Origin of the sequence: Tenacibaculum crassostreae (assembly GCF_964512405.1) — a bacterium.
GTDB lineage: Bacteria > Bacteroidota > Bacteroidia > Flavobacteriales > Flavobacteriaceae > Polaribacter > Polaribacter crassostreae.
In genome coordinates this window covers 230,687-288,357 of record NZ_CAZELE010000006.1, presented here as the reverse complement: position 1 = coordinate 288,357, position 57,671 = coordinate 230,687, and the positions used below count along the sequence as shown (strand labels likewise).

Genomic DNA, 57,671 nt, shown 5'->3' with positions numbered 1-57,671 from the left:
TTAGGAGTTCCTTATACTGAAGATGATATTGCAAATGCACAAGTAAGCATGAATGAACAAGGAGCTAAGATTCAAGAAAACTTATATGCTGATCCTGACTTCAAAACAAATTACGAAGCAGATAAGAAATATGCTCAAGAAAACGGACAAACTTTTATTGAAATGAAAGATAGAGAAATCGTAGCCTTAATAGCGTATTTACAACGATTAGGTACCGATATCAAGGTAAAAGATGTTCAAGATCAATTAAGTGCTAAAAACTAGAAATTATGTTAAAGTTCGTAAAAAATCATATGGAAACAATTGCAGGTATTGAGATATACCCAATTATTTCGCTAACCATTTTCTTTACATTCTTTGTAGTGTTGTTTTGGTGGGTGTTTACAGCCAAAAAAGAGTATATAAGTAGGGTAAGTAATTTACCATTAGATAACTAGTAAATTCAAAATAAGATGAAAAAATATTTTCAATCTATAGCATATATTATTTTCATAGCAGTAACCTTCTTTGCAATTATTACTGCAATTAAATCGTATGAGAATCCATTTAGTTTGTACGAGCATCCATTAGTATGGATAGCATTAATAGGATTAATTTCTGTCGTTGTTTTAAAAGAAGCTTTAAATGTTGTGGCGCAACAAAAAGCAGAGCAACTTCAAATGGAAAAAGAAGGTATTAAACCTGAAGATGTAGATAATTGGGCTTGGGCTAAAAAAATCATCAATAAATGGACGGAAGCGAAAGCTGTTGAAGAAGAAGATGAAATTATTCTAGATCATAATTATGACGGAATTAAAGAGTTAGACAATAACTTGCCGCCATGGTGGTTGTACATGTTTTATGCAACAATAATTTTCGGAGCAATTTATTTAGTAAGATATCACGTTTTAGGAGCTGATAACCAAGAAATGGAATATGCCAATGCAGTTGCTGAAGCAAAAAGAGAATTAGCAGCATTTAAATCTAATTCGCCAGAAGCAGTTATCGATGCTGAAACAGCAATTGTATTAACATCTGATTCAGACTTAAGTAGAGGTAAAGCCGTTTATAACCTTAATTGTGCAGCTTGTCATATTGCTGATGGAGGTGGAGGTATTGGACCAAACTTAACAGATCAATACTGGATTTTAGGTGGTGGTATGAAAAATATTTTCAATACTGTTTCTAACGGTGGTAGAGATGGAAAAGGAATGGTTGCTTGGAATAAAACGTTAAAACCAGCAGACATTCAAAAAGTAGCGAGCTATATCATTTCATTACAAGGTACTACTCCGGCTAAACCAAAGCCACCACAAGGAGATTTGTATGTTGAAGAAGGACAAAATAATGTAACCGAAAACTCGGTAGAAGAACAACCAAAAGACAGTATTCAATAAGGTATTTGTAAAAGTTAGTTTTTAATAGTTGATATGGAAACACCCAGTAACGAACAGTTTAGAGATAGCATAGGTACGATAAATGATGAGGGTAAACGTGCTTGGGTGTTTCCTAAAAAACCTAGCGGAAAGTTTTATAAATATCGTAGCTATGTAAGCTATTTTTTACTAGCCTTTTTATTATCGGCACCTTTTATTAAAATTAACGGAAATCAGTTCTTGTTATTCAATGTTTTAGAGCGTAAGTTCAATATTTTCGGATTTCCTTTTTGGCCTCAAGATTTTCACTTAATGGTGATTTCAATGATAATAGGAGTGGTGTTTATCATTCTGTTTACTGTTGTTTTTGGTCGAATTTTTTGTGGGTGGATTTGTCCGCAAACCATTTTCTTAGAAATGGTTTTTAGAAAAATTGAATATTTAATTGAAGGCGATAGAGGAAAGCAAATTCGTTTAGCAAAACAACCTTGGAATGCTGAAAAAATTAAAAAGAGAGTTTTAAAATGGATTGTTTTTTTCATCATCTCTTTTATAATTGCGAATGTGTTTTTAGCCTATTTAATAGGAGGTGATAAACTGATAAGTTATGTAACTGGTAACCCATTTGATAATATCAGTACTTTAGTTTCACTATTAATTTTTACAGGGGTATTCTATTTTGTGTTTGCTTGGTTTAGAGAGCAAGTATGTATTATCGCTTGTCCTTATGGTAGATTACAAGGGGTATTGCTAGATAACAAAACAATTAATGTTGCTTATGATCATGTTCGAGGAGAAGGAAAAACGGGTAGAGCAAAGTTCAATAAAAAAGAAGACAGAGTAGCATCAGGAAAAGGAGATTGCATCGATTGTTTTCAATGTGTAAATGTATGTCCTACAGGAATTGATATTAGAAACGGAACGCAATTAGAATGTGTGAATTGTACCGCTTGTATTGATGAGTGTGACCACATGATGGAAAAAGTTGGATTGCCAAAAGGATTAATCCGTTACGCAAGTGAAGAAAACATCGTAAACAAAACACCATTTAAATTTTCTGCAAGAATGAAAGGATACTCAGCAGTATTGTTCATTTTAATTGGAATTTTAATCGGAATGTTGTTCTTAAGAAACGATGTTGAAGCAACCATTTTACGTTTACCGGGTCAACTGTATCAACATAAAGAAAACGGAATTATTAGTAATATTTACACCTATAAAGTAGTAAATAAAACAACCAAACAGATTGATGATGTCAGTTACAAGTTATTATCTCACAAAGGGAAAATAGAAACCGTAATACATCAAAATTTTGAAGTACCAAAACAAGGATTAGCAGAAGGAACATTGTTTATAGAGTTGCATCAATCTGAAATGAAAAAAGAAAAAGTTAGGTTAGAAATAGGAGTGTATAGTGGCGATAAATTAATAGAAACTACCACAACCAATTTCTTAGGACCAAGAAGTTATAGATAAAAAATAATTAGTCATTACGAGGAAGAATAACTAATAAACTTTATTTCTTCACAATGACACAAAAACCAAATAAAATGAAACTAAACTGGGGCACGGGTATAGTAATCGCAATTATTGGGTTTATAGGTTTTATCATGTATTTTGTAATAACAATGAGTACAGGTAAAAACTATAACCACGATTTAGTAACTGAAAAATATTATCAACAAGAATTAGAATTTCAGAACAAAATTGAGGCAACCAAAAATGCGAAACAATTAAAAGAAAATATTAAAATAGAAAGAGTATCAGAAGGATTAAAAGTCCATTTTCCAACAGACTTTAATCCTAAAGATATAAAAGGAAAAGTGTTCCTATATAGACCATCTAATAAACAACTGGATTTCGAAATGCCAATTTCGCTTTCCGAAACATATTTGCTCGTGCCTGAGAATCGTTTGTTGGGTGGTCGCTGGAACATAACTGTTTCCTGGACTTACAAAAGTAAAGATTATTTATTTCAGAAAGAATTAGTTTACTAATGTTTCTTTCTGCCATCATATTAGGTTTACTAGGAAGCTTTCACTGCATTGGCATGTGCGGTCCGATTGCCTTTATGCTACCTGTTAATAGAACTCATAAAGTAAAACAGTTTTTTCAAATTACAAGTTACCATTTAGGTCGTTTATTTACGTACAGCTTAATAGGTTTGCTATTCGGGTTGCTAGGAAAAGGATTCTATTTTTTCGGATTTCAACAGCAACTATCAATTGCAGTTGGTGTATTAATGATTTTGGTAATTTTGTTACCTAAAACTTTTCAGAAATATAATTTTTCAAAGCACATAAATACATGGGTGATGAAAGTAAAATCATCACTAGGTAAAGAATTGAAAAAGAAAGGAAATGACACCTTTTTTACCATTGGTTTTTTAAATGGTTTTCTTCCTTGTGGATTGGTATATATGGCAGTTTTCGGAGCTATAACTACTTCTAACATGCTATTGGGTAGTTTGTATATGTTTCTGTTCGGTTTAGGAACCATCCCGTTAATGACAATCATTGTTTATGTAGGGAATTTTGCAAACGGATTGGTTCGTAAAAGAATTCAACAAGCCATACCTTATGTTGTAGTTTTTATTGGAGTACTGTTTATTTTAAGAGGACTCGGTTTAGGAATACCTTATGTTTCTCCAATTCCAGTTACAGATTTACACAATTCTGTAGAAGGTTGCCATTAAAAATATTTACTGATAAATATCATACTTTAACTTATAAAGTATGGGTAAATTTATACTAGAATTAAACTTTAAACCATAACTCATTATGAAAAAAATTATAGTCCCTGTCGATTTTTCTGATTATTCTGAAAACGCATTAAAATCTGCAACTTTTTTAGCAAAACAAACAAATGCAGAAATAATTGTTGTGCATATGTTAGAACTTTCTAATGCTGTAATTAGTCAGTCAGAAAGTTATATGCAACAAGAAATGGTGTTTTATTTACAACTTACCGAAAAGAAGTTTGCTGAGTTTTTAAAGAAAGATTATTTGGCTGATATTAAAGTAACTCCAATTATAAAGCATTTTAAAATTTTTAGTGAAATAGATCAATTAGCAAGAGAAGAAGATGCAGATTTAATTGTAATGGGCTCTAAAGGAGCTAGCGGATTGAAAGAAATGTTTATTGGTTCTAATACCGAAAAAGTAATTCGTTATGCGCACATTCCTGTATTAGTAGTTAAAGAAAACCCAATTGATTTAAAACTTGAAAAAGCAGTTTTTGCATGCGATTTTACACAAGATGATGTTGCTCCTTACATGGAAGCCAAAACCTTCTTTGAAAAATTAAACTGTGATTTAGAGTTAGTGTATATAAGTACACCTACTTCAAAATTTAAGAGCACTCAAGAGTTAGAAGATAGAATGAAAAAGTTCTTTAGTTTAACAAATGAAAATGAAGAAGAGAGTGTAAAAAGAGTAAAAATAATCTCTGATTATTCAGTAGAAAAAGGAGTCTTCTATCATGCTACTAAAACGAATGCAGATGTTTTAGTAGTTGCTACTCATGGTAGAAAAGGTATAGCTCACTTTTTTGAAGGCAGTATTTCTGAAGATATTGCCAATCATAGCAAGCTTCCGGTATTATCTTTTAAAATATAAAAAACAAAAAGCTCATTCGATTCGAATGAGCTTTTTAATTTATTAAAGAAGAAAACTAATTTTCTTCTTTTGTTTTAATGTCGGTAACAAATTTTTGTAAACGCTTACCGTATTCAGAGTTTTTAACTTTATCAGTTAAACTATTATTAATCGTATCTAAAAGTTGAAGATTTGCATCATATAACTCTGTTAAAGCAATATAAGGAGCAGCTTCACTATCAGCATTGGTAATTGCAAAGTTGGTAGAAAATAAGAAACGACGACGTACCATTTTCTTGTAATCAGCTTCTAATTGCTTCACCAATTCTTCATCTTGTGCTTTACGAGCTTCAAAATCTTTAGCGACAAATTCTAAACGTTGATCTCTAAATCTATTATCCATTTCACGGAATTTATCCATTACCTCTTGGTTTTTAGATCCAGAAATTTCTGGTTTAAATCCGAATTCTTCAATCTTATCATTAATTGTGATTTCACCTTGCTCACCAAAAAACATAATATGTTTGTCAGTTGTGTTACCATCAAAAGTTAAGTAGTACATAACAGGAGAATCTACATTGTCGGTTAACATAAATTTATCATCTCCTAAAAGCGCCATAGAATCTACAGATATTAACACAGTATCTTTCATTTTTTGAAGATATAGAGTACCTTTTTTTAATCCTGTAATTTGACCTTTAACTACCATGTTTCCCTCTTTTTTAGAGGAACAAGCAAAAGCGATAAGTGCTATTGCAAAAAGTGCAATAATTTTCTTCATTGAATTCAAAATTTTGAGTTGCAAATATGCAGATTTCATTTTAAATTTTTGAGGCTATTTCCATTAAAATTGTACATAAAATAGCTCCGTATGTTCCAACAACATATCCAAAAACAGCTAATAAAACACCTACCGAAGCTAAAGATGGATGAAAAGCAGCAGCTACAACTGGTGCACTTGCAGCACCACCAACATTTGCCTGACTACCTACCGCTAAAAAGAAGTAAGGTGCTCTTATAAGTTTAGCAACTAATATTAATAATCCTGCATGAATAGCCATCCAAACTAAACCAATCACAATTAAACCAGGATTTTCTACAATCTTAGATAAGTCCATTTTCATACCTATGGTAGCTACTAGTACATAAATAAAAATACTACCAATTTTACTAGCTCCAGCTCCTTCGTAATTTTTTGCTTTTGTAAAAGATAAGGCAATACCAATTATTGTAGCAATAGTTATCATCCAGAAAAATTTAGAAGAAAAAGAAGATAGAGCAGAAGATTTATCAGCTACAGCTTCAAAATTATTTTTAAGGAAAGAAGAGATTCCTTCTGCACCGAAATGAGCAAAACCTACAGCGCCAAAAACCAAGGCTAGCATAATCATATAGTCAGTTAAAGTCGGATTTCTCTTAATACTATCAGCAAACGAGCTTACTTTTTGTTTTAATTCTTCAATAGCTGAATTATCAGCTTTTAACCAGTTGTCGATTTTATTAGATTTACCAATTCCTATTAAAATTAACGCCATCCAAATATTAGCAACTACAATGTCTACCAATACCATTCCTCCATATTTTTGAGGGTTGTATTCATAAATCTCTAGCATCGCAGCTTGGTTTGCTCCCCCACCAATCCAGCTACCTGCTAAAGTGGATAATCCTCTCCAAACAGCATCAAAACCAACGCCTCCAACAGTTTCAGGAGAAACTAAAGAGATTAATAAAATAGCAATAGGACCACCGATAATAATACCAATTGTACCTGTAAAAAACATAATTAATGCTTTTGGCCCTAAGTTGAAAATTGCTTTTAAATCAATACTTAAAGTCATTAATACCAATGATGCAGGTAATAAATATCTACTAGCGATGTAATACGTTTTAGATTCTTCAGCAGAAATAATTCCTAACGAATTAAAAATAGCAGGAATTAAATAACACATTAAAAGTCCTGGGACTATTTTGTAGAATTTTTTCCAGAAGCCAGATTCTTTACTTTCTGTATAAAAGACAAAACCTAGTGATAGCATTAAAATACCAAATACAATGGCATCGTTAGTAAATAGTGGTTGATTTTCCATGAATTAGTTGTTTAGCAAGCTAAAATAGTTATTTATTTTTTAGGTGATTAGTGGTTTAAAGCTACGCCTAGTTGTATTCTGTCAAAACTTCTGTCGTTGGCATCTGTGATTTTCATATACCCTAATTGTAGCTTTAGAGTTTTTGAAAGTTTATATTTAAATCCAGCTCCTAACCAATTTTGATTGAAGTTTTCTCCGTCAAAATCCATAAAAACTTCATCGTATAAATAGGTTGACCATTTTTCGTTTATTGGATAACTCAAACCTAATTGATAACGTAAAAAGTGTCCTGTATTTGCTTCAAAAAAGCGCTGTTCTGCTCTTAATCGGTGTGCTAAATTTAATTTTGATATGTTATGTTTTGCATTAACATCCTCGTAAGTTCTGTTTTCATAAGCATCTCCGCCTAATTGTTCGTAAGTACCATCTGTATTTAAAAAAGCGTGCCCAACAGTAACACTCAAGTTTTTATTGATTTTATAATTCACCCCTAAACGTGTTATGAATTGTTGTAAATCATCGCCCACTTCAAAAAAACGAAAATGCGCCATTGTTTTTAAACTAAAGTTGTCTGATAATTTATGTGTTCCGTTATACATATACCAAACACCCAATTCTTTTTCAGGGTTTGATTGACTATAACTTTGAATTGAAAAAATAAAAATAAAAAGTAGAATGAAATTCTTCATGATGTGGTTTTAAAACTTAAAGTTGAGGTCAAAAATAAGGAAAAGATAATTTTTAGAAATCTTATCTGAAAAATAGTACATTTATCCGAAGTAAAAATTAATCAGTAATGGAAGAAGAAATTGAAAGGTTATCACCTTTAGAACTAAAAACAGAATTGTTTGCTTTTTTAAACTTAGAAAAAGGAATTCCGTTAGCTTACATTTCGATATTTAAAAAGCCTTACAAAACCGTTCAAACGTATTTAACAAAAGACAGGAAGCACATTGTAAATCCACTTAAATATTTGCTGTTTAGTGTTGCGGTTTATACTTTGGTTATTAATTATCATCAAGGGTTTCAAAACTTTTTAGAAGAAACAAATAAAAAAAATGCTGACAGTTTTAATAGTATAAAAAATCTCGTTAGTGAAAATTTATTTGAAAAATACTTATTAGCTCAAGAGTTTTATTTGTCTTCAATGAATTTGGTATATCTGTTTGCAGTACCTATTGTTGCATTGATAACGTATTGGTTTTTCAGAAGAAAATATAATTATACTGAAAATTTAGCAATTCACTGTTATTTATACGGTACAGCGAATTGGACGAGTTTTTTAATATTACTATTAACCTTACCATTTAATTTTTCTGGAGGTTTGATGCTTTCTTTAGTCATTTTTACATATTTAATTATATCATATTTAATCAAACAGATATATCAGTTAAAATGGCTTACTGCTTTTGCAATTCAATTGTTGTTGTTGATACTGTTTATGATTGTAGGTCAGTTATGTATGATAGGTATTTTTATATATTTTATATTTTTCACATAAAAAAGAAGCTACTTGTTGTAAATCAAGTAGCTTCTTTTATTGTTTAAAAGTTGATAGGTCTTAGTTTATTGAAAATAGTTCTGTTTTCTTAAAAGGGGAAATTTCAATAGCTTCCATTTTACTTTGATATTCTTTCCAGCTAGTGTTAAAAAACTGATTCGTTTTTTCTAACACAGGTTTCAATGCTTCTTCAAATTGTTTGATTAAGTTTTTTTCTGTTGCTGTTTGCTCTCCAAACCTACTGTTTACATACCAACTAGCTGTACCAAGTCTTTGAGTTACGGTAACTTCAGGGTTTCTTGTAATCCCTTGGCGTTTGTCAACTTTTCCTAAATACAAATTAAGAATACTATCAATTTGTTTCACCACTTTTTTAGATAGATCAATTTGATCTTTGAACTGCTTTTTATCCTTTTTGGTGAATTTCGTTTTATAATCGTTCGCGGTTTCTTTGCTCTCAACCAATTGTTTTACTGCTTTAGCTATTGTTTCTTGGTGTTTTTCAAGTTGCTTACTTGTGTTATATTTTTGATTGATAGCTGTTTCAGAAATACGAAGTCTTGGGTCGTATTTAACTTCAATATTTTGTTCAGAAGTTTGTTTCCCAAAAGTTACTTTTACTCGATAAGTTCCTGGTTTTACACGAACACCACTTGGTTCTGATTTTGATTTACGAATTCTTCGTGAAGGTCTGTCAACACCTTTTTCATCCATAAACCATCTAAACTTATGAATTCCGTTTTCTTTTGGAGTTTTTCTTTTTATAGTCCTTATTAAACGTGATCCATCGAAAAATTCAAACTTAATAGAATCGTGTTTTATCTTTTTAATATCTTCTTTTTTACTTTTAGAAGTGTCTTTTTTCGTTTTTTCTGATTTTTCTTCTTTTGGTTTGTTAATTAGGTATGCTAAATGTGCGCCTCTGGTTCTGTTTTCCCCATTGTATAAAGCATCACCACCAAACCTACTACCTGTTGGTTGTTGGTATGCGGTTTGATATGCTGTTGGTGGCTCAAAAAGTAGAATTTCTTTAGAAATACTTTCAGGATTTTTAGCCATGGCTCTTAGTGGACGAATATCGTCTAACACCCAAGCTGCACGACCAAAAGTACCGATAATTAAATCGTGTTCTCTTGGATGGATTACCAAGTCTTTAACCGATACGGTAGGGAAACCTGCTGTCCATTTTTTCCATTTTTTCCCTGCGTTTAAAGAAATGTATAACCCGTCATCTGTTCCTAAGAATAATAAATTCGGATTGATTGGGTCTTCAACAATGCTTAAGGTATAACTTTCTACATCTTTTGCATCAACAATTCGTTCCCAAGTTTTTCCGTAGTCTTTTGTTCTGTAAGCATACGGTTCGTAGTTAAAACGTCTGTAATCATTAGCAATTAAAAGCGCTTCTCCTTTGTTTTTGTTAGATGCTTTTATTTGTGGAATCCAACTGTTTTCAGGCAATCCTTTAATGTTTTTAGAAACATTACCCCATGTTTTTCCTCCGTCTTGTGTAATTTGAACTTGCCCATCATCGGTACTTATCCAAAGCATATCTTTTTCAAGCGGAGAAGGTTCAATTACTAAAACGGTACAGTGGTTTTCAGCACCCGTAGCATCCATAGTTAATCCGCCACTTTCGTCTTGTTTTAACTTTTCTTTGTTGTTGGTAGTTACATCTGGAGAAATTACTTCCCAAGTTAATCCTTTGTCGGTTGACTTGTGTACAAACTGACTTCCGAAGTATAACGTTGAATTATCAAAAGGATCAATGTTTATGGCAGAATTCCAGTTAAAACGCAGTTTTACATTTGCATCTGGATGTGTTGGACGAACCGTGTAGTTATTTCCTGTTATATAATCGTAACGAGAAACAAAACCTTGCTGACTCATAGACCATCCGTAACGAGAATCGTCTTTGTCAGGAACCACATCAAAACCATCACCAAAACTTATTTCTTGCCAATAAGAATTACGAATTCCTTGTGCTTTCCATACATATGCAGGACCTCTCCAAGAGCCGTTGTCTTGCATTCCTCCATACACGTTGTAAGGGAATTCATTATCTACATTAATATGATAAAATTGTGCTACTGGAAGATTTCCTATAAATCGCCATGTTTTACCACCATCTTTGGTAATATTTAACCCGCCATCATTTCCATCAATCATAAAATTACCATTTTTTGGATGAATCCACCACGCATGATGATCAGGGTGCACGCCATTATCAACTCCGTAAGCTGGCATTAACTGTTTAAAGTTTTTCCCTCCATCAATCGATACATTTACGTAGGTAAAAATGCTGTACAGTTTATGCTCGTTTTGAGGATCTACATAAATTTCTGAGTAATAAAAAGGGCGATTACCAATATCGTTTTTATCGTTGACTTTTGTCCACTTAAATCCGCCATCTTCACTCTTGTATAAAGCATTCTTTTTAGCTTCAACTAAAGCGTAAATTGTGTTCGGATTGCTTTGAGAAATAGCAACACCAATACGACCCAATTCTCCTTTAGGGAAACCTTCTTTTTCGGTAATCTGTTTCCAGGTTTCTCCACCGTCATGGGTAATGTACAATCCGCTTCCTTTTCCTCCAGATTTAAAAAACCAAGGGTCTCGTTTATGTTCCCACATAGAGGCTATTAATTTATTTGGATTTGATGGGTCCATTACCAAATCGGCAGCACCGGTTTTTATATTATTAAATAATACTTGTTTCCACGTTTTTCCACCATCGGTAGTTTTATAAACACCACGTTCTTTATGTTCACCCCATGGAGAGCCTATAGCTCCTACATATACTATGTTTGGATTTGTTGGGTCGATAATTACACGATGAATATGACGTGTTTTTTCTAATCCCATAGACTCCCATGATTTACCACCGTCTAAAGATTTAAAAATTCCGTATCCGCCATTTAAACTGTTTCTCGGGTTACCTTCTCCAGTTCCTACCCAAATTACACTCGGATTTGATTGTTGAATAGCAACTGCTCCGATTGAAGCGGTTACTTCTTTTTCAAAAATAGGTTCCCATTTAATGCCTCCAGAAGTTGATTTCCAAACCCCACCAGAGGCTGTTCCCACATACATCATATCAGGATTGTTGTGAACCACATCAATAGCAGTTACACGACCGCTCATACCTCCAGGGCCAATGTTTCTAGGTTTCATGTTTTTAACCAAATCCATTGTAAATTCTTGAGAAAACAATAGCGTGGTTATAAAAGAAAAACAGATAAAAAGAAGTTTTTTCATAGTAGTTAGTTGATTATAGTTTTTGATTGTACAATGTACAAAATAGAAAGCGCCCAATGCAAATTGAGCGCTTTTTTAACAAGTTATTAAGAGTTGTACTTATTCTTCTTTCTTTTTAGGCTCTCTGTTGGCTTCTTTAAGAGCTTGCATAAGCATCCATTCAATCTGCCCGTTGGTAGATCGAAATTCATCTGAAGCCCATTTCTCAATAGCTTTGAGCATGTCTTCATTTATTCGGAGTGCAAATGCTTTCTTTTTTGACATAGATTACTGTTTTACAAAAGTAACAATTGAATTTACTAATTGTTCGGATAAAGGAAAATCAGGGGTTGTGTATGATTTTAAATTGTCATCATCTTTATTTATATGTTTTAACACATGATTCATGTTTTCAATAAGTACAAGTTTTGATATTGGATTGGCTTTGTGTAATGATTCTGCATCGCTCACTAAAACTTGTATATCTTTAGTTCCGTTAATTATTAGCGTTGGAATTGTAACTTTTTTTATTTCTTCTACAGGATTAAATTGCATATATGATATTAAAAAATCATGGTTTTGTTTTGCAAAAAGTGATAGTAAAAACGGATTTACTTCTTTTATAGTTCCTGTATTTTTTAATTCTTCGATGTGCTTTTTTGCTATATCACCAAGAACAGCGTTTTGAGCTGATATCTGTCTGATAATGGTTTTATCTACACTTTCACCTAAACCTGATAAAGAAATATATTTGGTTACATGACTGTTGATTGCTAACATAGCTACTAACGAACCTTGGCTATGACCCACTAAAATAATTTCAGAAAAGCGTTTATCATCTTTAAAATAATTGATGATTGAAGTAACGTCAATAGCTAAATCTTTAAAATTAAATTCTTTTAAAAGGTGTTTTATGTTTTCTTTGGTCGCACTTCTTTTATCATATCTAAAAAAAGCAATCTCGTTTTTAGTTATTTCGTTGGAAAGTTGCTTGATATAATCTGGATTTACATTTAAGCCAGTTTGATTTCCGTTTCTATCTGGATTTCCTGAGCCAGGAATAAAAATCAGCAATGGTTGTTTTGTGTTTTCTGTAAAAGTAAGCGTTCCAGGAAGTATAATACTATCGTTCTTAATTACAATATCCTCTGATTTTGTTTGAGCATAAGAGGCAATTACACCTACTATGTATATACTAATTACTATTATAATTCGTACCATGGTTATTGTATTTTTGATTGATATGTTTCTAACACACGTTTTGCTTCGTTTTCTTTTTGCGTGCCAATAAGCAACTTTTTACCATTACTTAATTCTAGTTGAATGCCAATATCTCCTGAAATGTTAACAGCTGATCCATTCTTTTTCCAAAAAAGATTTTTCAAGCCCCATCCACCATATTCAGATATTGGTTCGTAAGTTCTTACATAAGCCTTTTTTATTTCTAACCAAGCAACTGTTTTTTTTGATAAATGAAACGGGAAAAACTGATAATGAATTCCTTTTTCATCAATTCTTGTAGTTAGCTTAAAAAAGAAGATAAAAGAAACAGATAGGATGATTCCTCCCAAAGTCAAAAGAAATTCATTAGTAGACATTTTTGAGTTTTCTTCTAAATATTCTTTTACAATTAACACGATAGGAATTATAATACTTACTGATAGTAATATAATTAACCAAGTTTGTGTAAAACGTTGCTCTTCTTTAAAAACTTTCATATTATCTGTTTTTATATCTTTCAAAAACTACACGTGTAGTTTGTTCTGCAATATGAATAACTTTCCATCCATTACGAGCATGTTCATTCAAAAAATCTTCTAGTTTTTCATTGTTTTTTGAAAGACCTACTTTCCAACTTTCAACTTTATACTCCTTCATTGTTTTTGTTTTTATTCATAGTTAATCCTAAAGCAGCACCGATTGCTACTCCTACACCAATCCCTAAAGCTATATTGTTTAAAGAAACTCCTAAAGCAGTACCTATTGCTAAACCGATAGTGGTTCCTAAAATGATTTTATTTTCTTGTTCCTTTTTTTTCATTTTTTTATTTTACTTAGTTAGGATTAACTATTCTATTAATTAAGAGTTAGGATAGTTTTACTTTAGAGTATGATTTTTATTTTTAAGTTCTTTTGTCTTTTATAGTAAATCTACTATTTCGCTTTTTTAATTCATTAAGAAAATTGTCTAGATCATTCTCACTTTTTCTAAATGTTAAGTCTATAGAATTGATTTTTCCTTTAATTCTTACAAGTATATTCAAAGGAGTGTCTTCATCAACAGAAATTAATATTTTTGATAAATTTTCAATTTTCATATTTTTAATAAAACCTATTTTAATCCAATAATAGTAAATAGACCAAAAGACAAAAAAAGAAAGTAAACTGTAGAATAATACTTTTAATGAAAAATTAAAAAAGGAAAGTTCTTTTACAGATATAATTTCAATTCTATCATAGATATATAAAGCTCCTATTAAAGATAAAAACTTCCATTTTATTGAGTTTAATAAAGAAATTTTATCTGTTTTTATAGTATTATCTTCTATTGTAACTGCTCCTTGTATTAAATTGTATTTTAGCATTTCTAATGATTTAAAGTACCTGCATTTACTACCGGAGACGCTTCTTTGTCACCACATAAAATCACTAGCAAGTTGCTAACCATTGCAGCTTTACGCTCTTCGTCTAATTCAACAATTTCTTTTTTACTCAATTCTTCTAAAGCCATATCCACCATGTCAACAGCACCTTGTACTATTTTATGACGCGCAGCTACAATAGCAGTTGCTTGTTGACGCTTTAACATCGCACTTGCAATTTCTTGCGCATAGGCTAAGTATCCAATTCGTGCTTCTAACACTTCAATACCAGCAATAGCTAAGCGTTCTTCTAATTCTTTTTCTAAAGCTTCGCTCACTTCATTTACACTAGAACGTAAGGTAATATCTTCTTCGTGACCTTCATCAGCAAAATTATCATACGGATACATACTTGCAAGTTTACGAACAGCAGCATCGGTTTGTACTCTTACAAAGTTTTCGTAATTGTCTACATCAAAAGCAGCTTTATAAGTTTCAGTAACACGCCAAACCAAAATAGTAGAAATCATTACTGGGTTTCCTAGTTTGTCATTTACTTTTAAACGCTCACTATCAAAATTACTAGCTCTTAAAGAAATTGTTTTCTTTTTGTATAGTGGATTTGCCCAATACAATCCGTTTTGTTTCACAGTTCCTACATATTTTCCAAAGAATAATAAAACTTTAGAAGAGTTAGGGTTTACCAAAATAAAACCTAAAGCTAAAATAAAGGCTAACACAGATATTAATATATAAGCAGGATTTTCAGTTTTAATTGTTAAGGTAATTCCTGAAATAAAAAGGATAAGTACGATGAAAAACATTAAATATCCGTTAGCTGGTTTGATGATTTTTTCTGATTTCATTTCTATTTAATTTAAAGTGATATTAAAATGATATCACAAAGATATAAGTAATTTTTTGTTAAATCCAAATTTTTGAGGAAATATTTTATAATTTAGCATCCAACTTTAATTATAAATCTTAGATGAAAACAAAGTTTTTACTACTAACTATTAGCTTATTTTTAAGTATTTCATTAACTGCAAATAATGATGATGTTTGGGGACCAACAGGTCATAGAGCTACGGGTAAAATTGCAGAAAAACATTTAACTAAAAAGGCTCAAAAGAAAATAACCGAGTTATTGCAAGGAGAAAGTTTAGCGTTTGTATCTACCTATGCTGATGAAATTAAATCTGATAGAAAGAAATACGGAAAATTTTATACATGGCATTATGTAAACATGCCGTTAGATGCTCGTTATGAAGATTCAAAGAAAAATCCTGATGGAGATTTAATTACGGGTATCGAAGAGTGTGTAAAAGTATTAAAAGATAAAAATAGCACTACAGAAGACAAGCGTTTTTACTTAAAAATGTTGGTACATTTAATAGGAGATTTGCATCAACCAATGCATATCGGTCAATCAGAAGATAAAGGAGGAAACACAATTCAAGTTCAGTGGCATGGGAAAGGATCTAACCTACATAGGGTTTGGGATGAAGACCTAATAAATAAATGGGATATGAGTTATATTGAATTGGCTAATAATGCAAAGCGTTTATCAAAAGATCAAATCAAAGCGATTCAAAAAGGAAGTGTGGTTGATTGGATGTACGACACCCATAAGCTTACAAAAAAAGTGTATAACTCTGTTGAGGTAGGAGAGAATTTACGTTACCGTTACTCGTATGATTATTTTCCAGTAGTTAGGGAACAATTACAAAAAGGTGGATTACGTTTAGCAAAATTATTAAACGAAATTTTCTGTTAAGAAATTCAAATTACTATTAGTAGGCTCGGGAATTTTCCCGAGTTTTTTTGTTGTTAATATTTAGTTAATTAGTGAAGTTTTACGTTGTAAACAACTAAATTTGAGTGAAATGATACAATTCATGAAGAATATTTTTTACTTAATGTTGTTTGGTTTGTTGCTTTTTTCATGTGAAAATTATTCACAAAGCAAAGCAAGAGAAGCATCTATAAAAATTACAACCTTAAATTACGAACAACTTAAACCTTTTTTAAATAAGAATGACAAGAAAGTGTATGTTGTAAATTTTTGGGCTACATGGTGTATGCCTTGTGTAAAAGAATTGCCAGCTTTTGAAAAACTAAATCAAGAATTTAAAGATAAAAATGTTGAGATTCTTTTGGTGAGTTTAGATTTTTCTAAACAAATTGAAAGCAATTTAATTCCCTTTATAAAAAAGAGAAACCTTCAATCTAAAGTTGTACATTTTGATGATTCTAACGAACAATTTTGGATTCCAGATATTGCTAAAAACTGGTCAGGGTCGATACCTGCAACATTAATTTACAGTAAAAGTAAGAGGAAGTTTTACGAACAATCTTTTAGCTATGAAGAGTTACAAAACGAATTACAAACCTTTTTAAACTAAACAATTATGAAAACATTTAAAGTTATAGTAATGCTGATGGTAGTTGCGACTATTTCGGCGTTTACAATCCACAATTCTCAAGGATACAAAGTGGGAGATGTCGCTTCTGATTTTAAACTAAAAAACGTAGATGGTACCATGGTTTCTTTAGCAGATTACAAAGAAGCTAAGGGATTTATTGTGGTGTTTACGTGTAATATGTGTCCGTATTCAGTAGCAAATGAAGATAGAATCATTGCTTTAGACAAAAAGTATAAAGAAAAAGGGTTTCCAGTAATTGCTATCAATCCGAACGACCCGGAAGTGTCTAAAGGAGATAGTTTTGAAGGAATGAAAGTACGTGCCAAAGAGAAAGGATTTACTTTTCCGTATTTGTTTGATGAAGGTCAAAAAGTATATCCAATGTACGGAGCCACTAAAACACCTCATGTATATATTTTAAGTAAGCAAGATGATAAATTAATTGTTGAATATATTGGTGCTATTGATGATAGCTCACGAAATGAAAACAATGTAAAGGAACGTTTTGTTGAAGATGCAGTTAATGCTTTGTTGAAAGGAGAGAAACCTTCAAAAACTGATACTAGAGCAATAGGATGTTCTATTAAAGACAAAAGAAATTGGTAATTAAAATACATTAGGAATAAGAAAATCCCACTTTTAAAGTGGGATTTTCTTTAGTATATAAATACAAGAACATAAGAATCGTTATTTTTATAACCCAACACTAAAATTAAAAATCTAGATGAAAAAAATACTAGCATCGTTATTATTTCTAAGCATAAGTATCCAAGCTCAAAACATTGATTTAAATTATTATCTACCCAAAGAGGTTACCTACAATCAAAATATACCTACACCAAAATCGGTTATTGGTCACGAAGTAGGTGAGTGGCATATAACTCATGATAAATTGGTAGAGTATATGAAAGCTTTAGCGGCTTCATCGGATAGAGTTTCTATCGAAAACAGAGGAGAAACTTATGAAGGAAGACCGTTACCGTTATTAACCATAACATCGCCAGAAAATCATCAAAAACTGGAAGCAATTAGAAAGAATCATATCAAAGCAACTGATGATTCTTCGGTAAACCTAAATGGTCAACCAATAGTTGTATATCAAGGATTTTCAATTCATGGTAACGAAGCAAGTGGTTCAAACGCAGCATTGGCTGTGGCTTACTATTTGGCGGCAGCACAAGGGAATAAAGTTGATGAATTATTAAAAAATACTGTCATTTTATTTGATCCTTCACTAAACCCTGACGGTTTACAGCGTTTTGCGTATTGGGCAAATACAAACAAGGCAAATAATATCAATCCTGATCCGAATGATAGAGAGTATCACGAAGTTTGGCCAGGGGGAAGAACCAATCATTATTGGTTTGATATGAATCGCGATTGGTTACCAGTTCAATTACCTGAAAGTAAAGCAAGAATTAAAACATTTCATCATTGGTTACCTAATATTTTAACCGATCATCACGAAATGGGTACTAATTCTACCTTCTTTTTTCAACCAGGAATTCCGAGTAGAACCAATCCATTAACTCCACAAATGAATCAAGATTTGACGAAGGAAATTGCAACCTATCACGCAAAAGCGTTTGATAGAATTGGGTCAACGTATTATTCAGAAGAAAGTTTTGATGATTTTTACTACGGAAAAGGCTCAACATTTCCAGATATTAATGGAAGTATAGGAATTTTGTTTGAACAAGGTAGTTCTCGTGGGCATGCACAAGAAAGTGATAATGGAGTATTAACCTTTCCGTTTACGATTCGCAATCAATTTATAGCAGCATTGTCAACGTTAGAAGCTGCTAAAAACATGCGAGTTAAAATTAAGAAATATCAGCAAGATTTTTATAAAAATTCTAGAAACTCAGGTGTTAATAAAGCTCTTGTTTTTGGGGATGAAAAAGATGCTGCCAAAACAAATCATTTAGCAGAAGTTTTACAACGTCATCAAATAAAATTTCATGAGTTGAAAGAAGATTTTTCATCAAATGGTAAAAACTTCAAAAAAGGATATAGTTATGTTGTACCGATGAATCAAAAAAATCATCGTTTGGTTAAGGCGATGTTTGATGTGAGAACTAGTTTTAAAGACAGTTTGTTTTACGATGTTTCTGCATGGACTTTTAATCATGCTTTTGGAGTTGATTATGCTGAGAACGTTTCATTATCAAGAGCAGGTGTTGAGGTAACTAAATTGAAATCGAAGCAAGGATCAATTCAGCAAAAAAGTGGTGTAGGATATTTATTTCCTTGGAATGAATACAACACACCAAAAGCGTTAAATTCTATTTTAGAAAAAGGATTACGAGCAAAAGTAGCTATGAAAAATTTTGTAAATGATGGTAATTCGTATGAATATGGAACCATTTTTATTCCAGCTCAAAATCAAAAGTTAAACAGTAATGAATTATTTGATTTTTTAGGAAAAGTAGCGAATGAAAATCATATTGAAATTAAAGGAGTTTTTACAGGGCTAAATGAAGGAATTGATTTAGGAAGTAGAAATTTTGAAGCGGTAAAACCACAAAAAATAGCGATGTTGGTAGGTAACGGAATTACAAGTTACGATGCAGGTGAAATTTGGCATTTGTTAGATCAGCGTTATGATATGAAAATCACCAAGCTTGATACCAATTATGCGTCAAGAATAAACTTATCAAAATACACCACGATTATTGTTCCTAATAGTAACTCCTTAGATAAAAATTTAGAAGAGAAATTAAAAACTTGGGTTCGTAATGGCGGAGTTTTAATTGGATATAGAAACGCAGTGAATTGGTTGTCAAACAAAGGATTTGTAAATGTAAAATTCAATAAAGTAAAAATAGATTCTGTACAAAATGTTTCGTTTGAAAACCGTTCGTTACAATCGGGGGCGCAAGTAATTGGGGGTGCTGTTTTTGAAGCAAAAATAGATCGTTCACATCCAATAAATTTTGGATATAAAAATGATAAAATTGCCTTGTTTAGAAATACGCGTCAGTTTATTCAGGCGGATAAAAAAAGCTATAATAATCCTATTCAGTATACCAATAATCCATTATTAAGTGGGTATATTTCAAAAGAGAATTTAAAAGAGTTAAAGAATACTGTTCCGTTTGTGGCTCAAAGAATGGGTAGTGGAAGGGTAGTCGTTTTTACAGACAACACCAATTTTAGAGCTTTTTGGTACGGAACAAATAAATTATCAATGAACGCTATTTTCTTTGGAAAGATGATGTAACTGTAACAAAATTCTGCTTAACTCGTCTTTTATATAGTAATTAATCAAAAAAATACTATGAGTTTATTAAGAGTTTTATTAGCAATTTTCTTTCCACCTTTAGCTGTAATAGGTAAAGGTTGCGGATCGATTATAATTGTGTTTTTATTAACCTTATGTGGTTGGGTTCCTGGGGTAATTGCAGCACTGATTATTTTAAATAATCCAAATTAAATAGAGCGTTAATTATTTGAATATTTATAAATGAAAAGCTCCAATTTGATGTTGTCAAGTTGGAGCTTTTTTAATGTGTTAAATTTATGAGTTTTATTCAAAAACTTCTTCAATAATTTTTCCAGTACATCCGTTTGGAAATTCTATTTTTAGTAAATTAGAAATGGTCGGAGCAATATCAACAATTTCATATTTCTTTTTTGAAGTTCCTTGTTTAATTCCATTTCCGAAGAAAATCATAGGAATATGAGTGTCATAAGAATATCCTGATCCGTGAGATGTTCCACCATTTTTGTAATAGGTAGTTAGAGTTGAAGGATTCGGAATTAATAAAATATCTCCTGAGAATTTTTGATTGTATCCATTTTGCAATGAATTTAAAATTCCAGAAGTAAACGTGGTTGTTTGTAAAGTTTTTGCAGTTACAGATTTATATATGTTGTCATAGTTTACAACTTCCTCAGAAATTTTTTCAGCAACGGTATTAACATCTAAATTTAAAGCTTCAATTTTTTCTTTATTTAAGAAAATTTGAAAGTTTGAAATGTTTTCTACCAATTCTTCAGAATTGAAATACTTTTTAGTAATTCCATTTACATAATCGGTAAACTTTTTATTGCTGATATAGTTTGCTGGGATTTTTACCGATTTTAAGTAAGCAGGTACTTGTACAGCAGCATGATCAGCAGTTAAGAATAAGGTATAATTGTCTTTTCCAACTTGTGAGTCTAAAAAGCTAAATAAATCGGCTAAATCTTTATCTAAACGTAAATAGGTATCTTCAATTTCTTTAGAAGCAACTCCGAATTGATGCCCAACATAATCGGTAGATGAAAAACTTATAGCGATAAAATCTGTGTAATCTGTTTTTCCTAAATTTTCACCAATAATAGCAGCTTTTGCAAAATCAGATGTAAATGAATTTCCTGCAGGAATCCCTTTAAGAATACTGTAATTGTTGTTGCTTTTTCTTAAAGTTGGAATGTCGTGTGGAAAAACGGGTCTTTCTTGTCCTTTAAAAGGCTCTTCAAAATTATTGTCATCAGCAATACTTTGGGTGTAAGTGTTGATGTCATATAAAGTTCCCCAAGGCTTACTTAAATATTCATCTGCTTTTTTAGAATCATTGAAGTTTTTCACCCAATTAGGAAGCTCATTCATATAAAACGAAGAAGAAATCCATTGCCCTTTTTCACCTCCATCAAACCAATAAGCAGCATTTGCTGTATGACCAGCAGGTAAAATTGCTGAACGATCTTTAATAGCAACACCAATGGTTTTTCCATTCATGTTTTGTGCTAGTTTTAATTGATCGGTCATTGTGGTGGTTAACATTCTATACGGAGATTTTTTACCGCCATCGCCATCATTTCCTATAGTGTTGAAATTTTCATCATCAACACAATAAATCGTTTTCTTTAAAAATTTATCGTACCAGTGATTGCTAATAATTCCGTGGTTGGTTGGTGTAGCTCCTGTGTAAATAGAGGTATGACCAACAGCTGTATATGTCGGAATGTAGTTATAATGAGCATTTTCTAAAGAAAAACCTTCACGTAATAAGCGCTTAAATCCGTCGTTTCCATATCTGTTTTGAAAACGAACAAGGTAATCATAACGCATTTGGTCAATAACAACACCAACTACTAGTTTAGGTTTTTGAGTTTTTTTTGAAGGATTAGCAGAGCAACCTGCTAAAAATATAATGACCAATAAAAAAGCTATTTTTTTCATTTTATTTCTTGAAAATTTTGAATCAAAGGTACACAAAAAGAAAGCTAAAACTTATAATTTGCACGATGAGTTAATGGTTTTTTAATACTTTAGCAGAAAGAAAATAGTTTTCATTTAATGAATTACATTGAGCATATAGGCAAATACGTAACAATGTTAAAACAGGTTTTTACAAAACCTCAAAGAGCAAGGGTGTTTCGTGAAGCTTTATTTAGAGAAATTGAAGAGCTTGGGCATAAATCGATTGGAATTATTGCGTTTATCTCATTTTTTATTGGAGGAGTAATCGCCTTACAAACTGCTTTGAATTTAGAAAGTCCATTTATTCCAAAATCATTAATTGGTTTTGCAGCAAAACGATCGGTAATTCTTGAGTTTGCTCCAACATTTTGTTCTATTATTTTAGCAGGTAAAGTAGGATCGTATATAACATCAAGTATAGGTACTATGCGTGTTACAGAACAAATAGATGCTTTGGAGGTTATGGGGATCAATTCTTTAAATTACTTAGTCTTACCAAAAATAATTGCAACAGTTTTCTTTTATCCGTTTTTAATTGTTTTAGGAATGTTTTTAGGGATTTTTGGTGGGTGGATTGCTGGTGTAATTTCAGGATTATTTTCAGGAATAGATTTTATTACAGGAGTTCAAATGGATTTTAATCCCTTTTTAATAACCTACGCTCTAATAAAAACAGTTGTTTTTGCTTTCTTAATTGCAACGGTGCCATCATATCATGGATATTATGTTAAAGGAGGTTCTCTAGAAGTTGGAAAAGCAAGCACACAATCGGTAGTTTGGACTATTGTGGTTATTGTAATTGCCAATTATTTCTTAACTCAAATGTTGTTAACTTAATGATAGAAGTAAATAATTTACATAAAGGATTTAATGGAGTTGAAATTTTAAAAGGAATTACAACATCGTTTAAACCAGGTGAGACTAGTTTGATAATTGGTCAAAGTGGTTCAGGTAAAACAGTTTTTTTAAAATCACTAATTGGATTACATGTTCCTGAAGAAGGTACCATTGTTTATGACGGAAAAAAGAATACAGATATGTCTATTGAAGACAAGCGTCAGTTTCGTCAAGAAATAGGAATGGTATTTCAAGGTAGTGCACTGTTTGATTCACAAACTGTTGAAGAAAACGTAATGTTTCCTTTAAAAATGTTTACCAAGCAATCTGAAAGCGAAATGCTTGATAGGGTAAATTTTGTATTGAATAGAGTAAATCTTGAAAACTCTAACCAAAAATATCCAGCAGAACTATCAGGAGGAATGCAAAAGCGTGTTGCAATTGCAAGAGCAATTGTAATGAAACCGAAGTATTTATTTTGTGATGAACCAAACTCAGGTTTAGACCCTCAAACTTCCATAGTTATTGATAATCTGATTCAAGAAATTACCGATGAATATAAAATAACAACAGTTATTAATACGCATGATATGAACTCGGTTATGGAAATAGGCGATAAGATTGTTTTTCTAAAAAACGGACTAAAAGCTTGGGAAGGATCGCATAAAGAAATCTTTAAAACAGATAACGAAGCAGTAGTAAATTTTGTGTATTCATCAAACTTATTCAAAAAAGTTAGAAAAGCTTATTTAAATGATTTGTAGGTAACTTTCTGTTAATTAAAGTGTAAGAAATAACATCGAAAAAAAAATAAAATTAATTCAAAAAAATGTTTGTGGGAACAATAAAAGCTTCTATATTTGCACCCGCAAACGCAGAAAAGCAAAAGCGATAAAATGACCGGGTAGCTCAGTTGGTAGAGCATCTCCCTTTTAAGGAGAGGGTCCTGGGTTCGAGCCCCAGCCCGGTCACAAGTAAAGCTTCTCAATGTTAGAGAGGCTTTTTTTAACAGCTTTGGGGAGATTCCAGAGCGGCCAAATGGGACGGACTGTAACTCCGTTGTCTTACGACTTCGCAGGTTCGAATCCTGCTCTCCCCACAAAAAACCTCAATCATATCGATTGAGGTTTTTTTGTGATTATCAATTTAATGTTTAATAAAAAGTTAGAAAACTTAAACAAAATATTGTATTTTTGTTTAACTCTTAAAATATTCGGTATGAAAAAAGCTCTGTTACTGCTATTGCTTCTAAAAAACTTATTGTTAATGTCTCAAAATGAAGGAGGCATTTTAGGTAAGGTGATAGATGCAAAAACTAGAGAAGCTCTTCCTTTTGTGAATATTTTAGTGTATGGAACTGAAACAGGAACGGTTTCAAATGAAAATGGAATTTTCGAAATAAAAAATGTTCCGTTAGGTTATAATAAAATTCAAGCTTCTTTTGTGGGATATAAAACATTTATCTCTGATGAATATTTAGTAACAAAAGATAATTCACCCTATATTGTTATTGAGCTATTAGAGGATTCTACTCAATTAGCAGAGGTGAAAATTCAAGCAGCTTTGTTTAAAGAATCGGTTGAAAGCCCAATTTCATTACAATCGTTAGGAATAGCAGAAATAGAGAAAAACCCAGGAGGTAATAGAGATGTTTTAAAAGTAATTCAATCTTTTCCTGGTGTAGCGTCTAATCCAGGGTTTAGAAATGATATTATAATAAGAGGAGGCGCAACTTCAGAAAATAAGTTTTATTTAGATGGAATTGAAGTTCCAGTAATCAATCACTTTCAAACACAAGGAGCTACTGGTGGTCCTGTAGGTATTATGAATGCCGATTTGATTAGAAAAGTAGATTTTTATTCCAGCGCTTTCCCAGCAAATAGGGGTAATTCGTTAAGTTCGGTTATCGAATTTACTCAAAAAATAGGGAATCCAAATTCTTTAAATACCCGAGCAACACTTGGAACTTCCGATGCAGGAATTACCTTAGATGGACCTTTAGGAAAAAACACAACGTTTATTTTTTCTGCTCGACAATCGTATTTGCAATTTTTATTCAAGTTAATAAAGCTTCCTTTTTTACCAACATACAATGATTTTCAAGCTAATATTAAATCACAAATTTCAGATAATAGCGAACTTTCAATCGTTATGCTTGGTGCAATAGACGATTTTGAGATTAATAAAGAAGTTAATGACGGTGAAACTGACGTAGAAACAATTAAAAGAAACAAAGTTATTCTAAACGCAGTTCCTGTAAATAGTCAGTGGAATTATACTGTTGGGGCTAGTTACAAATATTTTGCTCCAAGATCAACGCATTTAGTTGTGTTGAGTAGAAATGAGTGGAAAAACAAAGCGGTAAAGTATTTTTTAAATGAGGAGACTCCTGAAAACTTGTTGTTGGATTATTCATCAAAAGAAATAGAAAACAAACTGCGATATGAAAATAGTTTTAAAACTAATAATATTGATATCAATGTTGGTTTTAATCTAGAAACTGCTACCTACACGAACAACAATTTTCAAAAAAATGCTAATTCTAACGGAGTAGCTATTTTTGATTTCAATTCAAGGATAGATTTTGTTAAGTATGGTGTGTTTGGTCAAGTTTCTAAAAAATATTTTAACGATAATTTAGGTATGTCTTTTGGGTTTAGAGTAGATGGGATTGATTACAATTCAACAATGAGTAATCCATTAAATCAGTTTTCACCAAGATTATCTTTGAGTTATAATTTTTCTGAAGAATGGATGTTGAGTTCATCTATAGGTCGTTACTATCAATTACCAACGTATACCGTTTTAGGTTATAAAAACGAAATGGATGAATTTGCAAACAAAGAAGGTTTAAAATACATACAATCGAATCATTTGGTAAGTGGCTTAACTTATAAGCCTAATACCAGTTCAAAAATTACATTTGAAGGATTTTATAAAGATTATACAGATTATCCATTTTCAGTAAGAAACCAAATCAGTTTGGCAAATTTAGGAGCTGATTTTGGTGTTATAGGAAATGAAAAAGTAACTTCTACTTCAGAAGGAAGAGCTTATGGATTTGAAGTATTAGCACAAAAAAAATCGTATAGCGGATTGTACGGAATTGCATCGTATACTTTTGTACGAAGTGAATTTAAAGATGCGCAAGGTAAATACATTCCTTCAACTTGGGATAATAAACATTTACTAACAATAACAGCAGGAAAAAAACTAAATAGAAATTGGGAAATAGGAACAAAATTTCGACTAGTGGGAGGTAAACCTTTTACACCTTATGACTTAGATGCTTCTTCATTAAAAGAAAATTATGATGTTCAAAACGGGGGGATTTTAGATTTTACCAAACTTAACACAAAACGTTTAGATACATACACACAATTAGACTTTCGTGTAGACAAAACATGGTTTCTAAAAAAAGCAGCTATTAATTTGTATTTAGATGTTCAAAATGTGTATGCGAGTAGTTCAAAACAACAACCATTTTTATTGCCAATTGAAGATGAAAACGGAAGAGTTTCTGATCCGAACGACAATTCAAGATATCTTTTAGAAGAAATAGAAAGCACAACAGGTAGAGCTTTACCGCGCATAGGTGTTATTGTAGACTTTTAACAATTTTAAAGTTTTTATACTCTATTAAAAAGAGTAAATTGCTAGCTTAATTATTTTAAGACTTAAAAAATGAAAAAAATTCTATTAGGAGTAACGCTATCTGTTATAAGTTTAACTTCTGTTTCTGCACAAAAATATGAGTTCACTACTGTAAAAGATATAGAAGATACTGAAGTTAAAAGTCAGGGAAGAACAGGAACTTGTTGGAGCTTTTCTACCACCTCTTTTTTAGAATCAGAAATTATTAGGTTAACAGGAAGAAACATCGATTTGTCTGAGATGTTTACGGTTCGTAATACTTATTCAGAAAAAGCAAATAATTATTTATACCGCCAAGGAAAAGCGCAATTTAGCGAAGGTGGTTTGGCGCACGATGTAATTAATTCGGTAGCAAAATACGGATTAGTTCCAGAACAGGTTTTTACTGGGTTAGATGTTGGTCAAGATAGACATAATCATGCAGAAATGATTGCTGTTTTAAAAGCGATGTTAGATGCTTATATTAAAAATCCAGCAGGAGAATTGAGTCCGAAATGGAAACAATCAGTCGAAAGTGTTTTAAATGTGTATTTAGGTGAAAATATACAAGAGTTTACGTTTGAAGGAAAGAAATATACACCGAAAACATTTGCTGAATATGTTAAGATAACCCCTTCAAATTATATCACAATTAGTTCTTTTGAGCATGCTAAAAAGTATGATAAATTCATTTTAAATATTCCTGACAATTTTTCAAACGGAATGTTTTACAATGTTTCTTTAGACGAATTGGTTTCGGTAACAGAAGAAGCAATTAAAAATGGATATACAGTTGAGTTAGATTGCGATGTTTCAGAAAAAACATTCTCGTCAAAAAACGGAGTAGCGGTAATTCCTGCAAGTAGTACTGAAAATGATAAATCATTAACAGAAATTGTTAAAGAGAAAAACATTACACCTAGTTTACGACAAGCAGAATTCGAAAACTTTAATACAACCGATGATCATCTTATGCATATTGTTGGTTTGGTAAAAGATCAAAAAGGAAATACATATTTTAAAGTAAAAAACTCTTGGGGAACAAATCAAGGAAATGATGGGTATGTGTATATGTCTGTTCCTTATTTTAGATTGAAAACAATTTCGGTTTTATTACATAAAGATGCGGTTTCGTCGTCTTTAAAAGAAAAATTAACTGTAAAATAATTACAGATATTTATAAATTTCAAAAGCTTGAAAGCACTAGTCTTTCAAGCTTTTTTTATGCCTTTTCAGTTTTAGGAATTTTGTATCTTTCCAAAGTTAACAAAAATCAAAAATTATGGAAGAAAATAAGCAAGATGAAGCTGTAGAGCAATCAAAGCAAGAAATACAGCAAGATGCTAAAGGCTTATGGGAGAAGGTTAAAAAATTTATTTTAGAATTATTAGACTTTAGAGAAGATACCGATCAAGAAGCTACAATAAATGCAATAAAAAGCGATATTCCGTTTAAAGGAGCTACTGCTTGGATTTTAATATGCTCAATTTTTGTAGCATCTATTGGATTGAATGCTAACTCAACTGCGGTAGTAATCGGAGCCATGTTAATCTCACCTTTAATGGGACCTATTTTAGGGGTTGGTATGTCAATTGCGATTAATGATATTGACACTTTACGAAAATCGTTAACCAATTTAGCAACGATGATAGTGCTAAGTTTATTAACGGCTTTTTTATTCTTTTTCTTGTTTCCACTTCGTGAAGAAACTTCTGAATTATTAGGGAGAGTTCGACCAGATATACGAGATGTGTTAATTGCATTTTTTGGTGGATTAGCATTAATTATCGCTCGAACAAAAAAGGGAACAATAGCTTCTGTAATCTTTGGGGTTGCAATTGCTACTGCTTTAATGCCGCCGTTATGTACAGCGGGTTATGGTTTAGCAATTGGAAATTTCGATTACTTTTTAGGAGCAATGTATTTGTTTACAATCAACACAATATTCATTGCATTAGCTACATTTTTAGTGCTTAAGTTACTTGGGTTTACAATGATTCGTTATGTGAATTCTGCGAAGCGAAAAAGAATTGCTCAATTGGCTTCATTTATAGCATTGTTAGTAATGGTTCCTGCTGTTTTTACTTTTGTAGGAGTATATAACGAAAGTGTGATAAATGCTAACTATGACAAGTTTTTAAAAACTAAAGTATTAGATAACCCTAATTTATGGTTACAGCGTCATCGATTGGATATTAATGAAAAGAAGATAAATTTATTTTTTAACGGAGATGTTAGCGACGCAACCGAATCTTTTTTAAGAAATGAATTAAAAACGTTCCCTAGAATTGATTCGTACAGTTTAATTGTAAATGAAAACAAAGCAAAAAGTGTTGATAGGGTAGTAGATGCATACGATAGAGCAATAGCAGATTTAGATGAAAAAGACAATATAATCAAAGGCTTGCAAAAAGAAATAGAGGATTTAAAAACCACTATAACAGGTTTAAATCAGAGAATAGAACAAGACGAATTAAACAGGGATAAAAACTCAATTCCGTTTAGTAAAATTAGTACCGAAGCTAAAATTAGATTTAATGATATAAAATCGATGAGTTTAGCAAAAGTATTGTCGTCTAGCGATTTTATAAAAGTAGATACAATTACAGAAGTATCTATTAAATGGAATGCTAAAGTAGCAGATTCAATAATTGTAAAAAATGAAAAGGAACTGAGAGGATGGATACAAAAAGAGTTGAATACTGATAATATTAAACTAAAAAGAGAATAATAGTTAAAACGAAAGACCTCGCAATAGCGAGGTCTTTGCTTTTTGATTTTTTGTTAAGCAATACACAAAGCGTGATTTTTTAACTCATTAATATGACACCATAATTTTTAAATAGTCACATTTGTTTAGGTGAAAAGTGGTATTATTTTTGTTTATTTGAAGCATATCGTATTACATATGAAGAATTTATTTTTATTTCTGACAGCGTTAAGTTTTAGTTTTACTGTATGGTCTCAAGAAATTGAGAGCAAAAGTATAGACGAGGTTATTTGGACAAATAACTATAAAGAAGCATTAAAGAAGGCAAAAAAAGAAAGAAAACCTTTACTAGTTTATTTTAAAGGTTCAGATTGGTGTGGACCTTGTAAAAAATTAGATAGAGAACTATTTAGTTCAGAAAAATTTAAAAACTTTTCTAAAGAAAACTTTGTGTTATACGAAGCTGATATTCCAAGAAATCAAGATTTGGTTGAAAAAGAAAAGTTAGATATGAATAAAAAACTAGCAGATAAATATAAAGTAACAACCTACCCTACATTAATTTTTGTTAATCATAAACAAAAAGTAATAGCTTATAAGAAAGGGTTACTTTTAACTGAATACTATTATCCGTTTTTTGATTCCATTATAAATAAAAAACGAGGTTAATTTTAACCTCGCTTTTTTTATTCTTTAAGAAGTAGAATTATTTTTGATTGATAACTCTAAATTCTGTTCTTCTGTTTACTCTGTGCTCAGCTTCTGTACAAGTAACTCCGTCTGAACATCTGTTCTTTAATCTAGATTCACCATAACCTTTAGCTACTAATTGACTAGGATTTACTCCTTTTGAAATTAAATAGTTTGCTACAGCTTGAGCTCTTCTGTCAGATAAATCTTGGTTAGATTCTCTTGAACCTCTTGAGTCTGTATGAGAAGCTAATTCAACTTGAACGCCGTCTTTTAAAACAGGTAATAATCTAGAATCGATTAGTTTTTTTGCTGATGAAGTTAATGTAGCGCTTCCTAAGTTCCAGTTAATTGGTAATGGGTTGTAAGTTAATAACTCACACTCAACTTCTTTCCAAGTAGTTAATCCACCTTTACTTACTAAAACTTCTTTACTAACTGTTTGGTATTTAGCATCAACAGTTACTTCTTCTTGCCAAGCATCTTTTACTAAAACTGTTTTCTTAATTTCATTATAAACAGCAGGAATTTCAATTGTTCTGGTCGTAGGAGGAGTAACCATAACTCTTTTAGTATAAGTCTTCTCAAAACCAGGTACTGGAGTTTTTTGAGTACTAGCATCGTTATCTAACTTTGTAGTTGGAATTGTAACGAATTGTGCAGGAATTGGTTTATAACACCAATATCTACAGTCGTTAGGATCACTAGATTCACAATCTGGAGCTTTTTCGCTCATTTCCCAAACAGCAGAAGCAGCTTTTGTTTCAATTACTTCTTCGTCTGGTTTAAAAGTAGCTTTGATAACACTTAATTTACTAGCGTCTTCTTTAGCAGTATAAGTAACTACTTTGTTTTCCCAAACAGCTGGTACAATTTCTAAACGTTGTCCTGCTTCTTTTACAATTACTCTTTCTGTAACAGTTTTGTATTCTGCAGGATGCGTAACAATTCGTTTGTACGCAGGTGCAACTTCAATAGTTACATCTTCATTTTTCCAAACTTCTGGAGTTTTACAACGTACATAACATTTTCCTGGTTCAGGATTTTCAGGTAAATCCTGTGCATAAGCAGTCATTCCAGTAGCAATTAGTGCCCCTAATAATAGTTTTTTCATAATTAATAAAATTTACTTTGTGATTGTTAAGCTTTTATTTTGTGACACACTTAGGGGAGAAAAGTCACAATTACTAAAATATAGTAAATTTTATTTTATGTTAAAAATTGTTAAAAATAAATTATAATTTATTGAAATATAAGCTTTTAATTATTCCGTCTGAAAGTCCAATTTTAGGAACGTAAATTTTTCTAGCATTGCTCCATTTCATTGCAGATAGGTATATTTTTGTTGCAGGAACAATTACATCGGCTCTATCTGGGTTTAATCCCAGTTCTGAAATACGTTCTTGATAACTCATTTTTTTTAAGAACTGATATTGGGCATTTAAGTATATGTAAGAAATAGGTTTGCCAATATCTCTACCCGACATTTTAAAGAGCTTATTGATATTTCCTCCTGAACCGATTAAAGAAATACGTTTATATTCACTGGTGTTTTCCTCAATCCAGTTTTGAACTTTCTTGAAAAGAAGCTTGTTTTCAGATTTTTTGTTATTTAGTAAACGTACTGTTCCTATTTTAAAAGATTTAGAGTTGATTATTTTTCCTTTTGAAAACAATGTAAACTCGGTACTACCACCACCTACATCAACATATAAGTAAGTTGAATCAGATTCAATTAATTGATTTAAATCGGTAGATGAAATAATAGCCGCTTCTTTTTTTCCGTCAATAATATCAATTTTAACTTCCGTATTTTCTAAAATAGCTTTTGTTACTTCTTTACCGTTCTCGGCTTCTCTCATTGCAGATGTTGCGCAGGCTTTATATCTTTCTACTCCATGGATTTTCATGATGAGTTTAAAAGCTTGCATAGCATCAATCATTCGTTGTGTATTTGCTTCAGAAATTCTTCCTGAAACAAAAGCATCAGCTCCCAGACGAATAGGCACACGAACTAATGATGATTTTTTAAATTGAGGTTCTCTATTATCTTCTTCAATAACGTTAGCCACTAATAACCTTACTGCATTAGATCCAATATCAATAGCGCCGTATTTTTTTATCTTCAAAATATATAGATTTATCTATGGTTTTTAGGAAACTCTACTAATATAGTATTTCCTTTCTTAATATCCTTCCAGTGTTTAGTGTCAAATCGAATACCAACAACCCCGCAAGTGGTTACGTGGGCAATTGGTTTGTTTCCAAATTTATTTACAAAACTGTTAATACCGTGGTCGTGACTAAAAACAATTGCACTATCAAAACTATCATCTAGTGCTTTTACCGTTTTTACCAAGTAGCCATCGCTAAAGTTATATAATTGACGTTTTATTTTTAGGTTAGATAATGGGTATCCAAAATTCTCACAAAAAATAACCGCGGTGTGTAATGCTCTATTGGCACTACTAGAAAGAAAAACATCAGGTTTGTTGATTTCTTTTGCTAGGTATTTTGATAAAAGATGCGCGTCGTTAATACCACGCTCTTTTAAAGGTCTGTCAATATCTTTAACGCTATCATACTCCCAAGATGATTTTGCGTGACGAACGATATATAGTGTTTTCATTCAAATATAAATACTATGTAAATATAAACTTATGGAGCTAAACGTTCAAGTTTCCAAGAAAAATCTTTTTGCAATGTATATCGAATACGATCGTGCATACGATTTGGACGCCCTTGCCAAAACTCAATTGATACGGGTTTAACTATAAATCCACCCCAATGCTCTGGTCTGGGTATTTCTTTTCCTTTAAAGTGTTCTTCAAACGTGTTTAAATTGTTGTCTAGTTCATTTCTAGACGTAATGACTTCACTTTGATTAGAAGCCCAAGCACCAAGTTTACTTCCGTCTGGTCTCGATTCAAAATACCCATCAGATAAATTAGCAGCAACTTTTTCTGCTTTACCTTTAATGATGATTTGACGTTCTAATCCTGACCAAAAAAAAGACAAACAAACATGGTTATTTTGTAGAATAGCTTTTCCTTTTTCAGAAGTGTAATTGGTGTAAAAAATAAATCCCTCCCAAGTGTATTTTTTTAACAATACAATTCGGTTTTTTGGAAATCCGTCTAAACCAATAGTACTAATATTCATGGCATTGGCTTCATCTATCATTTCAGATTCATCTGCAGTTAAAAACCAGTTTCTGAACAGTTCTATTGGGTTTTCAGGACAATTACTTTCTAGTAACTCTTCTTTTTCGTAAGATTTTCTATAATCGCTTAAATCGTGTGCCATTTTAATCTTTATAACTAAGGTAAAAATACAACATACAAAGGAAACTTAGCAAGATTTGTCAATCAAAAAGCAAGATTTGTAAAAGATATTATTGGTGCTGAAAATACTTTTGCGACAGTTCATCCTTTAAATAATACAGTTGAGAAATTTCTTTTAGATACATTTTGAGTTCTACTGCACTTTTGTGGCATCAATAAATCCAAAAAATGAAAAATTTAGTAAGTATTTTAATAGTTTTTAGTTGTAGTTTTCTTGTTGCGCAAACTAATGTATCAGGGAAAGTAGTTGACGCAAAAGGAAATGCAATTGAAGGAGCTAATGTGTATTTAGATGGAACGTATGATGGAGCTTCTACTTCAATAGATGGAAGTTTTTCTTTTGTTACTTCTGAAAAAGGAAATCAATCGTTAGTGGTTTCATTTATTTCTTTTGAAACATTCACTAAAACAGGCGATGTTTCACTGTTTAAAAATCTAAAAATAGCTTTAAAAGAAGATGTTAATACCTTAGATGCGGTAACTATTAATGCAGGTACTTTTGAAGCAGGAGATAATGCAAAAGTAACGGCGTTAAAACCTTTAGATGTAGTAACTACCGCAAGTGCTTTGGGCGATTTTGTTGGGGCTTTACAAACGCTTCCAGGAACCTCAACTGTTGCAGAAGACGGGCGCTTATTTGTAAGAGGAGGTAGTGCAGAAGAAACACAAATTTTTATAGACGGAATGCGTGTATTTACACCGTTTACGCCAACAACAAACAATATGCCTACACGAGGTAGGTATTCGCCATTTTTGTTTAAAGGAATTTCGTTTTCTACGGGAGGATATTCAGCTGAATACGGTCAAGCATTGTCAAGTGTGTTGTTGTTAAATACGATAGACGAACCTGTGCAAGAAAAAACAGATTTAGGTTTTATGTCGGTTGGTTTAGCTGTTGGGAATACGCAAATTTTCGGTAAAAATTCGTTAAGTGTAAATGCTTCTTACATCAACTTAAAACCTTATTTAGAGTTGTTTCCTGATAGAAATACATGGAAAAAACCTTACGAAGCTTCTAGTGGAGAAATGGTGTATCGCTATAAAGTAAATGATGCTGCAATGTTAAAATTATATGGCGCTTATAGTTATACAAATTTCGATTTAATACAAGAGGATATTAATTACGAAAATGGTTTAGCTTTTGCCTTAAGAAATAGAAACGTATACTTTAATGGTTCATACAAATATCGTTTATCGAATGATTGGACGCTTTCAGGTGGAGCTTCTTTTACTAACGATAACAACAAAATTGGAATTTTTGATGATGAAGTTATCGGTAACGAGAATTCAGCGCATTTTAAGGTAAAATTACACAAACGTTTTACGAATCGATTTAAGCTAAGTTTTGGTTCAGAGTATTTTGTAACCAATTTTACTGAAAATTATAAAAATACAACCAATGGAAATTTCACATACGGATTTGATAACAATATCTTTGGAGGTTTTGCTGAAGCGGATGTTTTCTTTTCAAAAAAGTTAGCAACCAAAGTAGGAGTTCGTGTAGAGAATTCAGAATTATTACAACAATTTACAGTTTCTCCAAGAGCATCGATAGCGTATAAATCAGGAGCCCATAGTCAATTTTCATTGGCTTACGGACGTTTTTACCAAAATCCGAAGAATGAATATTTAAAATTTAATTCAAACTTTGAAGCAGAAAACACTTTGCATGTAATTGCTAATTATCAATACGTAAATAACAAGCAAATTTTTAGAATTGAAGGATATTATAAAGACTATCAAAGTTTAGTAAAACACGATACCGAAAGAATACTACCTACTACTAATTTTACCAATTTAGGAAGCGGTTTTGCGAAAGGAATTGATGTGTTTTGGAGAGATGGAAAGAATATAAAAAAGTTAGATTATTGGGTTTCGTATTCGTATTTAGATACCGAAAGAGATTATAAAAATTACCCAATAAAAGCTACACCTAATTTTGCATCAAAGCATAACTTATCGGTAGTGGGAAAATATTGGGTTGATAAATGGAAAAGTCAGGTTGGGTTCAGTTATAGTTTTGCTTCTGGTAGAAGTTATACCAATCCGAATATAAACGGATTTTTAAATCAGCAAACAAAAAATTACAATTCACTAAGTTTAAATTGGGCGTATTTATTAAGTCAACAAAAGATTTTATATTTTTCGGTAAATAATGTGTTAGGCACGAAAAATGTATTTGGATACAACTACAAGAACACTCCTGATACAAACGCAATGTTCGATAGACAAGCAAGAGTTCCGGCAGCAGACAGATTCTTTTTTGTTGGGTTCTTTTGGACGATTAGCGATAATAAAAAAGACAATCAGTTAAACAATTTATAGATACCGTCATTGAGAGGTGGAACGACGAAGCAATCTCTTGTAGTGAGGTTTGATAAATAAAAACACAATTCAGTAGAAGAAAATAACAGTTGAGTAGTTTTAATTACTAGAAGCAACAAAAACATAAGATATTTGAATCATCAAAAACAAAAAACATGAAAAAATTATTTTTAATAGGAACATTTTTAATTACAGGTTTACTAAGCTCTTTTGCACAAGAAACTTATACAATCACAGCTAATTTTTCAGGAATGAAATCTGATAAAGGCGATTTGTTTGTAGCCTTATATAATAAAGAAGGAGAATTTTTAAAGAAGAGTTTTAAAGGAAGTGTTGTTACCATCAACAACAAAATGGCAACAGCTGTTTTTGAGAATATCCCGAAAGGAGAATATGCTATTTCTTGTTTTCACGATGAAAACGACAACAAAAAAATGGATACTCGAATTTTCGGAATTCCAAAAGAACCTATAGGGATTTCTAACGATGCTAAAGGTTTTATGGGACCTCCAAAATATAGCGATGCTAAATTTTTAGTAGATAAAAACGTAACCTTAGTCATCAACGTAAACTAATTTAATCACACGCTATAACAATCTATTTACTCAATTATTTTGAGTAAATACAAAGGTAATCTATAAAAATATGCAGATTGCTTTACAGGATTTGTAGTGCCTAAAATCAATAAAAAATGAAAAAAATCATCACACTTTTAACACTTGTATTTACAGTATGTTTATCAGCACAAACTCCTTATGAAAAAGGAATGGAAAAAGCATTTGAACTTTGGAAAACCAACCAGACAAAAGAAGCAAGTCAGTTATTTGAACGAATTGCAACTGCCGAAAAAGATAATTGGTTGCCTCCGTATTATGCAGCAACGATTGAAATTATTGAAAGCTTTCAAATTAAAGAAGAAGCTACTTTAATTGCTAAACTAAACAAAGCACAAACGTTTTTAGATGCAGCAAATTCTTTATCACCTGATAATCCAGAAATATTAATTCGTCAAGCTTTGTTGCATGTTGCGTATATGGCTTTTGATGGTCAAAAATACGGAATGACGATGTCGATGAAGAATGCAGCATTGTATAAAAAAGCGTTTGAGTTGGCACCAGAAAACCCGAGGGTAATTTTAAGTAAAGCTGAATCGGATATGGGAGCTGCACGCTTTTTCGGGCAATCGACAAAACCTTTTTGTGAGAATATTAAAAAAGCAATTGAGTTAAGTAAAAAAGAAGAACTTACAGTTAAGTTTTATCCAAAGTTTAATATAGAAAGAGCAGAAAAAGTATTGGAACAATGTATGAAATAAGATAGTTTATTTCTTATCAATCACTTTAACAATCAAATTAAAAGAATCTTCATCAGTTACCCATTTTTTATACTTTTTAAAGGGTAATTGTTGAAGGTTTTTTGTTGGATATAATTGATGAAAAATAGTAAGTGCTGCTAAAAAACTCCCAGCTTTTGATGGATGAAAATTATCATGATCATATAACGACTCTTTGTCTTTGTAGGTATTATATTCTTGCCAATTAACTCCCGCAGGAAATAAAAGTGCGCTATTTTTTTGAGCAGCAAGCGTGTGATTTTCTATAACTTTATCAAAAGTATAATAATACGTTACTGATGGCCACACCATAAAATATCCAAGTTTAGTATTGTATTGGTTGCAAAGCTGTTTCATTTTTGCTCCGTCTTCTAGTAACATTTGTTTTCCTTGGGCTTGCGAAGAAGGACCTTGCTGAATGATCATATAATCAAAACGCTTTTTTTGTAATAGCTGTTGTAGTTTTCCGCTTTCTAAATGATCTATAATCGCATAATTAGGAAAACATAAACTAGCTGTTTTAATACTAATGTTGTTTTGTTTTCCGATATATTCTAGAATCTCTGGCATATTATTCGAATAGGTTAAACTATTACCTACAAATAAAATGTCTTGTGCTTTTATTGTTAAGCTGAAAAAGTATAGTATGTAAAGTAGTTTTTTCAAATTCAAGTTAATTAAACTAAGTTAAGAAACAGTATCGAAAATTTGTGTTAAAAAATACACAAACAAAAAAACCTCCGAAATTCGGAGGTTTTTAATTTATATAGTAGAAAAAATTAAGCAAATAAGCTGTCAATTTTATCTTTCTCTTCTTGTGCTAAAGCAGCATCAACTAAGATACGTCCACTGTGCTCATCAATTGTAATCTTTTTACGGTTTGCAATTTCTAATTGCACCTGTGGTGGAATTGTAAAGAAAGAACCTCCTGCAGCACCACGCTCGATAGCTACAACTGCTAATCCGTTTCTTACTTTAGTTCTAATTCTTTTATAAGCAGCTAATAAATGATCGTCGATAGATTGTGAAAACTCTTCAGACTTCTCTTTTAATAATTGCTCTTCTTTTTGCGTTTCTTTTAAGATAGCATCTAATTCACCTTTTTTGTGAGCTAAATGACTTTCTTGTTGTGCTAATTTTTCTTTTGTGCTATCAATAACTTCGTTCTTTTGAGCAATTTTAGCTTTAAATTCTTTAATTCTCTTTTCCGATAATTGAATTTCTAATTCCTGATATTCAACTTCCTTTGTTAAAGAATCAAACTCACGGTTATTACGAACATTTTTTTGTTGTTCTTCGTACTTAGCAATTAATGTTTTAGACTCATCAATAGCTAATTTTTTATTACTGATGTCAGTTTCTAAATTTTTAACATCTTCAGCTAAATTTGAAAGTCTTTTGTTTAATCCGGCAACTTCATCTTCTAAATCTTCAACTTCTAAAGGTAATTCACCACGAACGTTTCTAATTTCGTCAATTCTAGAATCGATTAACTGTAAATCATATAACGCTCTTAATTTTTCTTCTACCGTTACTTCTTTTTTTGCCATCTGTTAAATATAGTGTATTGGATTTGTACTCTTTTCGCTTAAAATAATTGCAAAAGTACTAAATTTTTTATTAAGATAATCAACTAAAAGATTTTTTGTAAATTGTTCGCTTTCGTAGTGTCCAACATCGGCTAATAAGATGTTTTTTTCTGCTTTAAAAAACTCATGATACTTAAAATCAGCACTTATGTAAGCGTCTGCGCCAGCGCGTTTAGCATTGTTAATTGCAAAACTACCCGAACCTCCTAGAACTGCTACTTTTTTAATAGGTTTTGAAAGTAATTCTGAATGTCGAACACAACCAGTTTTAAACGTTTTTTTAACGAATGTTAAAAAGTCATTTTCATTCATAGCTGATGATAGCTCACCAATCATTCCCATACCTACATTTTGATTTTGATTGTCTAACGTAATTACTTCATATGCAACTTCTTCATATGGATGATTTTTAAAGAGTGTAGCAAGTATTTTTTCTTCTAAAAAGGCATCAAAAGTTACAGTAATACACGTTTCTTCTTCAAACATCAACTCTCCTTTTTTGCCCACCTTCGGATTTGAGTTTTCGTTACCTCTATAACTTCCTTTTCCTTCTACATTAAAAGAACAATGGTCGTAGTTTCCAATATTTCCTGCGCCAGCTTCAAATAGCTTTTCACGCAGATTAGCAGCTTCTGCAAACGGAACATAGGTAGTTAACTTTTTGATGATTCCTTTTTTAGGAATAAGGGTTTTCATGTTTTCTAAGCCTAAAACTTCTCCCATTTTAGCTGAAACTCCGTTGTTTACATTATCTAAAGCAGTATGCGTAGCATAAATAGCAATGTTGTGTTGAATAGCTTTTAGTACAACACGTTCAACGTAATTGTTACCGTTTATTTTTTTCAATCCACTAAAAACAATCGGGTGAAAACTTACAATTAAGTTGCAGTTTTTAGCTATGGCTTCATCTACGGTTTCTTCAAGTGTATCTAGCGTAACTAAAACTCCGGTTACTTCAGTGGCATAATTTCCGATGAGTAAGCCAACATTGTCAAAATCTTCGGCATAAGCTAGTGGAGCAAGTTGTTCAATATAATAGGTAACGTCTTTTATTTGCATAGTTTTAATTTAACTGATATCAAAGTTAAGATTTTTATTACTTTTGAAACAATGAAGTTACTTCGATTTTTATTATTTCCGTTTGCTGTTTTGTACGATGCAATTACGAGAACTCGTAATTGGTTTTTTAATCTTGGAGTTTTAAAATCAACCAAATTTAACATTCCTATAGTTGCTGTTGGGAATTTAAGTGTTGGCGGTACAGGAAAATCTCCGCAGATAGAATATTTGATTCGCTTACTAAAAGCTGATTATAAAATTGCAGTTTTAAGTCGCGGTTACAAACGAAAAACAAAAGGTTTTCAGTTGCTTGATGATTCACATACAGTAGAAGATGTTGGCGACGAACCCTTACAGTTTTACAAGAAGTTTAAAAATGAGGTTTCTATAGCTGTTGATACTGATAGAACCAACGGAGTTCAACAATTGTTAAAAGGTGAAAATCCTCCAGAAGTAATTTTGCTAGATGATGCATATCAACATAGAAAAGTAACGGCAAGCAGCTATATTTTGCTCACCAAGTACAAGGATTTATTTATCAATGATTTTTTATTGCCTACAGGGAACTTGCGAGAAAGTAGGAGAGGAGCAAAAAGAGCGAAAGCGATTGTAGTTACTAAATGTCCCGAAAATTTATCGAAAATTGAGCAATGTGAGTTAGAAAGAAGAATAAATCCATTGCCAAATCAAGAAGTGTTTTTTAGTACAATTGTGTATGATGAACAACTAGGAGGAACTGAGAATCTCAGTTTACAAGATTTAACCAATATGGAAATTGTTTTGGTTACGGGAATTGCGAATCCGAGTTCTTTATTATCTTTCTTAACTGAAAGAAAGATAAAATTTCAGCATATAAACTTTCCAGATCATCATCATTTTTCAGATTCAGATTTGAAAAATATTCAACAACAATTCGAACAAATTGAAAGTTCAGAAAAGTATATCATTACTACTGAAAAAGACTTTGTAAGACTAGAAGGGAAACTGAAAAACCTAGCTTATATCGGAATTAAGAATAAGTTTTTAGGGGATGAAAAAGCTTTTGATAGGCTCGTGTTAAATGAAATAAAGAATTTCAGTTAAATCACTCGTTCATCAGCTTTGTACGCTCCACGACGATGTAAAATCCATTGCGCTTCATCTAACGGGTTTACTCCTTTATAAGGTTTAGAAACGCCTTCACCTTCAGGGCAAACATCATAGCCAAAAAACACCATTCGTAAACGTAAACGACCGCTACAAATAGTGTTTAGTTTTATACTTATATCTAAAGACGTAGCCACAGGAATAGTTCCTGTTATATGTACCAATTCATTTTGAAACTTAGGAGAATCAATCGTCGCTCTTCTGGTAGTAAGTTCTGAAATGATTTTACCTAAAAACTCTTCGTTTGTTTTAATTTCAAAACGTAGTAAAGGTTCTAATAAATGTGTTCCGCCAGCTTCTAATCCTTTCATAATTCCCATAGGTGTAGCTAAATTGAAATCTCCAGGTCTAGAGTGCACATTATGATCTTCTCCTTTAATTAAAGTGATTTTTACATCGGTAACTTCCCAACCTAATAGTCCTTGTTCTAGCGCTTTTGGTATGGTTCGCTCAATTTCATTTTGATATTTATTATGAATGTCATTTTTTGAAACGATTGATTGATAGGTAACTCCTGAATTTAACGGAGCAGGTTCAATCAAAAATGTCATAATTGCCCAACAAGGTTTGGGCATCCAATAGCGTACATAACCTTCAGCAGCTTTAGTAATCGTTTCTTTATAAACAATTTGAGGTTCTGTAAAACGTACGGGGATAGAAAAGCGTTCTTGTAAAACATGAGTTAGTACTTCTATCTGCATATCGCCCATAAGTAATAGTAAGAGCTCTTGTTCTGGTTTATGCCATTTGAACTGTAAAGAAGGATCTTCTCTGTCTATAATTTGTAAAGCCTGCGCAAGCGCATTGTAGTCTTTATCATTTTCAGGGAGCACTTGTACACTTAATACAGGAATGTTTAGTTCTGGAAGCTTTGGGATGTTTTCTGAGCTTCCTAAAATATCACCAGCTTTGGTATTTATAACTCCTGTAATGATTCCTATATCACCCGTTTTAATTGTTGTGTCTAGGTGTTTTGTATGATGAAAAACTTTAGATTGATTAATCTTAGTTTCTAAGTTTTGCGTGTGGTTGTAAATTACCGATTTAGAAGATAACTCACCCGAAAAAACTTTAACATGAGCCATAGCTCCGTGTATTTTATCGTGCTCAAGTTTGTATACATAAGCTGAAGTTTCTTTGGTAGTTGTGTTCTTTTTAGTTTTGATAAATTGAGTTAATCCGTTTAAAAGTTCTTCTACGCCAATATTGTTTTTCGCAATCCCTGTGTACACAGGAGAAATAACTGCTTTGGAAGTGTTTTTGGCAATTGTTTCTAAAAAAGTCTTGTCAGAGATATTATTTCCGTTAAAATATTCATCCATCAAAACTTCATCAGTTTCAACCAATTCTTCAAGTAAAATTTCTTTTTTCTCTTTATCTATTGAACTATTGTTAAAAACCGATTGAATATATGCAGAATCTAATCCTCCGTTATGACTTGTGTAAATAGAAACAGTCTTACATTGAAGTTCATTTTTAACTTGCTCTAAAACAGCTTCAGTATCTGCTCCTTGTCTATCAATTTTATTAATAAAGATTATTGTAGGGATTTGTAATTTTTGAAGCGCATCTGTAATAGTCAAGGTGTGTGCTTGTACACCTTCAACAGCAGAAATAACCAAAACGACAGCATCTACGACACACAAAGTTCGGGCAACTTCACTCGAAAAATCAACGTGACCTGGGGTGTCGATTAGATTAATTTTGGTGTTGTTCCAAACAAAAGAAGTGGTGGCTGCTTTGATAGAAATTCCACGTTCTTTTTCAAGAGACATGCTATCGGTAACTGTAGAACCTTTGTCTACACTTCCGATATTTCTGATAGCTCCAGAATGATATAATAGATGTTCTGTTAGGGTAGTTTTACCCGCATCTACGTGCGCTAAAATTCCAATATTTAAAATGTTGTCGTATTCCATTTAAAAAGAAGAAGTATTACAATTGTTCTTTAGCAGCAGTGCTAATTTGTTTAATTTCTTGTTCGTCTTTACGTGGACAAATTAAAATAACATTTTCTTTTTCAATAATTATAAAATCGCTAAGTCCTTGAATAATTACTTTTTTACCATTAGCAGTACTAACCATATTTCCTTGAGCATCTCTAAATAAAGTTTTTGCCCCAACAGTGGCATTTTGTTGACTGTCTTTTTCTAATTTTTGATATAAAGAATCCCAAGTTCCTAAATCGTTCCAACCAAAATTTACAGGTAACACGTGTACGTTGTTAGAGCGTTCCATAATTCCGTAATCAATAGAAATGTTTTCACATTTTTCATAATTACTTTGTATAAAATCATCTTCAAAGTTAGTGTTGTAAACGTTGTTTCCGTCATCAAGAATGTCAACCATTTCTGGTAAATACGTTTTAAAAGTTTTTAAGATGCTTTTAGCAGACCAAACAAAAATACCAGCATTCCATAAATAGTCACCGCTGTTTAAAAACTGTTGCGCAGTTTCTAAATTAGGTTTTTCGGTAAAGTTTTTTACTTTTTTAATGTTGGAAGATTCATTTTCAAACTGAATGTATCCATACCCGGTATTTGGTGAATCTGGTTGAATGCCTAAGGTCATTAAAATATCTTCTTTGGTACAAGCCTCAAATGAAGTTTTAATGTTGTTTATAAACTCAGTTTCATTTTCAATCCAATGATCTGAAGGAGCAATCAACATAATAGCATCTGGATTTTGTTGATAAATTTTTAAAGCAGCATACAAAATACACGGAGCAGTATTGCGCATCGCAGGTTCTAACAATAATTGTTGAGGTGTAGTTTTTGGTAATTGTTCTAAAACTAATTTTTCGTAACGTTTATTGGTTGCAATTAAAATGTTTTCAGAAGGAATTAATTGCTCAATTCTGTTAAACGTACGTTGAATCAACGTTTCACCAGTACCTAAAATATCATGAAATTGTTTTGGAGAGTTTTCGGTGCTTACTGGCCAAAGACGAGAGCCAACACCCCCTGCCATTATTACTGCATAATAATTTGTGTTCATTTGTTACTTGTGTTTAAGTCAAGCTGAACTTGTTTCAGCTTCTCACTATAAGATTCCGAATCAAGTTCGAAATGACATTTTAGGTTGAAGTTACTAGCTTCACTTCTGCATTTTGATTGAATAAATACACTCGATTATTACTTAAATTTAAGCATTCAAATCGAGTTCTGCGTTTATTTCCTCTTTTGTATAAAGTGTCTTTAAATTGAAAAACACTTCCGTTAGGAATTTCAAAGATAAAATTCTTTCCGTTTTCAGATTGTCCTCTTCGTAAAGCAAGCGATAAATTTACGTCGGTATCGGTACTTGCTTTTGGGTTTTTTAAATAATTTGCTAAATAAGGTAATATATCTGTTGGGTAAATTTCTGGTTGTAAAAAAGGAAGCATTAAATGTTGAAATACTGTTTTCCATTCTTTACCGTGCGGTTGTACTTTTCCAAATTTTTGATAGGTAACATGATGAGCGATTTCATGAATTAACGTGAGTAAAAATTGATACGGATTCAAATTATTATTCACTGTAATTTGCATGTGTCCGTTTGGTAAACGACGAAAATCACCATGTTTGGTTTGACGTTGACTTACTATCTTTAAATTGATTTTATGTTCAATAATTAAATATTCAACTAGCGGAATCGCTTTTTCTGGAATGTATTTTAGGAGTGGAATTCTCAAATTTTAAGGAGTTGAGCTTGATACTTGTAACACTTTTCCGTTGTAATATTTGTTTCCTGTTAAGGCAAAATCAAAAATATAGTTTGCCATTTCTTTAGCAGATAACGGAGCAATATACCCAGGAAAGGCTTCTTCTAACATTTCGGTTTGTACTGCGCCTAAAGCTAATACGTTAAATGCTATTTGTTGCTCTTTATATTCTTCAGCTAATAATTCAGATAACGTAATTATAGCCCCTTTTGCAGAACTATAAGCTGCTAATCCAGGAAATTTCATGCTTCCTTGAATTCCACCCATAGAACTAACTGTTACGACATGACTTCCTTTATTCATAAACGGAAGTAGATTTTTGGTCAATTCTGCAACTGCAAAGACATTTACTTTGTAAACTTCTTCAAAATCATTTGTAGTTAGTTGTTCAAAAGGTTTGTTCACTAATTTTCCAGCGTTGTTGATAAGAATATCAACATTATTCCAGTTAGATTTTACAAAATCTACAGCTTTTAAAATGTCTTTTTCTAAAGATAAATCTACAGAAATAGTGGTAATGTTTTTGTGGTTAACTAATTCAAGAGGTTTAGTGTTTCTCGATAAGGTTAACACTTGATGCCCTTGATTAGCAAATTGTTGCGATAATTCAAAGCCGATGCCTCTACTGGTTCCTGTGATTACAATATTCTTCATGTAATTGTTAAAGTTAAAAAAGGCAAGCTACATAAAAATCACTACATTTAGGTTTTAATCAATCTTAAATTATCATGAAAAATAGCGTTTTTTTAGCATTCTTTTTAATGGTGTCTGTTGCTTCATTCACTCAAAGCACATATATATTCTGCGGAAAATTAATTGATACAGAAAAAGGAAATATTAAAGAACAACAAACCATTATTGTTGACGGTAATAAAATAATTGATGTTGTAAGTGGATACCAAACACCTAAAAACTCACTTGACAAAACAATTGATTTAAAAGATAAAGTTGTAATGCCTGGGTTGATTGATATGCATGTGCATATTGAAAGTGAACACAGTCCGCATACAAGGTTAGAAAAATACATTTTAAACGATGCAGATAGAGCGTACAACTCGGTAAAGTTTGCTGAAGTTACGTTATTGAATGGTTTTACAACTGTGAGAGATTTAGGAGGAACGGGTGTAAATATATCATTAGCGAAAGCTATAAAAGCAGGTAAGATTAAAGGTCCAAGAGTATTTACCGCTGGTAAATCTTTAGCAACCACAGGAGGTCATGCAGATCCAACCAATGGAAGTAGTAGAAAGTTAATCGGTAATCCTGGTCCAAAAGAAGGTGTGGTAAATTCTGTTGAAGATGCTAAAAAAGCAGTACGTCAACGTTATAAAAACGGAGCAGATTGTATAAAGATTACTGCTACAGGAGGTGTGTTAAGTGTAGCAAAAAGTGGAGACAACCCTCAATTTACTATTGAAGAAATAAAAGCAATCTGTGAAACCGCCAAAGATTACGGAATGCATGTTGCTGCACACGCCCATGGAGATGAAGGTATGAAACGTGCTATTAAAGGAGGAGTAAAAACTATTGAGCACGGTACGTATATGAGTGATGAAACTATGGAGTTAATGAAAAAATACGATGTGTATCTGGTGCCAACAATTACTGCAGGGAAAGAAGTTGCTGAAAAGGCGAAGGTGAAAGGATTTTATCCAGAAATAGTAGTTCCGAAGGCATTGGCTGTTGGTCCGCAAATTCAAGGAACTTTTGGTAGAGCGTACAAAAAGGGAGTAAAAATAGCTTTTGGTACCGATGCAGGGGTATTTGAACACGGAATTAACGGAAAAGAATTTGGATATATGGTAGAAGCTGGTATGCCAGCGATAGAAGCAATTCAGTCTGCAACCATTACCAATGCTAAATTATTAGGAATGGGTAATGGATTGGGGCTAATTAAAAAAGGTTTTTTAGCTGATATCATTGCGGTAGACGATAATCCTACACAAAATATTCATACGATGGAAAACGTTGTTTTTGTGATGAAGGAAGGAGTAGTTTATAAGAAATAATTATTAGCGAAATTTGTAACAATCTATTAAAAAAAGCTACTAATAATTAGAACTAATATTAAAATCTAATTGTTATGCAAAACACAATTAATTTAAGAAGTAATTTAGTTGTTTTTGGTCTTCCATTATTGATGATTTTATCACTTGTTATGCTGGTGAAATCATCCTTTTTTATACCTAAAATCTCTTCATTTGTAGTAATAGATTTTTTAATAACAATTCCTTTAGTTTACTTTCTTTTAATCAGAAAAAAGAATATTTCTAATAAGACTGTTTTTTCAGTTTTTATGTTGGGAGTTTTAATAGCTAGTTTTACACTTCCTAAAGAAAATCAGCAACTTTTAAATACAGTAAAAACATTTTTAATCCCAATAGTAGAAATTGGCATAATTGCTTTTATTATAGTTAAAGGAAGAAGTGTAGCAAAAAAAATAAATGAGATTAATGATTATTCTTTAGACTTTTTTGATGTTATAAATAAAGTATGTAAAGAAATATTACCTAGTAAAATAGCAGGAATCTTTGCATCTGAAATAGCTATGATTTATTACGGACTCTTCAATTGGAAAAAGAAGGAACTTAAAAAAAATGAATTTACTTATCATAAAGACGGAATGGCTGTAAGTGTAATTCTAGGATTTTTACTAGTGGTGGTGGTTGAAATGTTTGTTACTCATTCAATGATGAAAAGTGGAAACGTTAGAGTTTCTTTAATTTTAGCTACTTTAAGTGGATATACCATATTGCAAATTTTAGCAACATTACGATCATTAGTTAAAAGACCAATAGTTATTGATGTAGATAACAAAGAGTTGTATTTGAAGTTCGGAATACTAGCTAACGCAAAAATTTCACTACATCAAATTGAAAATATAGAACTGAGTACAAAAGAAATTCCAGAAAAATCTTCCATTAAGTTTTTCTCACCTATTGGTAGTGCAGGAGGACATAATTTGATTTTACATTTAAAGGAAGAAATAAAATTTAATAGTTTTTACGGTTTTACAAAAAAAGCAACATCTCTAGCTATTTTTGTAGATAGTAGAGATGCTTTTGTGAAAATGTTAAATAATACTAAGTAGAGAATTATTTACGAATTAGCTCTATCTCAAATAATTTGCCCCAATGTTTTCCAGTAACAAACAAACGGTTATTGTCAGCATCATAAGCAATACCGTTTAAAACATCGTCTTGCTCTAAATTTTGATCTTTTAAAACAATGTCTCTTAAACCGTCTAATCCAATTAAACCTTCTACAACTCCAGTTTCAGGATTAATAATTGCGATAGTAGATTTAATATTTCCATTGGTTTTCCAATAATTTGAATAAACTTTTCCATTAACATATTCAATTTCATTTAATTTATCTAAAGCTCTGTCGTGGGTGTAGACCTGAATACTTCTTTTTTCTTGTTGATTTTCTGGGTTTAAGAACCAAATTTTATTAGTTCCATCAGATTTTATTAACTCTGTATCACTATGAGTTAATCCCCAACCTTCATTACTATTGTTGTAGTTAAAAGAACCTGTTTGTTTAAAGTTTTCTAAATCATACACAAAACCTTTACGAGCTTGCCATGTTAACCAATAAACTTTGTTGTTAAAAATCGTCATTCCTTCCCCGAAATACTTTTTATTTAAATCGGTTTTTTGTAATACTTCTCCAGTTTTTATATCAACTTTACGTAAGGTTGATTGTCCTCGGCGCCCTGTTGTTTCGTATAAAAATCCATCTTTATATTCCAATCCTTGGGTATAAGCATCTTTATCGTGAGGGTAAGTGTTTACAATTTTATAGGTGTAAACAGCTGGGGCTTCTTTTGCTAATACTTCAATAGAATTATTTAGCTTTTTAGATTTATTTGGATAAAAAGCTAAAGCGGTAACCGCGTGTTTTCCTACGCCAAAATCCGCAGTGTTTATTGCTATACTTGTTTCATTTGTATTAACACGTTTATTGTTTACATATAAGTGAACAGAATCTATTTGATTACCTTTTAATTGTTCAAACTTAATAGCGGCTTTTTCACCTAAAGTAGTTTTTTTTGTAGTGTCTAGTTTAAATTTGTAATTAGTTTCACTACAAGAAGTTACAAGTAAAGTAGTTAATCCTAAAGTTAAAAGTTTATAAAAACGCATATGTATAGTAATGTTTTCTGAAGTTTAAAATCTTGTTTTACAAATTAAAGCAAATTATTTGTTTGCAAATTAAAAAAAAGGGTTAAATTTGCACCCTCAAATAGCCATTGCAGGTTTTTGAATCATGAAATGATTATAAAGATTTACCAACTTTATATTTTTCAACAAAAATAAAAGATTAAAATTTAAAGAGATGAAAAAAGGTATACATCCAGAAAATTATAGAATGGTAGCGTTTAAAGATATGTCTAACGGAGATGTTTTCTTAACGCGTTCAACTGCTAACACAAAAGAAACTTTAGATGTTGATGGTGTTGAGTATCCATTAATCAAATTAGAAATTTCAAGAACTTCACATCCTTTCTACACAGGTAAGTCTAAGTTAGTAGATACTGCAGGACGTATTGATAAGTTCAAAAACAAATACGCAAAATTCAAAAAGTAATTTTAAGTATTTCAATATATTAAAAAGCTCTGATTTTATGTCAGAGCTTTTTTTATGTTAAAATTGTATTTTTGTTAGAAATAAAAATGAAATGAGAGACACTATTTTATCTGTTATTATTGTTGTTAATATTTTGTGTGGCGTATTGGTGTACTTTATGCCAGACTTAGGAAATGTAATATTGTTAACAATTGCATCAGCAGTAACTTTATTAGCAATTTACGATGCTTTTTTACAAAAGAAGCATTCGTTAATGAGAGCTTTTCCAGTGGTAGCTCGTTTGCGTTGGATTTTTGAAGAAGAGCGTGAAAAAATTCAACAATATTTTATTGAAGATGATTTAAACGGAAAACCGATAAACAGAGAAAAGCGAAGTATCGTTTATCAACGTTCTAAAGAAGAAATTGAAACGGTTCCATTTGGTACCCAACACAATGTGTACAGAAAAGGATATGAGTTTGTAAAGCATTCATTATTTCCTAAAGATCACCATCATATTAACGGAGAAAGGGTGTTGATAGGTTCTGATAAGTGTACTAAAAAATACGATGCTTCTATTATAAATATTTCAGCCATGTCATTTGGTTCGTTGAGTAAAAATGCAGTCATGGCATTAAACCAAGGAGTAAAAATGGGTGGTTTTGCTCATAATACAGGTGAAGGTGGAATCTCTCCGTATCATTTACAAGGTGGCGATTTAATTTTTCAAGTAGGTACGGGTTATTTTGGAGCAGGAAGAAGTTTGAATGGTAAACGTGTTTTTGATGCAGAAATTTTCAAAAAAAACGCGGTTAGACCTGAGGTTAAAATGATTGAAATTAAATTATCTCAAGGAGCAAAACCAGGTCATGGAGGAATTTTACCAGCAAAAAAAAATACAAAAGAAATTGCTGAAATTCGCTCGGTAGAACCTTTTACTCGAGTAGATTCTCCACCAGCACACGATGCTTTTTCAAACTTCGAGGAAATGATTGTTTTTATTCAACAAGTTCGAGAGTTAGCTCAAGGAAAACCTGTTGGAATTAAACTTTGCGTAGGTGATAACGATGAGGTAGAAGAGATGATTAAAGCTTTTGCCAAAGCAAATAATTATCCAGATTTTATTGCTATTGATGGAGGAGAAGGTGGTACAGGTTCTGCTCCTTTAGAGTTTTCAAACTATATAGGAACTCCGTTATTAGAAGGATTATCTTTTGTGAATAAAACATTGATAAAATACGGGTTAAAAAAGCAAATTAAAATTATTGCAAGCGGTAAAGCTATTGATGCTTTCGATGTAATTAAATATTTGGCGTTGGGTGCTGATGTTATTGGTATGGCACGTAGTTTTATGTTAAGTTTAGGGTGTATTCAAGCGCGTGAATGTAATTTAGATACTTGCCCTGTTGGAGTGGCAACACAAGATAAAGATTTAGTAAAAGCATTGGTTGTTGAGTATAAAAATGTGCGTGTGAAAAATTACCATAAAAAGACGCTAAATGCAGTTAAAGAAATGGTAGCAGCTATGGGTAAAGAGTCTATAACAGAAGTTGAAGCAAAGCATATTTTTAGAAGAGGAAAAGATGCAAATATCACTTCGTTAGATAAAATTTATTACGCTGAATCTGAAGTTTTAGTTAATTAAAAGAACTCTTTTTTTGGAAACTCATTTAGAGATATATTCAACCAAATTTTTATTAGAGCGTTATCCTAAAACAACTGATAAAAATTTACGTGCATGGAGTAATGCTGAGTTATTGGTGTTAGATTACATTTCAGAAAAACATACTGAAAAGATCCATTTATACAATGATCGATTTGGAGTTTTGAATTGTGTTTTGAACGATAAAAAACTAACTACTGTTTGGACGTATGCTAGCCAGCAAAAAGCAATTCAACAAAACTTACAGCTGAATGACCTATCAACTAAAGTTGATTATAAAACCCCGTTAGATGATTTAGAAAAAGTGGATTTAGCATTGGTTAAAATTCCAAAATCTATTGAATTGTTTGAGTTGTTTTTACAACAAATTCACGCTGCTTCTCATGAAAACACAGAAGTAATTTGCGGATTCATGACTAAATATTTTTCATCATCTTTTTTAAAAATTGCAGAACAATATTTTGAAGAGGTAGAACAATCGAAAGCATGGAAAAAAGCTCGATTACTTATTTTAAAATCACCAAAAAAATCAATTTCAAAAAAGGATTTTATCAATACAATTCAATGGAAAGATAAAGTTTTGCAACAGTATTATGGCGTGTTTTCTTCAGGAAGCATAGATATTGGTACGCAATTTTTCTTAGAAAACTTAAAAATAAAATCAGACGAATTAAAAGTGTTAGATGTAGCCTCTGGAAACGGAATAATTGCACATGAAATTGCTGAGCACAATCCAGAAATAGAGATAAGCTTAGTTGATGATTTTAATTTAGCAATAGAGTCTTCTAAAATTAATTTAAAAGGAAAAAAAGCACAGTTTGTTTGTAACGACACGTTAGATTCTTTCAAAGAAAATTCGTTTGATTTAGTAGTTTCAAATCCACCTTTTCATTTTGAGTATGAAAATAATATTGAGGTGGCTTTACATCTTTTTAAAGGAGTTGAGAAATGTTTAAAGCCAAACGGGAGGTTTTTATTGGTAGCTAATTCTCATTTAAATTATAGCACGCATTTAAGTCAACTTTTTAAGGTTGTTGAAGTGATACAGCAGAATAAAAAATTTCAAATTATAGAGTGTATTAAAAAACGCTAAGATATTTTCTTAGCGTTTTTTTATAATTAGTTCCGTCATTGCGAACTCAGTGAAGCAATCTTTAATTTGTTTTTTTAAGAACAGATTAATTCAATCGTAAACTCTTTCGTAATGACTGTAATGTTTAACTTAACGAGAAATCATAAGAAAACTCGTCATCTATAACTGGTTCATTACAGTTTTTCAGGTCGTTTACAAACTCATCAATTTGTTTTTTGGTTACGTTAGGCATACAAATTACGTGAGCTACTTCACCTTCGGTAGCCAATTGCCACTTGTCTTTTATACTTTTCGGAGTTTTAGGTAACACCACAGTAATTGCGTTTGGATTTCTCCAAGCCTTAACTCCAATTTTTTGTAATTCAGCTTCACAATATTCCGCTACGCTTAAACTGTACTCATAACGTTTTTGTAATCCTTCAACTCCCAGTTGTTTTAAAGCATACCATAAAAATAAAGGAGAATGTCCGTTACGAGATCCAGTAATAGTGGTGTCAAAAGAACCGATGTAAGAAATACCTTTGGCAATACGATCTCTGTTTGATCGTTTCGCTAACAATACACCAGTTGGAATTGGAGAACCAATAAATTTATGTCCACTAATAGAAATACTATCGGCACCATCCATAAAGTCGAATGGTAAACGAGGTTGCATAAAAGGCCCGAATGAACCTGCTAAAGCGGCATCACAGTGTATATAGTGATCTTGAATTGCTAGATTACCTAAAATCCCTTTTATTTTACCTATATCATCTTTTGCTTCTTTCATAGTAGTACCAAAAGTAGCCAATACAATTACTGGTTTATGACGATTCATACGAATGGTATTTTCAAAATCTTCATAATCCATTTCACCGTTTTCTTGCGATTTGATAACGATACTTGGTATGTTTAATAGGTGGATGTTTTTACGAACACTATAGTGTGTAGATTCTGAATAATACACCATTGCTTTCGGAAATAATTCACGTGCGATGTATAAACCGTATAAATTACTTTCAGAACCACCATTGGTTACATAACCCCAAAAGTCTTTCGGATTTGCTCTAAACAACTTAGCAAAAAAAGCAATGACTTCACGTTCCATTTCGTGAGTTTGAACGCGGTAAGTTCCTTGTTCAAAAGGATCACCAAGGTTGTTAATTGGGTATTGAAAGAATTTATTTAGTTCAGAATAATCAAAGTCTTTTGATACTGGATATCCTAAAAAAGTATCGCGAGCTGTGCTTAGTTCTGTTTCTAATTGTTCTAATTTTTGTTGATTTTCAGTAGATAATTTTTGTCCGTTTTTCATATGTGAAAATTATAGTGGGCAAAAGTAAGTTAAACAATAGTAATTGTCATAAAAAACGAGTTGAAATAGATTATTTTTCTATAAACACATGTGTTTTGTTGATTAATTGTCTTATTTAGAATTATGGATGGTGGTTTTATAGATAGATTTTAATTATGGATAGAGATGAAAACATAAAAGCTCACCATCTGGCGAGCTTTTAGTAACTAGTAATTTAAATTTGGTTACACTTACTTTGCAGCTTTATCAACTACAACACGGTTTTCACGATTAGCAACTTCCCAAGCAGTATAAAAAACTAATCGAGTTCTGTTTTCTAGCATCTCATAATTGATTTTGTCAGGAGTATCGGTTGGTTTGTGATAATCAGCATGAGTTCCGTTAAAATAAAAGATAATCGGAATGTTGTGCTTTGCAAAATTATAGTGATCTGAACGATAGTAAAAACGATTTGGGTCGTTTTCATCGTTGTATTTGTAATCTAAGTCGATATTCATGTATTTTTTATTCATTGCTTCTGAAATGTTGTGTAACTCTGTACTTAACTTATCAGAACCAATTAAATAAACATAATTAGGGTTTCCTTTATGACGGTCGTCAACTCTACCAATCATATCTATGTTTAGGTTGCTAACAGTGTTCGCTAACGGAAAAATTGGGTTTTCAGTATAGTATTTAGATCCTAATAAACCTTTTTCTTCTCCTGTAACGTGTAAAAATAAGATAGAACGTTTAGGTCCTTTACCTGCATCAGCAGCTTGTTTAAAAGCTTCAGCAATTTCAAGAATAGCTACAGTTCCAGATCCGTCATCGTCAGCACCGTTATAAATTTCACCATCTTTAACTCCTTCATGATCTAAGTGAGCAGAAATAACAATGATTTCGTCTGGTTTTTCAGTTCCTTTGATAAAAGCAACCACATTTTCAGAGTCTTTTAACTGCATTCCTCTGCGGTTGTTGCTTAAGTATTCAGAAGGAACTTCTTGAAAATAATCATCACCTCCAAGTGGAGAAACGATTCCTTTACTTACATAAAAGTCTTTTAAATATTTTACTGCTTTTTTCTGTCCTGGTTCACCAGTGTTTCTTCCTTCAAATTCATCAGAAGCATAAATAAATAAGTGTTTGCCTAAATCTTTAGCAGTGATAGTCTCAGCATATTTTGCAGCGTAATCTACAGTGTTGTTATTGTCAGTTGTGTTTGCAGTTTCTTTGCTAGAAACACAAGCTGTTAATACTGCAGCACTTACTATATAAAGTAATTTTTTCATCAATAATTAAGGTTTGTTTTAGTTTGTTGATTAGTTATCAAAAGTAACAAAATGTTACGTGGAGTCAAATTTAATTTTTCTTGATAACGAATTGTTCTAATGTTTTGTTAAAACTTATCAATTCTTTTGGAAAAAGCTCTTCAAAAGCGTTTTGAGCGATTAATTCTTTAGAGTTGCCAGTATATAGTTGTTTTTCAGAAAGTAAAATGAATTCATCTGCTAGTTGAATAGCTAAATTTACTTCGTGAGTAGAGATAATAATTGTTTTCCCTGTGGTTTCAACTAGTTTTTTTAATAAAGAAAAAACTTTAAAAGTGTGATGAATGTCTAAGTGTGCAGTGGGTTCGTCAAGAATAATAATTTCAGTATCCTGTGCTAAAGCACGAGCAATAAGTACACGTTGAAGTTGCCCGTCACTTAATTCGTAAAAATGTTTGCCTTTTAAGTGTGTGATTTCGGTTTGCTCTATTGCCCAAAGAATTTTTTTTAGGTGTTCAGGAGTTAGTTTGTCGATCCAATTGGTGTAGGGTTGACGTCCTAAAGCAACCAGTTCGAAAACGGTTAACTGACTTAAAGGTAAACGTTCGGTTAATACTAAGCTTAAGGTTGTAGATAGTTCTTGGTCTGTATACTTTGAAAGCTCTTTTTGGTTTATTTTCACCGTTCCTTTTAATGGTTTTTGAACTTTAGAAATGGTACGTAATAATGTAGATTTTCCTATTCCGTTTTTACCCAATAATGCAATAAATTTTCCTTTTTCAATATTAAAATTCACATCTGAAGCAATAATAGTTTGTTGCCTTTTTGTTTGATAACCAATTGTTAAATTCTCGGTTTCTAAAACGATATGTTTTTCAGGATTATTCAAAACTATACGTAAATTTTCTTTTTTCTAATTAGTAACCAAATAACTACAGGAGCGCCAAATAAAGATGTAATAGCGTTAATTGGTAAGGTGAATTCACTAGTTGGTAATTGAGCAATGCAATCACAAATTAATAAAATAATTGCGCCAATAAGAGCAGAGGATGGTAAAAGTATTTTATGGTTTGATGTTGAAAATAACATTTTTGCAATATGTGGAACCGCTAAACCAACAAAAGCGATAGGCCCAGAAAAAGCAGTAATTACTCCGGTAAGAATACTAGTAATTAACAAAATGATATTTCTACTTTTTTTAATGTTTATCCCAAGGCTTTTAGCATAATTTTCACCTAATAAAAAGCTATTTAAAGGTTTTATTACAGTGAATATTCCTGCTATTCCGATAAGATAGATAATAGCAAAAACTAAAAGTTCTGACCAAGTTAAATTTCCTAAGCTACCAAAACTCCAAAACATATATTGTTGAATTTGTTCTGCATCACTAAAGTAGGCTAAAACACTAATAACAGCCGATGTTAAAGAACCAAACATTAGTCCGATAATTAAAATAGACATCGTGTTTCTTACACTATTTGCTGCAATTACTACCGCTGATAGTACTAAAAAAGAACCTAAACTTGCTGCTATGGCAAGTGTCCAATTTGAAGAGATAGTAGTAGTTAAAATTCCGCCAAAAATGCTCGACCCTAAAATAAGAAGTGCTACCCCTAAGCTTGCACCAGATGAAATTCCTAAAACAAACGGACCAGCAAGAGGATTCCTAAAAAGAGTTTGCATTAATAATCCACTTATTGATAATCCAGAACCTACTAAAATTGCTGTAATAGTTTTAGGTAAACGATAAGTAAGAATAATAGTTTGCCAACTTTCTTTAGAGGCAATGCCTCCTGATAAACTCTTTAAAATATCTTCAAAAGGAATGGTAACAGAACCTAAACTAATATTTAAAAAAGCAACGATTAATAGTAAAACTATAAGCAGTGTGAAATATTTAATATTTGTTTTTGTGGAGCTCAATTAAACAATAGAATTTAAATATTCAACTAATTTTTGAATAGCTCTACCGCGATGACTTATGGCGTTTTTTTCTTCAGAAGTCATTTCAGCAAACGATTTCATGTAGCCTTCTGGTTTAAAAATAGGATCGTAACCAAAACCTTGTTCACCTTGTTTAGACTTTAAAATCTCACCTTTACAGATACCGTTAAAAAGGAGCTGCTCTCCATCTAAATTCAAACAAATAGAAGTTCTAAACTGTGCTTTTCTATTTGAAGTGTTTTTCAAATCAGAAAGTAGTTTTTGCATGTTGTTTTCGGTATTAGCAGGTTCTCCTGCATAACGAGCAGAATACACTCCAGGTGCACCATTTAACGCATTTACCTCTAAACCTGTATCGTCCGCAAAACAATTATACCCAAATTTTTTAGTAATATGGTTGGCTTTAATTTGTGCATTTCCTTCTAAAGTAGCGGCAGTTTCTTCAATGTCATCAAAACAGTTAATATCTTTTAAAGAAAGTAGCTCGATAGATGCAGGGAGCATTTTTTGAACTTCGGCAAGTTTATTTAGGTTGTTTGTAGCAAAAACAAGTTTCATGTATTGAAAGTTTACTTAAACAAATGTATTAATTTTTATTGGTAAGGAAGGCTTCTGGTTTGACAATGTAGTAAAAAACAAAACCCATTGTTTAATCTATAAACAATGGGTTTGTGAATGTATAGTTTTATGAAAAGGTTTATCCTTTAATTTTTGCTAATTCTTGTTTTTTAGCATCAATTTCATTTTCAATTTTTATCAAACGATTTTCTATTTTGTTGATGATCGCTTGTTTTCTTTCGATACTGTCTTTAGAAGTTGCAGGATCTTTTTTTGCTTCTTCTAGTTTAGATTTCATTTTAGCTAAACCTTCTTTACCGCTAATTAAGATCTCCTCGTTAATGCTAATGTCGTCTTCAAGGTCGCTTATTAAAGTATTCTTTTCCTTGCTAATGTTTTGCTCTTTAGCTTTAATTTGGTTTTGTAATTGCTTTAGTTTTTCTTCCTCTAAACGTAATGCTTCTTGTTCTTTTAAGTAAGCAAGTTCTCTAGCTTTACGTTCTTCGTCTAATTTTTTACGAGCAGCTTCAAGTTGTTCTTTTTGTAAAAGAATTTCTTTTTGTTGGTTACTTGTACTGTCTTCGTATAAACTGTTTGCTTTTTCAGCAACTTTTGTTTCAGTAGTAGGCTCTTCTTTTTTAAGTTTTCTAGCTAATTTTCTTTCAAAAACCTCTAACTCTTTTTTGTGGTTGTCAATTTGAGAGTTAAGCTTGGTAAGTCTTTGCTGCATACTAGCTACTACTTTTTCTTTTCTGTTTACCTCTTCTTTAGTAGCTTTTTTACTTGTTTTAAAACGCTCTAAGTTAGATTTAACACGCTTTAACGCAGTAACTCCGCTAAGTAAAATTTCTTCGTTAGCGCTAATTAAATCTTCTTTACTTTTAATTTGAGCTTTTAAAGCTTTAATGTCTTCTTGAGCTGAAATTTGTTGGATGAATGAAAAAGTTATGAAA

Annotated in this window: 58 protein-coding genes and 2 tRNA genes (2 of these 60 running past the window's edge); 30 read left to right on the top strand and 30 right to left on the bottom strand. The window is 31.7% G+C overall.

The features are described from left to right. From ccoN to ACKTST_RS09385, 7 genes are all read left to right on the top strand, one after another. A protein-coding gene (gene ccoN / locus ACKTST_RS09415; RefSeq protein WP_408047504.1) for a cytochrome-c oxidase, cbb3-type subunit I crosses the window boundary here: on the top strand, positions 1–264 show its end. 1,938 nt of this gene lie to the left of the window's left edge; the window shows 264 of its 2,202 coding nt (coding positions 1,939–2,202); its start codon lies off the left edge, out of view; its stop codon occupies positions 262–264. Between the two features lie 5 nt (positions 265–269). Further along, a complete protein-coding gene (locus ACKTST_RS09410; RefSeq protein ID WP_125066974.1) occupies positions 270–437 on the top strand; it encodes a CcoQ/FixQ family Cbb3-type cytochrome c oxidase assembly chaperone in 168 nt (55 codons plus the stop codon). Positions 438–452: 15 nt separating this feature from the next. Beyond that, a complete protein-coding gene (locus tag ACKTST_RS09405) occupies positions 453–1,376 on the top strand; it encodes a cbb3-type cytochrome c oxidase N-terminal domain-containing protein (protein WP_408047503.1) in 924 nt (307 codons plus the stop codon). A gap of 33 nt (positions 1,377–1,409) precedes the next feature. Further along, positions 1,410–2,831: a cytochrome c oxidase accessory protein CcoG gene (ccoG, locus tag ACKTST_RS09400; protein WP_408047502.1), complete on the top strand. Its 1,422-nt coding sequence runs from the start codon at positions 1,410–1,412 to the stop codon at positions 2,829–2,831. 74 nt (positions 2,832–2,905) lie between these two features. Continuing rightward, positions 2,906–3,352 carry a FixH family protein gene (locus ACKTST_RS09395; RefSeq protein ID WP_408047501.1) on the top strand — a complete coding sequence of 149 codons (447 nt, stop codon included), beginning with the start codon at positions 2,906–2,908 and terminating at the stop codon, positions 3,350–3,352. Continuing rightward, positions 3,352–4,050, top strand: a complete 699-nt coding sequence (locus tag ACKTST_RS09390; protein ID WP_408047500.1) for a sulfite exporter TauE/SafE family protein — start codon at positions 3,352–3,354, stop codon at positions 4,048–4,050. The genes ACKTST_RS09395 and ACKTST_RS09390 overlap by 1 nt, the downstream gene beginning before the upstream one ends. 85 nt (positions 4,051–4,135) lie before the next feature. Continuing rightward, positions 4,136–4,972: a universal stress protein gene (locus tag ACKTST_RS09385; protein ID WP_408047499.1), complete on the top strand. Its 837-nt coding sequence runs from the start codon at positions 4,136–4,138 to the stop codon at positions 4,970–4,972. A 55-nt stretch (positions 4,973–5,027) separates the two neighbouring features. On the opposite strand, the gene ACKTST_RS09380 is transcribed toward ACKTST_RS09385, so the two are convergent. The 3 genes from ACKTST_RS09380 to ACKTST_RS09370 are packed head-to-tail and all read right to left on the bottom strand — an operon-like array spanning position 5,028 to position 7,727. Continuing rightward, positions 5,028–5,732 (bottom strand): DUF4369 domain-containing protein, encoded by a 705-nt coding sequence (locus ACKTST_RS09380; RefSeq protein ID WP_408047498.1) that lies wholly within the window; start codon positions 5,730–5,732, stop codon positions 5,028–5,030. Between the two features lie 40 nt (positions 5,733–5,772). Beyond that, entirely contained in the window at positions 5,773–7,038 is a 1,266-nt protein-coding gene (locus ACKTST_RS09375; RefSeq protein WP_408047497.1) for a DUF819 family protein, read from the bottom strand. 47 nt (positions 7,039–7,085) lie between these two features. Beyond that, positions 7,086–7,727, bottom strand: a complete 642-nt coding sequence (locus tag ACKTST_RS09370) for a DUF2490 domain-containing protein (protein ID WP_408047496.1) — start codon at positions 7,725–7,727, stop codon at positions 7,086–7,088. A gap of 107 nt (positions 7,728–7,834) precedes the next feature. Here ACKTST_RS09370 and ACKTST_RS09365 point away from each other — a divergent pair, with 107 nt between their 5' ends. Continuing rightward, positions 7,835–8,539: a hypothetical protein gene (locus tag ACKTST_RS09365; RefSeq protein WP_408047495.1), complete on the top strand. Its 705-nt coding sequence runs from the start codon at positions 7,835–7,837 to the stop codon at positions 8,537–8,539. 60 nt (positions 8,540–8,599) lie between these two features. On the opposite strand, the gene ACKTST_RS09360 is transcribed toward ACKTST_RS09365, so the two are convergent. From ACKTST_RS09360 to ACKTST_RS09325, 8 genes are all read right to left on the bottom strand, one after another. Beyond that, positions 8,600–11,797: a WD40/YVTN/BNR-like repeat-containing protein gene (locus ACKTST_RS09360; RefSeq protein WP_408047494.1), complete on the bottom strand. Its 3,198-nt coding sequence runs from the start codon at positions 11,795–11,797 to the stop codon at positions 8,600–8,602. Positions 11,798–11,896: 99 nt separating this feature from the next. Next, complete coding sequence (locus ACKTST_RS09355) at positions 11,897–12,061, bottom strand: Arc family DNA-binding protein (protein WP_408047493.1); 165 nt, start codon at positions 12,059–12,061, stop codon at positions 11,897–11,899. A gap of 3 nt (positions 12,062–12,064) precedes the next feature. Further along, complete coding sequence (locus ACKTST_RS09350) at positions 12,065–12,997, bottom strand: alpha/beta fold hydrolase (RefSeq protein WP_408047492.1); 933 nt, start codon at positions 12,995–12,997, stop codon at positions 12,065–12,067. A 2-nt stretch (positions 12,998–12,999) separates the two neighbouring features. After that, complete coding sequence (locus tag ACKTST_RS09345; protein ID WP_408047491.1) at positions 13,000–13,494, bottom strand: hypothetical protein; 495 nt, start codon at positions 13,492–13,494, stop codon at positions 13,000–13,002. A gap of 1 nt (position 13,495) precedes the next feature. Beyond that, a complete protein-coding gene (locus ACKTST_RS09340) occupies positions 13,496–13,654 on the bottom strand; it encodes a DUF4177 domain-containing protein (protein ID WP_408047490.1) in 159 nt (52 codons plus the stop codon). Next, positions 13,641–13,817 (bottom strand): hypothetical protein, encoded by a 177-nt coding sequence (locus tag ACKTST_RS09335; protein WP_408047489.1) that lies wholly within the window; start codon positions 13,815–13,817, stop codon positions 13,641–13,643. The genes ACKTST_RS09340 and ACKTST_RS09335 overlap by 14 nt, the downstream gene beginning before the upstream one ends. An 82-nt stretch (positions 13,818–13,899) precedes the next feature. After that, on the bottom strand, positions 13,900–14,361 hold the full coding sequence (locus ACKTST_RS09330; protein WP_408047488.1) for a hypothetical protein: 462 nt from the start codon (positions 14,359–14,361) through the stop codon (positions 13,900–13,902). A gap of 2 nt (positions 14,362–14,363) precedes the next feature. After that, positions 14,364–15,224: an SPFH domain-containing protein gene (locus ACKTST_RS09325; protein WP_408047487.1), complete on the bottom strand. Its 861-nt coding sequence runs from the start codon at positions 15,222–15,224 to the stop codon at positions 14,364–14,366. Between the two features lie 122 nt (positions 15,225–15,346). On the opposite strand from ACKTST_RS09325, the gene ACKTST_RS09320 reads away from it, so the two are divergent. The 5 genes from ACKTST_RS09320 to ACKTST_RS09300 all read left to right on the top strand — a co-directional run bounded on the left by ACKTST_RS09320 (position 15,347) and on the right by ACKTST_RS09300 (position 20,220). Next, the gene (locus ACKTST_RS09320) at positions 15,347–16,135 is read left to right on the top strand and encodes a S1/P1 nuclease (protein ID WP_408047486.1); all 789 of its coding nucleotides are present in this window, start codon (positions 15,347–15,349) and stop codon (positions 16,133–16,135) included. A 121-nt stretch (positions 16,136–16,256) separates the two neighbouring features. Next, positions 16,257–16,763, top strand: a complete 507-nt coding sequence (locus ACKTST_RS09315) for a TlpA disulfide reductase family protein (RefSeq protein WP_408047485.1) — start codon at positions 16,257–16,259, stop codon at positions 16,761–16,763. Positions 16,764–16,769: 6 nt separating this feature from the next. After that, positions 16,770–17,390 carry a thioredoxin family protein gene (locus tag ACKTST_RS09310; protein ID WP_408047484.1) on the top strand — a complete coding sequence of 207 codons (621 nt, stop codon included), beginning with the start codon at positions 16,770–16,772 and terminating at the stop codon, positions 17,388–17,390. A 118-nt stretch (positions 17,391–17,508) separates the two neighbouring features. Further along, a complete protein-coding gene (locus ACKTST_RS09305; RefSeq protein ID WP_408047483.1) occupies positions 17,509–20,007 on the top strand; it encodes a M14 family metallopeptidase in 2,499 nt (832 codons plus the stop codon). A gap of 57 nt (positions 20,008–20,064) precedes the next feature. Beyond that, the gene (locus tag ACKTST_RS09300; protein WP_073184478.1) at positions 20,065–20,220 is read left to right on the top strand and encodes a YqaE/Pmp3 family membrane protein; all 156 of its coding nucleotides are present in this window, start codon (positions 20,065–20,067) and stop codon (positions 20,218–20,220) included. Positions 20,221–20,313: 93 nt separating this feature from the next. Here the strand turns inward: ACKTST_RS09300 and pafA are convergent, their stop codons facing one another. After that, complete coding sequence (gene pafA, locus ACKTST_RS09295; protein ID WP_408047482.1) at positions 20,314–21,954, bottom strand: alkaline phosphatase PafA; 1,641 nt, start codon at positions 21,952–21,954, stop codon at positions 20,314–20,316. A 117-nt stretch (positions 21,955–22,071) separates the two neighbouring features. On the opposite strand from pafA, the gene ACKTST_RS09290 reads away from it, so the two are divergent. The 8 genes from ACKTST_RS09290 (at position 22,072) to ACKTST_RS09255 (ending at position 29,824) form a co-directional block, all read left to right on the top strand. After that, positions 22,072–22,812, top strand: coding sequence for an MlaE family ABC transporter permease (locus tag ACKTST_RS09290; protein ID WP_408047481.1), 741 nt, complete (start codon positions 22,072–22,074; stop codon positions 22,810–22,812). Continuing rightward, on the top strand, positions 22,812–23,576 hold the full coding sequence (locus ACKTST_RS09285) for an ABC transporter ATP-binding protein (protein ID WP_408047480.1): 765 nt from the start codon (positions 22,812–22,814) through the stop codon (positions 23,574–23,576). The genes ACKTST_RS09290 and ACKTST_RS09285 overlap by 1 nt, the downstream gene beginning before the upstream one ends. A gap of 134 nt (positions 23,577–23,710) precedes the next feature. Next, a tRNA-Lys gene (locus ACKTST_RS09280) sits at positions 23,711–23,783 on the top strand. Between the two features lie 45 nt (positions 23,784–23,828). Next, positions 23,829–23,911: transfer RNA gene (locus ACKTST_RS09275), tRNA-Tyr, on the top strand. 119 nt (positions 23,912–24,030) lie between these two features. Next, positions 24,031–26,427: a TonB-dependent receptor gene (locus tag ACKTST_RS09270; protein ID WP_408047479.1), complete on the top strand. Its 2,397-nt coding sequence runs from the start codon at positions 24,031–24,033 to the stop codon at positions 26,425–26,427. A 69-nt stretch (positions 26,428–26,496) separates the two neighbouring features. After that, positions 26,497–27,612 carry a C1 family peptidase gene (locus ACKTST_RS09265; RefSeq protein WP_408047478.1) on the top strand — a complete coding sequence of 372 codons (1,116 nt, stop codon included), beginning with the start codon at positions 26,497–26,499 and terminating at the stop codon, positions 27,610–27,612. A gap of 115 nt (positions 27,613–27,727) precedes the next feature. Beyond that, positions 27,728–29,176 (top strand): DUF389 domain-containing protein, encoded by a 1,449-nt coding sequence (locus ACKTST_RS09260; RefSeq protein ID WP_408047477.1) that lies wholly within the window; start codon positions 27,728–27,730, stop codon positions 29,174–29,176. Between the two features lie 177 nt (positions 29,177–29,353). After that, entirely contained in the window at positions 29,354–29,824 is a 471-nt protein-coding gene (locus ACKTST_RS09255) for a thioredoxin family protein (protein WP_408047476.1), read from the top strand. 37 nt (positions 29,825–29,861) lie between these two features. Here the strand turns inward: ACKTST_RS09255 and ACKTST_RS09250 are convergent, their stop codons facing one another. From ACKTST_RS09250 to pdxH, 4 genes are all read right to left on the bottom strand, one after another. Further along, the gene (locus ACKTST_RS09250) at positions 29,862–30,959 is read right to left on the bottom strand and encodes an OmpA family protein (RefSeq protein ID WP_408047475.1); all 1,098 of its coding nucleotides are present in this window, start codon (positions 30,957–30,959) and stop codon (positions 29,862–29,864) included. Between the two features lie 121 nt (positions 30,960–31,080). Beyond that, on the bottom strand, positions 31,081–31,977 hold the full coding sequence (locus tag ACKTST_RS09245; RefSeq protein ID WP_408047650.1) for a Ppx/GppA phosphatase family protein: 897 nt from the start codon (positions 31,975–31,977) through the stop codon (positions 31,081–31,083). Between the two features lie 8 nt (positions 31,978–31,985). Then, positions 31,986–32,474, bottom strand: a complete 489-nt coding sequence (locus ACKTST_RS09240; RefSeq protein ID WP_408047474.1) for a SixA phosphatase family protein — start codon at positions 32,472–32,474, stop codon at positions 31,986–31,988. Between the two features lie 29 nt (positions 32,475–32,503). Further along, positions 32,504–33,151: a pyridoxamine 5'-phosphate oxidase gene (gene pdxH / locus ACKTST_RS09235; protein WP_408047473.1), complete on the bottom strand. Its 648-nt coding sequence runs from the start codon at positions 33,149–33,151 to the stop codon at positions 32,504–32,506. A 206-nt stretch (positions 33,152–33,357) separates the two neighbouring features. On the opposite strand from pdxH, the gene ACKTST_RS09230 reads away from it, so the two are divergent. From ACKTST_RS09230 to ACKTST_RS09220, 3 genes are all read left to right on the top strand, one after another. Beyond that, entirely contained in the window at positions 33,358–35,514 is a 2,157-nt protein-coding gene (locus ACKTST_RS09230) for a TonB-dependent receptor (RefSeq protein WP_408047472.1), read from the top strand. A 155-nt stretch (positions 35,515–35,669) separates the two neighbouring features. After that, positions 35,670–36,089: a DUF2141 domain-containing protein gene (locus ACKTST_RS09225; RefSeq protein ID WP_408047471.1), complete on the top strand. Its 420-nt coding sequence runs from the start codon at positions 35,670–35,672 to the stop codon at positions 36,087–36,089. A 116-nt stretch (positions 36,090–36,205) separates the two neighbouring features. After that, positions 36,206–36,829 carry a hypothetical protein gene (locus tag ACKTST_RS09220; RefSeq protein WP_408047470.1) on the top strand — a complete coding sequence of 208 codons (624 nt, stop codon included), beginning with the start codon at positions 36,206–36,208 and terminating at the stop codon, positions 36,827–36,829. A 6-nt stretch (positions 36,830–36,835) separates the two neighbouring features. Here the strand turns inward: ACKTST_RS09220 and ACKTST_RS09215 are convergent, their stop codons facing one another. The 3 genes from ACKTST_RS09215 to ACKTST_RS09205 all read right to left on the bottom strand — a co-directional run bounded on the left by ACKTST_RS09215 (position 36,836) and on the right by ACKTST_RS09205 (position 39,495). Then, the gene (locus ACKTST_RS09215) at positions 36,836–37,513 is read right to left on the bottom strand and encodes an SGNH/GDSL hydrolase family protein (RefSeq protein WP_408047469.1); all 678 of its coding nucleotides are present in this window, start codon (positions 37,511–37,513) and stop codon (positions 36,836–36,838) included. Between the two features lie 113 nt (positions 37,514–37,626). After that, positions 37,627–38,397: a zinc ribbon domain-containing protein gene (locus ACKTST_RS09210; RefSeq protein ID WP_408047468.1), complete on the bottom strand. Its 771-nt coding sequence runs from the start codon at positions 38,395–38,397 to the stop codon at positions 37,627–37,629. Between the two features lie 3 nt (positions 38,398–38,400). Then, positions 38,401–39,495 carry a Nif3-like dinuclear metal center hexameric protein gene (locus tag ACKTST_RS09205; RefSeq protein WP_408047467.1) on the bottom strand — a complete coding sequence of 365 codons (1,095 nt, stop codon included), beginning with the start codon at positions 39,493–39,495 and terminating at the stop codon, positions 38,401–38,403. Positions 39,496–39,546: 51 nt separating this feature from the next. Between ACKTST_RS09205 and lpxK the strand changes: the two genes are divergently transcribed. Beyond that, positions 39,547–40,578: a tetraacyldisaccharide 4'-kinase gene (lpxK, locus tag ACKTST_RS09200; RefSeq protein WP_408047466.1), complete on the top strand. Its 1,032-nt coding sequence runs from the start codon at positions 39,547–39,549 to the stop codon at positions 40,576–40,578. On the opposite strand, the gene ACKTST_RS09195 is transcribed toward lpxK, so the two are convergent. From ACKTST_RS09195 to ACKTST_RS09180, 4 genes are all read right to left on the bottom strand, one after another. Continuing rightward, positions 40,575–42,560, bottom strand: a complete 1,986-nt coding sequence (locus ACKTST_RS09195; protein WP_408047465.1) for a GTP-binding protein — start codon at positions 42,558–42,560, stop codon at positions 40,575–40,577. The two genes, lpxK and ACKTST_RS09195, sit on opposite strands and share 4 nt — an antisense overlap. Before the next feature lie 16 nt (positions 42,561–42,576). Next, the gene (locus ACKTST_RS09190; protein WP_408047464.1) at positions 42,577–43,638 is read right to left on the bottom strand and encodes a mannose-1-phosphate guanylyltransferase; all 1,062 of its coding nucleotides are present in this window, start codon (positions 43,636–43,638) and stop codon (positions 42,577–42,579) included. A 79-nt stretch (positions 43,639–43,717) separates the two neighbouring features. Further along, on the bottom strand, positions 43,718–44,314 hold the full coding sequence (locus ACKTST_RS09185) for a SprT-like domain-containing protein (protein ID WP_408047463.1): 597 nt from the start codon (positions 44,312–44,314) through the stop codon (positions 43,718–43,720). Positions 44,315–44,317: 3 nt separating this feature from the next. Further along, positions 44,318–44,998 (bottom strand): SDR family NAD(P)-dependent oxidoreductase, encoded by a 681-nt coding sequence (locus ACKTST_RS09180; protein ID WP_408047462.1) that lies wholly within the window; start codon positions 44,996–44,998, stop codon positions 44,318–44,320. A gap of 74 nt (positions 44,999–45,072) precedes the next feature. On the opposite strand from ACKTST_RS09180, the gene ACKTST_RS09175 reads away from it, so the two are divergent. Then, on the top strand, positions 45,073–46,353 hold the full coding sequence (locus ACKTST_RS09175; RefSeq protein ID WP_408047461.1) for a metal-dependent hydrolase family protein: 1,281 nt from the start codon (positions 45,073–45,075) through the stop codon (positions 46,351–46,353). 74 nt (positions 46,354–46,427) lie between these two features. Further along, positions 46,428–47,435: a hypothetical protein gene (locus ACKTST_RS09170; RefSeq protein WP_408047460.1), complete on the top strand. Its 1,008-nt coding sequence runs from the start codon at positions 46,428–46,430 to the stop codon at positions 47,433–47,435. Positions 47,436–47,439: 4 nt separating this feature from the next. Here the strand turns inward: ACKTST_RS09170 and ACKTST_RS09165 are convergent, their stop codons facing one another. After that, entirely contained in the window at positions 47,440–48,492 is a 1,053-nt protein-coding gene (locus tag ACKTST_RS09165) for a glutaminyl-peptide cyclotransferase (protein ID WP_408047459.1), read from the bottom strand. Between the two features lie 193 nt (positions 48,493–48,685). On the opposite strand from ACKTST_RS09165, the gene ACKTST_RS09160 reads away from it, so the two are divergent. The 3 genes from ACKTST_RS09160 to ACKTST_RS09150 all read left to right on the top strand — a co-directional run bounded on the left by ACKTST_RS09160 (position 48,686) and on the right by ACKTST_RS09150 (position 51,672). Then, entirely contained in the window at positions 48,686–48,937 is a 252-nt protein-coding gene (locus ACKTST_RS09160; RefSeq protein ID WP_028892937.1) for a type B 50S ribosomal protein L31, read from the top strand. Positions 48,938–49,028: 91 nt separating this feature from the next. Next, positions 49,029–50,561, top strand: a complete 1,533-nt coding sequence (locus tag ACKTST_RS09155) for an FMN-binding glutamate synthase family protein (protein ID WP_408047458.1) — start codon at positions 49,029–49,031, stop codon at positions 50,559–50,561. Positions 50,562–50,574: 13 nt separating this feature from the next. After that, the gene (locus ACKTST_RS09150) at positions 50,575–51,672 is read left to right on the top strand and encodes a class I SAM-dependent methyltransferase (RefSeq protein ID WP_408047457.1); all 1,098 of its coding nucleotides are present in this window, start codon (positions 50,575–50,577) and stop codon (positions 51,670–51,672) included. A gap of 124 nt (positions 51,673–51,796) precedes the next feature. Here the strand turns inward: ACKTST_RS09150 and ACKTST_RS09145 are convergent, their stop codons facing one another. The 6 genes from ACKTST_RS09145 to ACKTST_RS09120 form a co-directional block, all read right to left on the bottom strand. Continuing rightward, positions 51,797–52,966: a histidine decarboxylase gene (locus ACKTST_RS09145; RefSeq protein ID WP_408047456.1), complete on the bottom strand. Its 1,170-nt coding sequence runs from the start codon at positions 52,964–52,966 to the stop codon at positions 51,797–51,799. A 230-nt stretch (positions 52,967–53,196) separates the two neighbouring features. Then, positions 53,197–54,237, bottom strand: a complete 1,041-nt coding sequence (locus ACKTST_RS09140; protein ID WP_408047455.1) for a M28 family metallopeptidase — start codon at positions 54,235–54,237, stop codon at positions 53,197–53,199. Between the two features lie 70 nt (positions 54,238–54,307). Then, on the bottom strand, positions 54,308–55,105 hold the full coding sequence (locus ACKTST_RS09135; RefSeq protein WP_408047454.1) for an ABC transporter ATP-binding protein: 798 nt from the start codon (positions 55,103–55,105) through the stop codon (positions 54,308–54,310). Between the two features lie 2 nt (positions 55,106–55,107). Then, positions 55,108–56,139, bottom strand: a complete 1,032-nt coding sequence (locus tag ACKTST_RS09130) for a FecCD family ABC transporter permease (protein ID WP_408047453.1) — start codon at positions 56,137–56,139, stop codon at positions 55,108–55,110. Continuing rightward, on the bottom strand, positions 56,140–56,718 hold the full coding sequence (locus ACKTST_RS09125; protein WP_408047452.1) for a non-canonical purine NTP diphosphatase: 579 nt from the start codon (positions 56,716–56,718) through the stop codon (positions 56,140–56,142). Positions 56,719–56,857: 139 nt separating this feature from the next. Further along, a protein-coding gene (locus ACKTST_RS09120; protein WP_408047451.1) for a coiled-coil domain-containing protein crosses the window boundary here: on the bottom strand, positions 56,858–57,671 show its 3' portion. It continues 35 nt past the right edge of the window; only the last 814 of its 849 coding nucleotides appear in the window; the start codon falls outside the window, past its right edge; the stop codon is at positions 56,858–56,860.

Excerpts from the sequence above, each read along its gene's own strand:
- ACKTST_RS09330 (WP_408047488.1), bottom strand. The coding sequence starts at position 14,361 with ATGCTAAAATACAATTTAATACAAGGAGCAGTTACAATAGAAGATAAT.
- ACKTST_RS09305 (WP_408047483.1), top strand. The coding sequence starts at position 17,509 with ATGAAAAAAATACTAGCATCGTTATTATTTCTAAGCATAAGTATCCAA.
- ACKTST_RS09205 (WP_408047467.1), bottom strand. The coding sequence starts at position 39,495 with ATGCAAATAAAAGACGTTACCTATTATATTGAACAACTTGCTCCACTA.
- ACKTST_RS09340 (WP_408047490.1), bottom strand. The coding sequence starts at position 13,654 with ATGAAGGAGTATAAAGTTGAAAGTTGGAAAGTAGGTCTTTCAAAAAAC.
- ACKTST_RS09180 (WP_408047462.1), bottom strand. The coding sequence starts at position 44,998 with ATGAAGAATATTGTAATCACAGGAACCAGTAGAGGCATCGGCTTTGAA.
- ACKTST_RS09325 (WP_408047487.1), bottom strand. The coding sequence starts at position 15,224 with ATGAAATCAGAAAAAATCATCAAACCAGCTAACGGATATTTAATGTTT.
- ACKTST_RS09175 (WP_408047461.1), top strand. The coding sequence starts at position 45,073 with ATGAAAAATAGCGTTTTTTTAGCATTCTTTTTAATGGTGTCTGTTGCT.
- ACKTST_RS09170 (WP_408047460.1), top strand. The coding sequence starts at position 46,428 with ATGCAAAACACAATTAATTTAAGAAGTAATTTAGTTGTTTTTGGTCTT.
- ACKTST_RS09195 (WP_408047465.1), bottom strand. The coding sequence starts at position 42,560 with ATGGAATACGACAACATTTTAAATATTGGAATTTTAGCGCACGTAGAT.
- ACKTST_RS09190 (WP_408047464.1), bottom strand. The coding sequence starts at position 43,638 with ATGAACACAAATTATTATGCAGTAATAATGGCAGGGGGTGTTGGCTCT.
- ACKTST_RS09300 (WP_073184478.1), top strand. The coding sequence starts at position 20,065 with ATGAGTTTATTAAGAGTTTTATTAGCAATTTTCTTTCCACCTTTAGCT.
- ACKTST_RS09290 (WP_408047481.1), top strand. The coding sequence starts at position 22,072 with ATGAATTACATTGAGCATATAGGCAAATACGTAACAATGTTAAAACAG.
- ACKTST_RS09125 (WP_408047452.1), bottom strand. The coding sequence starts at position 56,718 with ATGAAACTTGTTTTTGCTACAAACAACCTAAATAAACTTGCCGAAGTT.
- ACKTST_RS09310 (WP_408047484.1), top strand. The coding sequence starts at position 16,770 with ATGAAAACATTTAAAGTTATAGTAATGCTGATGGTAGTTGCGACTATT.
- ACKTST_RS09370 (WP_408047496.1), bottom strand. The coding sequence starts at position 7,727 with ATGAAGAATTTCATTCTACTTTTTATTTTTATTTTTTCAATTCAAAGT.
- ACKTST_RS09375 (WP_408047497.1), bottom strand. The coding sequence starts at position 7,038 with ATGGAAAATCAACCACTATTTACTAACGATGCCATTGTATTTGGTATT.
- ACKTST_RS09240 (WP_408047474.1), bottom strand. The coding sequence starts at position 32,474 with ATGAAAACACTATATATCGTTCGTCACGCAAAATCATCTTGGGAGTAT.
- ACKTST_RS09335 (WP_408047489.1), bottom strand. The coding sequence starts at position 13,817 with ATGAAAAAAAAGGAACAAGAAAATAAAATCATTTTAGGAACCACTATC.
- ACKTST_RS09390 (WP_408047500.1), top strand. The coding sequence starts at position 3,352 with ATGTTTCTTTCTGCCATCATATTAGGTTTACTAGGAAGCTTTCACTGC.
- ACKTST_RS09260 (WP_408047477.1), top strand. The coding sequence starts at position 27,728 with ATGGAAGAAAATAAGCAAGATGAAGCTGTAGAGCAATCAAAGCAAGAA.
- ACKTST_RS09165 (WP_408047459.1), bottom strand. The coding sequence starts at position 48,492 with ATGCGTTTTTATAAACTTTTAACTTTAGGATTAACTACTTTACTTGTA.
- ACKTST_RS09155 (WP_408047458.1), top strand. The coding sequence starts at position 49,029 with ATGAGAGACACTATTTTATCTGTTATTATTGTTGTTAATATTTTGTGT.
- ACKTST_RS09385 (WP_408047499.1), top strand. The coding sequence starts at position 4,136 with ATGAAAAAAATTATAGTCCCTGTCGATTTTTCTGATTATTCTGAAAAC.
- pdxH (WP_408047473.1), bottom strand. The coding sequence starts at position 33,151 with ATGGCACACGATTTAAGCGATTATAGAAAATCTTACGAAAAAGAAGAG.
- pafA (WP_408047482.1), bottom strand. The coding sequence starts at position 21,954 with ATGAAAAAAATAGCTTTTTTATTGGTCATTATATTTTTAGCAGGTTGC.
- ACKTST_RS09345 (WP_408047491.1), bottom strand. The coding sequence starts at position 13,494 with ATGAAAGTTTTTAAAGAAGAGCAACGTTTTACACAAACTTGGTTAATT.
- ACKTST_RS09350 (WP_408047492.1), bottom strand. The coding sequence starts at position 12,997 with ATGGTACGAATTATAATAGTAATTAGTATATACATAGTAGGTGTAATT.
- ACKTST_RS09365 (WP_408047495.1), top strand. The coding sequence starts at position 7,835 with ATGGAAGAAGAAATTGAAAGGTTATCACCTTTAGAACTAAAAACAGAA.
- ACKTST_RS09210 (WP_408047468.1), bottom strand. The coding sequence starts at position 38,397 with ATGGCAAAAAAAGAAGTAACGGTAGAAGAAAAATTAAGAGCGTTATAT.
- ACKTST_RS09320 (WP_408047486.1), top strand. The coding sequence starts at position 15,347 with ATGAAAACAAAGTTTTTACTACTAACTATTAGCTTATTTTTAAGTATT.
- ACKTST_RS09410 (WP_125066974.1), top strand. The coding sequence starts at position 270 with ATGTTAAAGTTCGTAAAAAATCATATGGAAACAATTGCAGGTATTGAG.
- ACKTST_RS09315 (WP_408047485.1), top strand. The coding sequence starts at position 16,257 with ATGAAGAATATTTTTTACTTAATGTTGTTTGGTTTGTTGCTTTTTTCA.
- ACKTST_RS09265 (WP_408047478.1), top strand. The coding sequence starts at position 26,497 with ATGAAAAAAATTCTATTAGGAGTAACGCTATCTGTTATAAGTTTAACT.
- ACKTST_RS09355 (WP_408047493.1), bottom strand. The coding sequence starts at position 12,061 with ATGTCAAAAAAGAAAGCATTTGCACTCCGAATAAATGAAGACATGCTC.
- ACKTST_RS09360 (WP_408047494.1), bottom strand. The coding sequence starts at position 11,797 with ATGAAAAAACTTCTTTTTATCTGTTTTTCTTTTATAACCACGCTATTG.
- ACKTST_RS09220 (WP_408047470.1), top strand. The coding sequence starts at position 36,206 with ATGAAAAAAATCATCACACTTTTAACACTTGTATTTACAGTATGTTTA.
- ACKTST_RS09230 (WP_408047472.1), top strand. The coding sequence starts at position 33,358 with ATGAAAAATTTAGTAAGTATTTTAATAGTTTTTAGTTGTAGTTTTCTT.
- ACKTST_RS09270 (WP_408047479.1), top strand. The coding sequence starts at position 24,031 with ATGAAAAAAGCTCTGTTACTGCTATTGCTTCTAAAAAACTTATTGTTA.
- ACKTST_RS09380 (WP_408047498.1), bottom strand. The coding sequence starts at position 5,732 with ATGAAGAAAATTATTGCACTTTTTGCAATAGCACTTATCGCTTTTGCT.
- ACKTST_RS09160 (WP_028892937.1), top strand. The coding sequence starts at position 48,686 with ATGAAAAAAGGTATACATCCAGAAAATTATAGAATGGTAGCGTTTAAA.
- ACKTST_RS09285 (WP_408047480.1), top strand. The coding sequence starts at position 22,812 with ATGATAGAAGTAAATAATTTACATAAAGGATTTAATGGAGTTGAAATT.
- ACKTST_RS09395 (WP_408047501.1), top strand. The coding sequence starts at position 2,906 with ATGAAACTAAACTGGGGCACGGGTATAGTAATCGCAATTATTGGGTTT.
- ACKTST_RS09225 (WP_408047471.1), top strand. The coding sequence starts at position 35,670 with ATGAAAAAATTATTTTTAATAGGAACATTTTTAATTACAGGTTTACTA.
- ccoG (WP_408047502.1), top strand. The coding sequence starts at position 1,410 with ATGGAAACACCCAGTAACGAACAGTTTAGAGATAGCATAGGTACGATA.
- ACKTST_RS09405 (WP_408047503.1), top strand. The coding sequence starts at position 453 with ATGAAAAAATATTTTCAATCTATAGCATATATTATTTTCATAGCAGTA.
- ACKTST_RS09145 (WP_408047456.1), bottom strand. The coding sequence starts at position 52,966 with ATGAAAAACGGACAAAAATTATCTACTGAAAATCAACAAAAATTAGAA.
- ACKTST_RS09250 (WP_408047475.1), bottom strand. The coding sequence starts at position 30,959 with ATGAAAAAACTATTATTAGGGGCACTAATTGCTACTGGAATGACTGCT.
- ACKTST_RS09140 (WP_408047455.1), bottom strand. The coding sequence starts at position 54,237 with ATGAAAAAATTACTTTATATAGTAAGTGCTGCAGTATTAACAGCTTGT.
- lpxK (WP_408047466.1), top strand. The coding sequence starts at position 39,547 with ATGAAGTTACTTCGATTTTTATTATTTCCGTTTGCTGTTTTGTACGAT.
- ACKTST_RS09255 (WP_408047476.1), top strand. The coding sequence starts at position 29,354 with ATGAAGAATTTATTTTTATTTCTGACAGCGTTAAGTTTTAGTTTTACT.